The organism is Flavobacterium cupriresistens, assembly GCF_020911925.1.
Taxonomy (GTDB): Bacteria; Bacteroidota; Bacteroidia; order Flavobacteriales; family Flavobacteriaceae; genus Flavobacterium; species Flavobacterium cupriresistens.
In genome coordinates this window covers 3,689,819-3,747,489 of sequence record NZ_CP087134.1, presented here as the reverse complement: position 1 = coordinate 3,747,489, position 57,671 = coordinate 3,689,819, and the positions used below count along the sequence as shown (strand labels likewise).

Annotated in this window: 55 protein-coding genes (2 of these 55 running past the window's edge); 27 read left to right on the top strand and 28 right to left on the bottom strand. The window is 35.0% G+C overall.

Translation table 11 applies throughout. The features are described from left to right. A protein-coding gene (locus tag LNP23_RS15960; protein ID WP_230001936.1) for a T9SS type B sorting domain-containing protein crosses the window boundary here: on the top strand, nt 1-278 show its 3' end. It extends 3,187 nt beyond the left edge of the window; only the last 278 of its 3,465 coding nucleotides appear in the window; its start codon lies off the left edge, out of view; the stop codon is at nt 276-278. Nucleotides 279-407: 129 nt separating this feature from the next. Next, nucleotides 408-1,397 (top strand): PorP/SprF family type IX secretion system membrane protein, encoded by a 990-nt coding sequence (locus LNP23_RS15955; protein WP_230005164.1) that lies wholly within the window; start codon nt 408-410, stop codon nt 1,395-1,397. Between the two features lie 164 nt (nt 1,398-1,561). Here LNP23_RS15955 and LNP23_RS15950 read toward each other — a convergent pair whose 3' ends face one another. From LNP23_RS15950 to LNP23_RS15880, 15 genes are all read right to left on the bottom strand, one after another. Then, entirely contained in the window at nt 1,562-2,128 is a 567-nt protein-coding gene (locus LNP23_RS15950) for a DUF4256 domain-containing protein (protein ID WP_230001935.1), read from the bottom strand. A 26-nt stretch (nt 2,129-2,154) separates the two neighbouring features. Further along, a complete protein-coding gene (locus LNP23_RS15945; protein ID WP_230001934.1) occupies nt 2,155-2,736 on the bottom strand; it encodes a YdeI/OmpD-associated family protein in 582 nt (193 codons plus the stop codon). A 23-nt stretch (nt 2,737-2,759) separates the two neighbouring features. Further along, nucleotides 2,760-3,134: a DoxX family protein gene (locus LNP23_RS15940; protein WP_230001933.1), complete on the bottom strand. Its 375-nt coding sequence runs from the start codon at nt 3,132-3,134 to the stop codon at nt 2,760-2,762. Nucleotides 3,135-3,141: 7 nt separating this feature from the next. Then, nucleotides 3,142-3,609 carry an SRPBCC family protein gene (locus LNP23_RS15935; protein ID WP_047775174.1) on the bottom strand — a complete coding sequence of 156 codons (468 nt, stop codon included), beginning with the start codon at nt 3,607-3,609 and terminating at the stop codon, nt 3,142-3,144. Nucleotides 3,610-3,614: 5 nt separating this feature from the next. Beyond that, on the bottom strand, nt 3,615-3,932 hold the full coding sequence (locus tag LNP23_RS15930) for an ArsR/SmtB family transcription factor (RefSeq protein WP_047775173.1): 318 nt from the start codon (nt 3,930-3,932) through the stop codon (nt 3,615-3,617). A 135-nt stretch (nt 3,933-4,067) separates the two neighbouring features. Next, nucleotides 4,068-4,643: a YdeI/OmpD-associated family protein gene (locus LNP23_RS15925; protein ID WP_230001932.1), complete on the bottom strand. Its 576-nt coding sequence runs from the start codon at nt 4,641-4,643 to the stop codon at nt 4,068-4,070. Between the two features lie 352 nt (nt 4,644-4,995). Next, complete coding sequence (locus LNP23_RS15920) at nt 4,996-5,361, bottom strand: hypothetical protein (protein WP_047775167.1); 366 nt, start codon at nt 5,359-5,361, stop codon at nt 4,996-4,998. Nucleotides 5,362-5,547: 186 nt separating this feature from the next. Beyond that, nucleotides 5,548-6,480 (bottom strand): hypothetical protein, encoded by a 933-nt coding sequence (locus tag LNP23_RS15915; protein WP_047775165.1) that lies wholly within the window; start codon nt 6,478-6,480, stop codon nt 5,548-5,550. Nucleotides 6,481-6,499: 19 nt separating this feature from the next. Beyond that, nucleotides 6,500-7,351, bottom strand: a complete 852-nt coding sequence (locus LNP23_RS15910; RefSeq protein ID WP_230001931.1) for a substrate-binding domain-containing protein — start codon at nt 7,349-7,351, stop codon at nt 6,500-6,502. A 60-nt stretch (nt 7,352-7,411) separates the two neighbouring features. Next, on the bottom strand, nt 7,412-7,885 hold the full coding sequence (locus LNP23_RS15905) for a DUF4265 domain-containing protein (protein ID WP_230001930.1): 474 nt from the start codon (nt 7,883-7,885) through the stop codon (nt 7,412-7,414). Further along, a complete protein-coding gene (locus LNP23_RS15900; RefSeq protein WP_230001929.1) occupies nt 7,885-8,277 on the bottom strand; it encodes a VOC family protein in 393 nt (130 codons plus the stop codon). Before LNP23_RS15900 ends, LNP23_RS15905 begins: the two co-directional genes overlap by 1 nt. 36 nt (nt 8,278-8,313) lie before the next feature. After that, nucleotides 8,314-8,754: a DinB family protein gene (locus LNP23_RS15895; RefSeq protein WP_230001928.1), complete on the bottom strand. Its 441-nt coding sequence runs from the start codon at nt 8,752-8,754 to the stop codon at nt 8,314-8,316. After that, nucleotides 8,755-9,627 (bottom strand): nucleoside phosphorylase, encoded by an 873-nt coding sequence (locus LNP23_RS15890; protein WP_230001927.1) that lies wholly within the window; start codon nt 9,625-9,627, stop codon nt 8,755-8,757. 136 nt (nt 9,628-9,763) lie between these two features. Next, complete coding sequence (locus tag LNP23_RS15885) at nt 9,764-10,096, bottom strand: translation initiation factor (RefSeq protein ID WP_047775153.1); 333 nt, start codon at nt 10,094-10,096, stop codon at nt 9,764-9,766. A 115-nt stretch (nt 10,097-10,211) separates the two neighbouring features. Continuing rightward, nucleotides 10,212-11,162 (bottom strand): isopenicillin N synthase family dioxygenase, encoded by a 951-nt coding sequence (locus LNP23_RS15880; RefSeq protein WP_047775151.1) that lies wholly within the window; start codon nt 11,160-11,162, stop codon nt 10,212-10,214. Between the two features lie 255 nt (nt 11,163-11,417). Here LNP23_RS15880 and LNP23_RS15875 point away from each other — a divergent pair, with 255 nt between their 5' ends. From LNP23_RS15875 to LNP23_RS15865, 3 genes are all read left to right on the top strand, one after another. Beyond that, a complete protein-coding gene (locus tag LNP23_RS15875) occupies nt 11,418-12,167 on the top strand; it encodes a 4-hydroxy-tetrahydrodipicolinate reductase (RefSeq protein ID WP_047775149.1) in 750 nt (249 codons plus the stop codon). Between the two features lie 596 nt (nt 12,168-12,763). After that, nucleotides 12,764-14,740, top strand: a complete 1,977-nt coding sequence (locus tag LNP23_RS15870) for an alpha-ketoacid dehydrogenase subunit alpha/beta (RefSeq protein WP_230001926.1) — start codon at nt 12,764-12,766, stop codon at nt 14,738-14,740. 49 nt (nt 14,741-14,789) lie between these two features. Beyond that, a complete protein-coding gene (locus tag LNP23_RS15865; protein WP_230001925.1) occupies nt 14,790-16,532 on the top strand; it encodes a DUF885 domain-containing protein in 1,743 nt (580 codons plus the stop codon). A gap of 757 nt (nt 16,533-17,289) precedes the next feature. On the opposite strand, the gene LNP23_RS15860 is transcribed toward LNP23_RS15865, so the two are convergent. Beyond that, nucleotides 17,290-17,703, bottom strand: a complete 414-nt coding sequence (locus LNP23_RS15860; RefSeq protein WP_230001924.1) for a thiol-disulfide oxidoreductase DCC family protein — start codon at nt 17,701-17,703, stop codon at nt 17,290-17,292. A gap of 347 nt (nt 17,704-18,050) precedes the next feature. Continuing rightward, nucleotides 18,051-20,216: an endonuclease MutS2 gene (locus LNP23_RS15855; protein WP_230001923.1), complete on the bottom strand. Its 2,166-nt coding sequence runs from the start codon at nt 20,214-20,216 to the stop codon at nt 18,051-18,053. Nucleotides 20,217-20,327: 111 nt separating this feature from the next. On the opposite strand from LNP23_RS15855, the gene LNP23_RS15850 reads away from it, so the two are divergent. After that, nucleotides 20,328-20,999: a uracil-DNA glycosylase gene (locus LNP23_RS15850; RefSeq protein WP_230001922.1), complete on the top strand. Its 672-nt coding sequence runs from the start codon at nt 20,328-20,330 to the stop codon at nt 20,997-20,999. A gap of 3 nt (nt 21,000-21,002) precedes the next feature. Here the strand turns inward: LNP23_RS15850 and LNP23_RS15845 are convergent, their stop codons facing one another. The 10 genes from LNP23_RS15845 to LNP23_RS15800 form a co-directional block, all read right to left on the bottom strand. Continuing rightward, nucleotides 21,003-21,377 carry a DUF4258 domain-containing protein gene (locus LNP23_RS15845; RefSeq protein WP_230001921.1) on the bottom strand — a complete coding sequence of 125 codons (375 nt, stop codon included), beginning with the start codon at nt 21,375-21,377 and terminating at the stop codon, nt 21,003-21,005. Between the two features lie 36 nt (nt 21,378-21,413). Further along, nucleotides 21,414-22,613, bottom strand: a complete 1,200-nt coding sequence (locus LNP23_RS15840) for an alanine dehydrogenase (protein ID WP_047775136.1) — start codon at nt 22,611-22,613, stop codon at nt 21,414-21,416. A gap of 83 nt (nt 22,614-22,696) precedes the next feature. After that, nucleotides 22,697-23,170, bottom strand: a complete 474-nt coding sequence (locus LNP23_RS15835; protein ID WP_230001920.1) for a GNAT family N-acetyltransferase — start codon at nt 23,168-23,170, stop codon at nt 22,697-22,699. Continuing rightward, nucleotides 23,160-23,924, bottom strand: a complete 765-nt coding sequence (locus LNP23_RS15830; RefSeq protein WP_047775132.1) for a DUF4262 domain-containing protein — start codon at nt 23,922-23,924, stop codon at nt 23,160-23,162. The genes LNP23_RS15835 and LNP23_RS15830 overlap by 11 nt, the downstream gene beginning before the upstream one ends. A 9-nt stretch (nt 23,925-23,933) precedes the next feature. Continuing rightward, nucleotides 23,934-24,341: a tRNA (adenosine(37)-N6)-threonylcarbamoyltransferase complex ATPase subunit type 1 TsaE gene (tsaE, locus tag LNP23_RS15825; protein WP_230001919.1), complete on the bottom strand. Its 408-nt coding sequence runs from the start codon at nt 24,339-24,341 to the stop codon at nt 23,934-23,936. A 115-nt stretch (nt 24,342-24,456) separates the two neighbouring features. Further along, a complete protein-coding gene (porX, locus tag LNP23_RS15820) occupies nt 24,457-26,010 on the bottom strand; it encodes a T9SS response regulator signal transducer PorX (RefSeq protein WP_047775128.1) in 1,554 nt (517 codons plus the stop codon). Between the two features lie 165 nt (nt 26,011-26,175). After that, nucleotides 26,176-27,576 carry an efflux transporter outer membrane subunit gene (locus LNP23_RS15815; RefSeq protein WP_230001918.1) on the bottom strand — a complete coding sequence of 467 codons (1,401 nt, stop codon included), beginning with the start codon at nt 27,574-27,576 and terminating at the stop codon, nt 26,176-26,178. Then, nucleotides 27,566-30,742 (bottom strand): efflux RND transporter permease subunit, encoded by a 3,177-nt coding sequence (locus tag LNP23_RS15810; protein WP_230001917.1) that lies wholly within the window; start codon nt 30,740-30,742, stop codon nt 27,566-27,568. The genes LNP23_RS15815 and LNP23_RS15810 overlap by 11 nt, the downstream gene beginning before the upstream one ends. 8 nt (nt 30,743-30,750) lie before the next feature. Next, complete coding sequence (locus tag LNP23_RS15805; RefSeq protein WP_230001916.1) at nt 30,751-31,869, bottom strand: efflux RND transporter periplasmic adaptor subunit; 1,119 nt, start codon at nt 31,867-31,869, stop codon at nt 30,751-30,753. 20 nt (nt 31,870-31,889) lie between these two features. Then, the gene (locus tag LNP23_RS15800; RefSeq protein WP_230001915.1) at nt 31,890-32,387 is read right to left on the bottom strand and encodes a GbsR/MarR family transcriptional regulator; all 498 of its coding nucleotides are present in this window, start codon (nt 32,385-32,387) and stop codon (nt 31,890-31,892) included. Between the two features lie 238 nt (nt 32,388-32,625). On the opposite strand from LNP23_RS15800, the gene LNP23_RS15795 reads away from it, so the two are divergent. The 21 genes from LNP23_RS15795 (at nt 32,626) to LNP23_RS15695 (ending at nt 57,655) form a co-directional block, all read left to right on the top strand. After that, nucleotides 32,626-33,855, top strand: coding sequence for an HD domain-containing protein (locus LNP23_RS15795; protein WP_047775118.1), 1,230 nt, complete (start codon nt 32,626-32,628; stop codon nt 33,853-33,855). Between the two features lie 39 nt (nt 33,856-33,894). Next, entirely contained in the window at nt 33,895-34,938 is a 1,044-nt protein-coding gene (gene lpxD, locus LNP23_RS15790; protein ID WP_047775116.1) for a UDP-3-O-(3-hydroxymyristoyl)glucosamine N-acyltransferase, read from the top strand. Beyond that, nucleotides 34,931-36,319, top strand: coding sequence for a bifunctional UDP-3-O-[3-hydroxymyristoyl] N-acetylglucosamine deacetylase/3-hydroxyacyl-ACP dehydratase (locus LNP23_RS15785; protein WP_047775377.1), 1,389 nt, complete (start codon nt 34,931-34,933; stop codon nt 36,317-36,319). Before lpxD ends, LNP23_RS15785 begins: the two co-directional genes overlap by 8 nt. A gap of 74 nt (nt 36,320-36,393) precedes the next feature. Beyond that, a complete protein-coding gene (gene lpxA, locus LNP23_RS15780) occupies nt 36,394-37,179 on the top strand; it encodes an acyl-ACP--UDP-N-acetylglucosamine O-acyltransferase (RefSeq protein WP_047775114.1) in 786 nt (261 codons plus the stop codon). Between the two features lie 188 nt (nt 37,180-37,367). Continuing rightward, nucleotides 37,368-37,934 carry an elongation factor P gene (gene efp / locus LNP23_RS15775; RefSeq protein WP_047775112.1) on the top strand — a complete coding sequence of 189 codons (567 nt, stop codon included), beginning with the start codon at nt 37,368-37,370 and terminating at the stop codon, nt 37,932-37,934. A gap of 109 nt (nt 37,935-38,043) precedes the next feature. Then, the gene (locus tag LNP23_RS15770; protein ID WP_230001914.1) at nt 38,044-38,973 is read left to right on the top strand and encodes a UDP-3-O-(3-hydroxymyristoyl)glucosamine N-acyltransferase; all 930 of its coding nucleotides are present in this window, start codon (nt 38,044-38,046) and stop codon (nt 38,971-38,973) included. A 1-nt stretch (nt 38,974) separates the two neighbouring features. Then, a complete protein-coding gene (locus LNP23_RS15765; protein WP_047775109.1) occupies nt 38,975-39,337 on the top strand; it encodes a hypothetical protein in 363 nt (120 codons plus the stop codon). A gap of 85 nt (nt 39,338-39,422) precedes the next feature. Next, nucleotides 39,423-40,295, top strand: a complete 873-nt coding sequence (gene sucD, locus LNP23_RS15760; protein ID WP_047775108.1) for a succinate--CoA ligase subunit alpha — start codon at nt 39,423-39,425, stop codon at nt 40,293-40,295. 135 nt (nt 40,296-40,430) lie between these two features. Further along, on the top strand, nt 40,431-40,859 hold the full coding sequence (locus tag LNP23_RS15755; RefSeq protein ID WP_230001913.1) for a hypothetical protein: 429 nt from the start codon (nt 40,431-40,433) through the stop codon (nt 40,857-40,859). A gap of 862 nt (nt 40,860-41,721) precedes the next feature. After that, nucleotides 41,722-42,333 (top strand): RNA polymerase sigma factor, encoded by a 612-nt coding sequence (locus LNP23_RS15750; protein WP_230001912.1) that lies wholly within the window; start codon nt 41,722-41,724, stop codon nt 42,331-42,333. Between the two features lie 89 nt (nt 42,334-42,422). Next, a complete protein-coding gene (locus tag LNP23_RS15745) occupies nt 42,423-43,535 on the top strand; it encodes a FecR family protein (protein WP_047775100.1) in 1,113 nt (370 codons plus the stop codon). Between the two features lie 306 nt (nt 43,536-43,841). Continuing rightward, on the top strand, nt 43,842-47,567 hold the full coding sequence (locus LNP23_RS15740) for a SusC/RagA family TonB-linked outer membrane protein (RefSeq protein WP_230001911.1): 3,726 nt from the start codon (nt 43,842-43,844) through the stop codon (nt 47,565-47,567). Between the two features lie 11 nt (nt 47,568-47,578). Continuing rightward, on the top strand, nt 47,579-49,060 hold the full coding sequence (locus LNP23_RS15735; protein WP_047775098.1) for a RagB/SusD family nutrient uptake outer membrane protein: 1,482 nt from the start codon (nt 47,579-47,581) through the stop codon (nt 49,058-49,060). 23 nt (nt 49,061-49,083) lie between these two features. Then, entirely contained in the window at nt 49,084-49,944 is an 861-nt protein-coding gene (locus LNP23_RS15730) for a zinc-binding metallopeptidase (protein WP_230001910.1), read from the top strand. Nucleotides 49,945-49,978: 34 nt separating this feature from the next. Next, the gene (locus LNP23_RS15725) at nt 49,979-51,340 is read left to right on the top strand and encodes a DUF4302 domain-containing protein (RefSeq protein WP_047775093.1); all 1,362 of its coding nucleotides are present in this window, start codon (nt 49,979-49,981) and stop codon (nt 51,338-51,340) included. 670 nt (nt 51,341-52,010) lie between these two features. Further along, a complete protein-coding gene (locus LNP23_RS15720; protein ID WP_230001909.1) occupies nt 52,011-52,214 on the top strand; it encodes a hypothetical protein in 204 nt (67 codons plus the stop codon). Nucleotides 52,215-52,299: 85 nt separating this feature from the next. After that, nucleotides 52,300-52,524, top strand: coding sequence for a hypothetical protein (locus LNP23_RS15715; RefSeq protein WP_230001908.1), 225 nt, complete (start codon nt 52,300-52,302; stop codon nt 52,522-52,524). 263 nt (nt 52,525-52,787) lie between these two features. After that, nucleotides 52,788-53,534 (top strand): 3-oxoacyl-[acyl-carrier-protein] reductase, encoded by a 747-nt coding sequence (gene fabG, locus LNP23_RS15710; protein WP_047775088.1) that lies wholly within the window; start codon nt 52,788-52,790, stop codon nt 53,532-53,534. Between the two features lie 64 nt (nt 53,535-53,598). After that, the gene (locus LNP23_RS15705; protein WP_230001907.1) at nt 53,599-55,626 is read left to right on the top strand and encodes a hypothetical protein; all 2,028 of its coding nucleotides are present in this window, start codon (nt 53,599-53,601) and stop codon (nt 55,624-55,626) included. A gap of 92 nt (nt 55,627-55,718) precedes the next feature. Further along, nucleotides 55,719-56,615, top strand: a complete 897-nt coding sequence (locus LNP23_RS15700; RefSeq protein WP_230001906.1) for a LysR family transcriptional regulator — start codon at nt 55,719-55,721, stop codon at nt 56,613-56,615. A gap of 74 nt (nt 56,616-56,689) precedes the next feature. After that, nucleotides 56,690-57,655, top strand: coding sequence for a YeiH family protein (locus tag LNP23_RS15695; protein ID WP_230001905.1), 966 nt, complete (start codon nt 56,690-56,692; stop codon nt 57,653-57,655). A 4-nt stretch (nt 57,656-57,659) separates the two neighbouring features. Here the strand turns inward: LNP23_RS15695 and LNP23_RS15690 are convergent, their stop codons facing one another. After that, on the bottom strand, nt 57,660-57,671 hold the 3' end of the coding sequence (locus tag LNP23_RS15690) for a hypothetical protein (RefSeq protein WP_230001904.1). 939 nt of this gene lie beyond the right edge of the window; 12 of the gene's 951 nt are visible here — the last part of the coding sequence; the start codon falls outside the window, past its right edge — the gene reads right to left on this strand; it ends in the stop codon at nt 57,660-57,662.

Here is a 57,671-nt window from a genome sequence, read left to right as displayed (position 1 = left end):
CATTAGATTATCCAAAGTTTTTTACGCCAAATAATGATGGACAAAACGATACCTGGCACATCAAAAACTTTGATAATTTTAAAAATCCCGAAATAAGAATTTTTGACCGCTATGGTAAATTTATAATTCAATTGTCACAAGATTCTAATGGATGGGACGGTACCTCCAACAACACTCCTCTTACGGCCACAGATTATTGGTTTACAATGACGTACACTGACAAGGATGATCCATTGGCACGAAAAACGCTATACGGGCACTTTTCACTGAAACGTTAAAACACTTTCTTAAATAAATATTCTAAAGAGCAGCACCGTATTTGCAACAAAATAACTGCTTTATTTACAACCCTATTTTCTAAAACTACTGTGTTAGTAGTGAATAAAATTTAAAATAAAACTTGAATGATGTATTCACGATTTGTCTCTTATATTACCCTTCTACTGATCTCTGCACATTGCTTTTCGCAAGAAGGAATTCCGATCTACTCTGATTATTTATCCGACAATTACTATCTCATTCACCCTTCAATGGCAGGAGCAGCTAATTGTGATAAAATAAGATTAACCATTCGCAACCAATGGTTCGGTCACGAAGACGCTCCTGCATTTCAGACCTTGAGTTACAATACCCGATTTGACGAAAAATCGGCCGGAGGAATTATTCTTTTTAACGATAAAAACGGATACTATTCTCAAAAAGGAATCCAACTTACTTATGCACATCACATTATGTTTTCAAGGGACGCTATCGATTTGAATCAACTCTCTTTTGGAATAAGTGGCGGTATCACGCAAAGCCAGTTAGATGAAACTCACTTTCTGGATTCCGGTGTTACAGATCCGATTATTAAAGGAAACGTCGAAAGCGAAACACATGTCAATTTTGATATCGGAACTTCCTATAATTATCTGGACATGTATGTTCATCTGACTGCAAAAAATATTTTGGAAACCAAACAAAATAAGGATTCCAATCATGAAACAAGCAACCTAAGGAAATATCTTTTTAGTACCGGTTACATTTTTGGCAATTCAGATTGGTTATCATGGGAACCTTCTGTTATGTTTCAATTTACTGAAATGACAAAAGAAAAGACACTTGATGTAAATTTGAAAACGTACAAGAATTTTAGTGAAGGAATGCTGTGGGCCGGTTTGTCTTATCGTACCGGTTTAGATACCCAGCACCCGGTAAGTGGCACTTCAAAACAAAAATTACAATATTTGACACCTATTATCGGTATAAACTATAGAAACTTCCTGTTTGCCTACACGTATTCTTCCGTTTTTGGTAGTGTCAAATTTGACAATGGCGCTTATCACCAGCTTACATTAGGGGTGAATTTAGCTTGTAGAAAGGAGAAGTACGATTGTAATTGTCCCGCTGTAAACTAAGATTTTACAGCTTTGGCGAAGTGTAACACAAAGACAATCTACAAATAAAACGAAAGTCTTAGTAATAAATAAGAAAAACCTATCTCAGTAGTCTTTGACTTGATATAAAAACCTCCAAATTCATTTGATTTTGGAGGTTTTTTATATGTGAAATAACTTCATCATTAAACCAATAATCGCCCACGAAAACCTCTCGCTGCATAATAAGAATCAGCGCCATTATGGTAGACAAAAACAGTATTGTAGCGAAAATCAGAAAAAAGAGCACCGCCAAGCTTTCTGATATCGGGAGGCGTTATAATCCAGCTGGATGTTTTGGCGTCAAATTTTCCAAGTTTTTGCAGATCACGGTATTGTTCTTCGGTTAGGATTTCAATTCCCATTTCAGCAGCTTTATTAATAGCACTGTCTTTTGGTTTGTGCTCTTTACGTTTTTCCAAAGCTTCATGGTCGTAACAAAAGCTTCTGCGACCTTTTGGACTTTCTACTGAACAATCCACAAAAATGTATTGATCGGTCTCTTTATTATACCCCACAACATCCGGTTCCCCTTCAGTTCTTTCCATTTCATCCAATGACCAAATTTTGTCCGGATTAGCTTCTAATTTGGCTTGAATTTTATGCCATTCAAGACCTTCGTGGCGTTTGCTGTTATTCTCAAAGCGAGCTTCTAATACACTAAGCAACTGATCCTGTTGCTCAGCAGATAATTGGTTCTTTTTACTACTCATATTACTTTGTTTTGTTTTTTATGATCTTAAATGTCTTTTAATCCTTTTCCTTTTAGGATTTGGAGCATCGCTTTTTCTATTCGTACTTCTCTGGTTTTGGATTGTTTGGGCTGCGAAAAATAAAGCAGATACCCTCTTTGTCTTCCGGGAGTTAAGGCTTCAAAAGCTGTTTTTAAATCCGGAAGTTCTTCCAGTTTTTTCTGAAATTCTTCGGCAACGGCAAATTCTGTCGTTTTTTTAAAGGTAACTTGCAAACCGGCTCTTTCTATTTCAATTGCTTCATAAATATAAGCTTTAAGAGTCGCCTTTATTGCAGTAATGTCAGCTGTATTTGTGAATCGAATCTGGCGTGTGGCTTGCGTATTTTCCGATTGTTGAATGAGAATACTTGCTGTGTCTTTTAATAGAGCGCCTTTAAAAAACAGAAAAGCACAATATTCTTTAAAAGCATGTATCAATACGATATTGTTGCCTTTGTACGTATAACACGGAGAATCCCATTTTAGTTCTTCGGTCAACTGGCAATCAAGAGCAATATTTCTTAATTGCTCCTGTTCTTCCTGCCATTTTTTAGCTTCATCAAAATAAAAATCAACGTTTGGATTCATACCAATTGAATTTTAAAAACTAATTACACAATTGCTTTACGGTCTGCCGGTCTGAAATACCAGGATACGACTGTCAGTACAATCAATAAAACCGGACCAAAAAGTTCTTTGGCACTATCACCACAGTATAAATGAGAAAAAACCGCTCCCGACATAGCAAAGAAAAAGCCCGCATAAGCCCATTCTTTCAATAATGGAAATTTAGGGATCAGTATTGCAATTACACCCAAAATTTTCCAAACTCCCAAAAGAATTAAGAAATAAAGCGGATACCCCAGACGTTGTATCATTTCTGCTTCTTCTTTCATTTGTATCAATTGTACGATTCCTGTTGCAGTCATTCCCAAAGCAAGCCAAAGTGTGGCAACCCAATAGATAATTTTGTTTTTCTTAGTCATAATTATTTTAGTTTAGTTGGTTAACAATATCCTGTAATCTGTTGTGCGCCATATTGATCCCTTGGGCAAAAGGCAATTTCAGCATTTGATCTCTCAGCGCCACCGATTTGTAAATAATTTGCATCGTAAGTCTGCTGGTAGAATCCGTAATTTTTTCAAATTCTAAAAACTCTAACTGAGGAGGAAAGGGGCTGTTTTCCATTTCAAACGTACGTGTAATCCTCTCGTCAGGAAGAAACTCCTGAATTACGCCATTGGCCTGAAATACAACATTTCCCTTTGGGTCACTCGTTTCAAATTGCCAGCTGCCGTGTTTTCTATTTTCGAGCTTTATCACTTTTGTTCCCATCCATTGCGCTACAATTTCAGGTTCGATATACGCTTTAAAAAGCAATTCAAGCGGCAAATCGAATTCTCTCGTAATAAGTAGTTCCTGCTTGCCGTCTTCCGCATTAATTTTTGTTTTTCTTTCCATGAGGTTTATTTTTTATAATTTTTCATGATCTCTTCTAATTTATTAAAACGTTCGTCCCACATTTTTCTGAAGGGTTCAATGAAGTTGTCAATTTCCTTAATTTTCTCAGCGTTTAAGTGATAATGAATTTCTCTTCCACTTTGTGTCTGATGCAGCAACTCACATTCGTTAAGAATTTGAATGTGTTTTGAAATCGTTTGTCTTGAGGAATCAAAATTGGCTGCTATCGCTCCTGGAGTCATTGCCTGTGCAGCAACCAAACTTAGTATGGCTCTACGGGTCGGGTCGGCTATTGCCTGAAATACATCTCTTCTAATTTCCATTGCGCAGTTATTTGACTGCAAATATAGTGCAGTTATTTGACTGCGCAAATATTTTTGGACTTTTTTTTATTCTTTTTTCAAAATAACATCCTTAAGCACAACAAACTAAAGGAATTCTCATTTACAAAAAAAAGATTATCTAAACTGTTTAGGTTTCAGGTTTTGTGCAGCCAATACGGCAATTTCGTTGATTCGATTTTGTCTTGTTTCCGGTCGTTTAGCAGAAACTACCCAATACAGCAGCATCTTTTTTACAGACTTACTTAAACTCGTAAAATATTCTTTTGCGCCGGCATTCACTTCAAAAGCCGCTAACAAATCTTCGGGAACATGCAATTCTTCTACCTGATCCAGAATAGTCCAGGAACCATTCTGTTTTGCTCTTTCCACACTTTCAAGACCAGCCTCAGTCATAAGCCCTTCTGCAACGAGGCGTTCTATTTTTGCCTTGTTGATCTTAGACCAATTACTGGAAGGTTTGCGTCTGGTAAAAAACTGGATGAATTTATCCGAATCTACCGATTTTCGGGTACTGTCAATCCATCCAAAACACAGCGCTTCATCAACAGCATCGCTCCAGGTAATGGTGGGCACATTAGCCTGTTTTTTATAACAAACAAGCCAGATGGACTGCTTTACATTATGATTCTCTATCAGCCATGCTCTCCAGTCCTGGCTACTGGTTGGGTAAAAAGTTTCAATATCCTGCATTTGGTTTAGTAGTTAAATGGTATTTATTTAGATTATCGATTAATTACAAGATGGGGTATTTTTTTTTGCCACGAATTACTCGAATCTTCGCGAATTGTTTTTTTGCCACAGATTAAAAAGATTCGCACTGATTTTTTTTCACACACATTTGCTTCGCCTGTTCGCTATCGCTCGGGTAGCAGATAATAACAGAAACACTGCTGCGAAAATCCGCTTGATCCGCTAAATCTGCGTGCTATTTTATTTTGTCAGTACCAATCTAAACATCATTCTGGTAAACGGCAAAAAAAACTCCTTGAAGTAAGGAGTTTTTTCTTTTGTTGTTGTATTGGGTGTTCAGATTAAGCTGAACTTATATTTTTTTAAGCGTCAATTTCATTTCCTTACTGTCTAATATCAATTGATCTTCTGTTATAGTACTTTCGCACGGATATGGAGTTCCAGTTTCGTCTTTTATGACTAAACTTTTCCCACCTTTTGTCAAAGCATATGTCCCATCTGTTATTTCACTTTGCAAATATCCGGTTACATGTCCGTCTTTAGTAAACGTTAGATTCCCTTGTGTTAAAATTACATTTTTAGCTGAATCAGAAAGAGGCATTTTAGCTTCAACGGCAGTAATTTTCCAAGAATTAACCAGTTTGTTTCGACCTTTGCACGAAATCATTAATACGGCTAATAGTGTAATTCCTAAGATAAGTAATTTAGATTTTCTCATGGTTTTTGATTAATAAGTTAAACAGGAAACAAGTTACAAAAAAAATAAGTTCAAAATACTTAGAATCAATTATTTAAAAAAAGTTAGCTATATCTGGAGTTTTGTTATTAAAAGTTTAGGTTTAATTATCGTTCTATATTAAAAAGTAATAAATCACTAATCCGGCTAATTATTCCTACAAATGGGTTAGTTCAAAGTTAAAGCCCCAAGAATCTCTTCATACATAAAAGGGCCACCGGGATATTTGGCTGTATAATCTAAATTCAACCATACCTGACCACGTTCGTCGATGTGATAATGCAACTTTTGCTTGTAACTTTCCTTAACAAAAAGCACGTTTTTGATCAAATAATTGACTTTTTCCAAATCGATCAATGAACCAATTAAGATTTCGGGATAAATATGTCCCTTGGTATGAATCAATCGCGGAGTTCCTCCAATCGAACGTATTGCAGCAGCCATCAATATCGAATGATCATCACAATCACCCGAAAAATATTCTAAAGATTCACTCGCCGTTGCAATGTAATCTCCTTCTTTAGGATCGTTTACATAGTTCCATCGGCTGTTAATCTCTTTAAAAACAGCAAAACACTGAATCGTTGTTCTGTAGTCGGCATAGCCTTTTATGCCTTTAAAATGCTTCGTTGTGGCCATAACAGCAAAATTCCGAACTTTCGGATTCTGATATTCTATGGCATTTATAATTTTAGATTTGTTAGGAAACGGAAGCAATTTTGCCACGATAATATCCTGCGGAAAAGGATTATCCGACATCGTGTAAATCATCGAATTATAATCTTCCGAGATCTCTGTAAAACCATAATTACCAATGACAGTTCCGTAAAATAAAACCAGTAAATAAAGCGCAATGCAAATGATTATTATGGTTCGCAAAAGCATCAGTAGAAAGAAAATTGCAGTAAAAACAACTATAAACAGCAATACACGATCTAAATTAAAAGGCCATTTTAAATCGATGAAATTTTGATGCATAATGATAAAAATCGGAACGGTAATCAGCACACTCAACAGCATGATAATAATCCTGTCCCAAGGTGATTTCACCTGTAGCTTGGATTTTAACTGCGGAAAGTCGATTTTCGGGAATTTTATCATAAGAATCAAAAGCAGTTTTTTATAGTGCTTTTACCATTTCTACAAAAGTACTTTTTTTCTCAATAATTCCGAGATCAAATAATTGATTTTGAATTTTATTGAAGGCTTTTTCATCCAATTGTTTTTGGGACCATTGCGTAAGTTGCAACCAATCCTGAATGTCCTCGATTTTTTGATTAAAAAGTTCCGATAATGTCTGGTCTATATTGGGGATTTGTTTAAAATCGTAAGTTGTTTTATTGATGATTTCCAGTACTTTTTCAACTGTTTTAGAATTCTTTCTCAAAAACTCATCGCGAACCGTAATTACAAAAGAAGGCCATGGAGTAGGGCAGTCACCAACTCTTCTGAAAATTCCCTGGTCTACCAGAGGCTTTGTCATAAAATGTTCCCACATAAAATAGTCCGCTGATCCGTTTGTTAAAGCTTCTACAGCACCATCGATCGTATTTACAATTTCAAATTTCAAATCATCGGTTTTCCAGCCTTGCTCATTTGCGTTTACATAAGCCATAAGCTGCGATCCTGAACCCAATCTGGAAATAGCGGCTTTTTTATTTTTAAGGTCTTTTAACTCCTGAAAATCTGATTTGGCTGCTACGTGAATTCCCCAAATCAAAGGAGATTGCACATAAATCTGAACTATTTTAGCAGGATTGCCGGCCGCAATATCTTTTACAATTCCTTCGGTCAGGATAACGGCAATATCTGCCTCCTCATCCCGAAGCATTTGACACATTTTGCCAGTCCCTTCCGGGATATTTTTCCATTGCAAATCAATATTTTCTGCTTCAAACTCCCCATTTTCAATACACAATTGCCAAGGCAGATTGAAGTGTTCCGGAACACCTACTATTTTTACAGTTTTCATTATATTCAAAGTTAAATTGGGTATGCGTATGCTAATTTTAGTACTTCAGGCTTGATTGTACTAGTTTTTTAATAAATCGGCTCTGTGTTTTTCTGAAAGACAAGGCTCTGCAAATTCTATGACAGAAAGTGTTTCGTATTCACTCAACAAACTTTTGACGATAGCATAATCAATATCCTTCACTATTTCCACAGCAAAAAAGGTGTCATTTAAGCCTTCAGACAAACAATGAATTGCTTTTAATTTCTCTCTGATAATTTCTTTATCAAAATCTTTGTCTAAAATTACAACCTGCACAATTGAATTCCCAGAACTTTGCAATGTTTTTTTGTAAACCAAACGTTCTTCAGTTGTATCGTACTCTGCATAGAAAAGATCATCCGTTGCAATTAAAGGTCCAAAAAAAGGAATATTATCCAGTTTAAAATGTCCTTTCTCCAAGTCGATGATTTCAGCCCACATAGTCTCTACAATAGTATCCTCCAGATAATCACTGTAATATCTGAACAAGATTTTTTTATGCGTATTTTCCATTATTCAATTTCGTTTATTTCTGCTTTTAATGGTGAGATGACGATACGATACCCATCCGGATCCTGAAACATTTTCCCATTCTCATTCCAAAAAGGATTGCTTGCCGTTATGCTTACTATATTATGATTTAAAAGTCTGTCTATTAATTCAATATATGCTATAATAGTTTCCGGATAAAGCACAATAACATCATCTTCATCAAAGACATGTTTGGCTTTTGTCTCGGATTGTGTAAACTCAAAGTGCCAGTCCAAACCTGCTTTTCCGATAAAAACACCATCATAATTATTGTGATTTTGAAAACCGCCCAAGCGTTCAAACCCCAGAATATTGACATAAAAATGTTCTATTCTTTCCAGATTGTCGGTATGTCGCGCTACTCGTAAAGTCATAATTATACTTTAATAATTTTATCTTAAAACAAAGACTTAGTCTTTAATCTGTTTGATATGATGCTCTAAATGTTCCACATAATCAGTCATTAAAAATCTTAAATCAATAACAGATTGATCTGCTAATATGATTTTATATTCCAAAGCTTTTTCATTAACACTCTTAAATAGTCTGATGATTTGCTTATTTAAAGAAAGCCAAAGCTGTATCAGTTCCGGAAAATCCATCTCCTGATACTGGTTTATAACAACGAGATTATGCTGTTGATACGGTCGATGATAATACGGTTGTTCCAGATAATTTATTTCTGTGAAACGTACCAAATTATGAATCGCAGAATCTATTAAATGGCCTAAAATCTCTTTTTTAGACCATTTTCCAGTTCTTTTTGCCTCTAAAATCGAAATGTCAATTGTTGGAAAAGAAACAGCACTTTCGCCAAGCAATTGTTCAAATTTAAGAATTGTATACTGCATTTAGATCGTGCTTGAAAGTTTGTTTAGTGTGTAAGTAATCAATTCATCTACTGCTTTATACGGATCTTCACTAAAAGTTCCGGAGGCACGGTTGGCAATAATAGCATTTAAAGACAAAGCATTATGTCCTAAAAGAGCCGAAAGTCCATAAATAGCAGCCGTTTCCATTTCTAAATTGGTAATTCGGTGGTCATTAAAGTTAAAATTATCCATTTTAGCGTTTAATTCCTCATCTTGGATATTCAAACGTAAAACACGTCCCTGTGGGCCATAAAAACCACCTGCAGTAGCCGTAATTCCTTTGAATATTCGATCTGATTCGATCACTTTTTCTAATGCTTCCGAACAAGGAATCACATAAGGTCTTCCTTTTCTGTTATCCCAATTCGTATGCACTATAAAAGCATCCTCAAGCGCAACATTTGTAACTTCATCAATTAAATAGGAGCGAAGCATATTGTCCAATCCTAACCCGAATTTTGACATTACAAAACTGTCTACAGGAATATCAGCTTGTAAAGAACCCGAAGTTCCAATTCTGATGATGTTTAATGAAGTCAGCTTCTCTTTTGGCTGACGCGTTTCAAGATCGATATTTACTAAAGCATCCAATTCATTCAGAACAATGTCAATATTGTCCGGACCAATTCCGGTTGACATTACAGAAATTCTTTTTCCTTTGTAGATTCCGGTTTGCGTTTTAAATTCTCTTTTTTGAGTTGAAAATTCAATTGAATCAAAAAATTGAGTGATTTTTTCAACTCTGTTTTGGTCGCCAACAAAAATTATATCGTTGGCTATGTGTTCTGGGCGAAGATTTAAGTGGTAAACGCTTCCGTCCGGATTTAATATTAATTCTGATGCTTGTATCATTCTTCTTTAAGTTTCTGAGGCTCTTAGTCTCTGAGTTATTTTTGTTTCACGTTTTAGGTTTCAGGTTGTGTGACCTGAAATAAAGCTCCATAAGTTGGAATTTGGAAATTATCCCAATTACAATTAGTATTGGAATTTATCCCCCGACTCTTTTGGTTTTAAAGCCTTTTTCTTTTAGAATTGCCATTATTTTGTCACGATAATCACCCTGGATAATGATGGAGGCATCTTTGAAAGTACCGCCAACACTCAGTTTGGTCTTGATTTCTTTCGCCAGAATTTTAAAGTCTTCATCGCTTCCTTCGTAACCTTCGATTATGGTTGTTGCCTTTCCTTTTCGTTTTTCAAATTTGCAAATCATGGGCTCTTTTTGAATATAAAGCACATGATCCTCTTCCTGAACTTCTTCAGGCTCATTTGATTCGATATGATCCGGAAATAAATTCTTTAATTGATCTTGTAAATCCATAATATTTTTATTCTAAAAGGTAAATTCCAAAATTGTTTGTTTAAAAATTAAATTCCAAATCCCAAGTTTTGATAGTTTTGGAATTTGGAATTTAAAAAATGGAGATTTAAATGTTTTATTTTTTTATTAAACCTAAATCTACCAGACGTTCATACAGATAATCACCTGCTGTAATGTCTTCAAATTTCTTAGGATTCTCTGCATCAATACAGTTTTCTAAACAATCCAGACGCATATCGCTTACAGGATGCATAAAAAACGGAATTGAAAAACGAGAAGTTCCCCATAATTCTCTCGGTGGATTTACCACTTGATGAATCGTTGATTTTAATTTGTTATTGGTGTGTCTTGACAACATATCTCCAACATTGATTACCAATTGATCGTCTTCAGCGATAGCATCAATCCATTCGCCATCGTGATTTTGAACTTGTAATCCTTTTCCCTGAGCCCCCATCAAAAGGGTAATCAGGTTGATATCACCATGAGCTGCAGCACGAATAGCATTTTCAGGCTCAGTAGTAATTGGTGGATAATGAATAGGTCTTAAGATTGAATTTCCGTCTTTTGCATACTGATCAAAATAAAATTCATCTAAACCTAAATGCAAAGCCAGCGCTCTCAATACATAAACACCTGTTTTCTCAAGCATTTGGTACGCTTCTTTACCCACAACATTAAAACGTGGTAATTCTTTTACTTCTACATTGTCCGGATATTCCGAAGCGTATTTGGAATCTTGGTCAACATACTGACCAAAGTGCCAAAATTCTTTTAAATCTCCCTCTTTACGTCCTTTAGCATGCTCTTTTCCAAAAGAAACATAACCTCTTTGTCCGCCAATTCCGGGAATTTCATAATTATGCTTAGTTTCTACTGGTAAGGCGAAAAATTTTCGAATTTCGCCATAAAGTTCGTCTACCAACTGATCATCAAGAAAATGACCTTTTAGGGCTACGAAGCCAATGTTTTCAAATGCACTGCCGATTTCATTTACAAATTTTTGTTTACGTTTCGGGTCGTCCGAAAGGAAATCACGTAAGTCTACACTAGGAATGTTTTGCATACTTTACATTTTTTATTAAAAGATAAAAGACTATAGAAAGGTCTTTCAGTAACAAAGGTATATAATATTTTATATTTGAATTTTAAATTTTACTATAAAATTGATTTTTAGAACAATAATTTAACTACAGAACAAGGAATCTTATTTTTGATTTTTCTATAATTTAACAGCAGTTATAGTCCTAAAACATGTTAATAATTCCAAAAATATTCCCATTTGCAATAAAAAAATCCTATTTTTATAAAAAACAACATTATGAAAGTAGGTCTAATTGGATTCGGAAAAACAGGAAAAGCGGTAGCATCGGTAATTTTGCAAAACAAAAAATTCTCTCTTTCATGGGTTATGAAAAGGAGCCAAACGCTCGAAAACAGAACTGCCGCAGAATACCTCGGAATTGACTCGGAGGAAACAGGGAAAATATACTCAACAGCATCAACTTCTATTACTGAACTACTCGATAATCAGCCCGTTGATGTTATAATTGATTTTTCATCCAACTCCGGGATCTATGCGTACGGAGAGGCTGCAAGTGAGCGAAAAATAAAAATTATTTCAGCAATATCTCATTACACCAATAAGGAGAAAGACTATCTAAAATCGCTTTCCAACCTTACAACCGTCTTTTGGAGTCCAAATATTACCTTGGGGGTAAATTATTTGCTTTTTGCCTCCAAATTTTTAAAGAAAATCGCTCCTTGGGTTGACATTGAAATCATCGAAGAACATTTTAAAGGTAAAGACGGCATCTCAGGAACCGCCATAAAAATTGCCGAAGCACTTGATCTCGAAAAAGAAGACATTAACTCGGTTCGTGCAGGTGGAATAGTAGGCAAACATGAAGTTGTGTTTGGATTTCCGTTTCAGACCGTAAGACTTGTACATGAAAGTATTTCACGCGAAGCTTTTGGAAGCGGTGTCATATTTGTAGCCGAAAATCTGGTAGATAAAAAGGAAGGTCTGTTTAATTTTGAGGATATACTTTCACCTTATTTTGCGGTATAAATTAAATTTGAAGCGCATTTAGGCAAAATTGTTTTCTTCAAAATATTTAATTTTTGAATAGCCGTTGGCTTTAACCAACGGAATAAAAAAGGTATTAATACAGGCTTTAGCTAAAACTATACTCTTAAGATTTTTGGCTAAAGCCTTTTTGATCAATTATACTTGACCGTTTGATAAAACCAACGGCAATTAAAAAAGGCATTCATCCATCATTAAACTACAGGTTATCAAAAAAAGTCTCACGCAGATTTAGCAGAATGAAATAAAAAAAATCCCCAAAATCTGCAAAATCTGCGTGAAAAAATAGCCTAACTTACTGACTAACCGATCCAATTTTCGACAAAGATTGACGCTTTTCTTTGCGGAATCTCTTGTGCGATTTCTCCTTCGTCGAAAGGACAAACAGAGCAAGATTCTAGAAAATCAAATTCTAAAACTAACCCTGATTTATTCTTTAAATCAAATTAAATCGTATGTAGCTATTTTTTCCTATTTTTAATGTTACAAATTCATAATTTTCATGGTGTTAATTATCTAACAAATAATGTTAAAATTGTTATATTTTTATATATTTGAAAATTATAAAAAACAACCAAATGATCTTCAACAGACAAGAACTAACCGATTCACAGCTTTTAGATTTATATAAAAAAATATTAAAACCCCGTTTAATAGAAGAAAAGATGCTTATCTTAATTCGGCAGGGAAAAGTGTCCAAATGGTTCTCCGGAATAGGGCAGGAGGCAATAGCCGTGGGTGTTACAGCCATTCTTGATGAAACGGAATACATATTGCCTATGCACAGAAATCTGGGTGTTTTTACCACTAGAAACATTCCATTATACCGCTTATTTTCACAATGGCAAGGAAAAGCAAATGGCTTTACAAAAGGTAGAGATCGTAGCTTCCATTTTGGAACACAGGACTATAATATTATTGGAATGATCTCGCATCTGGGTCCACAACTGGGAATTGCAGATGGAATCGCTTTAGCGGACAAACTTAAAGATAACAAAAAAATAACAGCCGTTTTTACCGGTGAGGGCGCTACCAGTGAAGGAGATTTTCACGAAGCCTTAAATATTGCCTCAGTTTGGAAATTGCCGGTAATGTTTGTCATAGAAAACAATGGTTACGGACTTTCGACACCAACAAACGAGCAGTATTATTGCGAAAATCTAGCCGACAAAGGTATTGGTTACGGTATGGAAAGCCACATTATAGACGGAAATAATATACTGGAAGTATATAATAAACTGGCGCAACTAAAAGCAGAAATGCAAGAGAACCCGCATCCGGTTTTACTGGAATTCAAAACATTCCGAATGCGTGGCCATGAAGAGGCGAGTGGTACCAAATACGTTCCTCAGGAATTAATGGACGAATGGGCCGCTAAAGATCCTGTTGCGAATTACAGAAATTATTTAACAGAGACAGGAGTTTTAACAACCGAATTTGATGAAGCTTTACGCAGTGAAATAAAAAAAGAAATTGATGACAATTTAGTGCTTGCAAATGCGGAGCCTGAAATCATTCCTACCTATGCCGGTGAATTAGATGATGTTTACAAACCTTATCAACATGAGGAAGTTAATCCATCTGCATCATCAGAAAATATTCGTTTTATTGACGCCATACGCAATGGTTTGAATGAGTCTATGCAACGCCATAAAAATCTGGTGATCATGGGACAAGATATCGCAGAATATGGTGGTGCCTTTAAAATCACAGACGGATTTGTTGAACTTTACGGAAAAGACCGCGTTCGCAATACTCCAATTTGTGAAAGTGCTGTAGTTTCAGCCGGAATGGGACTGTCTATAAACGGTTATAAAGCGATTGTAGAGATGCAATTTGCCGATTTTGTTTCGACAGGTTTTAATCCTATTGTCAATCTATTGGCTAAATCTCATTATCGTTGGGGCGAAAATGCCGATGTTGTGGTTCGTATGCCTTGCGGTGGCGGAACTCAGGCTGGTCCATTTCACTCTCAAACAAATGAAGCCTGGTTCACCAAAACACCTGGTTTAAAAGTCGTTTATCCTGCGTTCCCATATGACGCTAAAGGATTGTTAAACACCTCAATAAACGACCCTAATCCGGTTTTATTTTTCGAACACAAACAATTGTATCGTAGTGTTTACCAAGATGTTCCAACCGATTATTACACCATTCCGTTTGGAAAAGCAGCCTTGTTAAAAGAAGGAAATGCAGTAACCATTATCTCATTTGGAGCAGCGGTACACTGGGCATTAGAAACTTTAACCAAAAACCCTGAAATACAAGCCGATTTAATCGATTTAAGAACATTACAACCTTTAGATACCGAAACCATTTTTGCATCGGTTAGAAAAACAGGAAAAGTAATTATTTATCAGGAAGATACTATGTTTGGTGGAATTGCCAGTGATATTTCAGCTTTAATTATGGAAGAATGTTTTGAATCTTTGGACGCTCCGGTTAAAAGAGTAGCCAGTTTAGATTCTCCTATTCCGTTTACAAAAGCACTCGAAGATCAGTTTTTACCAAAAAGTCGTTTTGAAGAAGTTTTATTGGAATTATTAAAATATTAAACTTATTTTACCTTCCTTTAAACCTTGTACTACCAAAAAAGAATAAATTATGAAAAAACTGTTTGTTTCTGTTTGTGCGGCTACAGTACTTTTGTCTTGCAATAAAAGTGCTAAAACCGCTGAAAACACCCCTTTAGATAAGAAATTCGAGCATTATAAAGAGGGCTTTGTAACCTCTTTATGGGAAATAAATCCGGATTGGGCTTCCAATGTCGGCTACCATAAATTTGATAATGTTTTGGTAATTCCGGACAGCAAAGAAGAAAAAAAGCAACTTGATTTTGCTACAGCACAATTAGATTCTTTAAAACAATATACTATTGAAGAGTTATCCGATAAGAATAAAACTGATTTTTACATGATAAAAAATCATTTAGAGGATATTATTTTCAGCGCTAAAGAATTAAAATCCGGAGAATGGAACCCTTCTGAATATAATGTTTGTGGTTCTTTTGCAGAAATTCTTAACGGAAATTACGATACTTTAGAAGTTCGTTTAAGAGCTTTTAATACTAAAATGAACGGAATTCCGGCTTTTTATGAAGCTGCAAAAAAGAATATCAAAAACCCAACTGTAGAACACACCCAACTTGCAATAGACCAGAACTTAGGCGGTTCAAGTGTCTTTGAAGGAGAGTTAAGTGAGGCTTTGAAAAAAAGTAAATTAACTGCCGAAGAGAAAAAAGAGATTCTTGAGAAAGCAAAAGTATCGGTAAAAGCGATCGCAGATTATGCAGACTGGTTGAAAAAATTACCAAACAAAACACCACGTTCTTTTAGATTAGGAGCGGAATTGTATGCTAAAAAATTCAATTTTGACATTCAATCAGGTTATAATGTCGATCAAATTTATAAAATAGCCGTTGATCACAAAAAAGATCTTCACGATAAGATGTTTGTTATAGCAGATAAACTTTGGACAAAATACAAAGGAACTGCTCCAAAACCAACTGATAAATTAGATCTAATCAAACAGGTTATTGATAAAATCTCCTTGCAACACACTACACCTGAAAAGTTTCAATCAGAAATTGAAAAACAAATTCCTGAATTGACTGCTTATGTAAAAGCAAAAGATTTATTGTATATTGATCCGTCAAAACCACTGGTAGTACGTAAAGAACCTGCTTATATGGCGGGAGTTGCAGGAGCTTCTATTTCTGCACCAGGTCCTTATGACAAAAATGCAAACACCTATTATAATGTTGGTAGTATGTCTGGTTGGACAGCAGAAAATGCAGAAAGTTATTTGCGCGAATACAACGATTATATTCTTCAAATTCTAAACATTCACGAAGCTGTTCCGGGACATTACACCCAATTGGTTTACAGTAATCAATCTCCAAGTATCATAAAATCAATTTTAGGAAATGGTGCAATGGTCGAAGGATGGGCGGTTTATGCTGAAAAAATGATGTTGGAAAGTGGTTATAAAAACTCAGACGAAATGTGGTTGATGTACTATAAATGGAATCTAAGAGCCACTTGTAACACCATTTTAGATATCAGCGTTCATACTAAAAACATGTCTAAAGAAGCGGCTCTTGACTTACTGATCAAAGAAGCTTTTCAACAACAAGCCGAAGCTGACGGAAAATGGAAACGTGTCACCTTATCTCAGGTTCAATTGTGTTCTTATTTTACGGGATACACTGAAATTTACAATTTAAGAGAGGAACTTAAAAAACAACAAGGAAAAGATTTTAACCTGAAACAATTTCATGAAAAATTCTTGAGTTTTGGTAGTGCTCCTGTAAAGTACATTAAGGAATTGATGTTATCTAAAGAGTAAAAAAAAGGCTTTTTCAACATATGAAAAAGCCTTTTTTTTTAGAATAATTTCTAAGAAATGTACTCAATTATCATCAAAATTTAAGAGTCAAGTTCGTAAACTCTGCCTTCTCATGCGTTTAAAATCAGCCCAAAGCCTTGAGTTACAAAGTAATTTAATCTAAAAAGAACAGCCACAGCTTTAACTTGATACTTGATTTTTTTCACGCAGATTTAGCAGATTGCGCAGATTTTTTTTTAAACGCATAAATAAGATCCGCCTAATCTGCTAAATCTGCGTGCTAAAAAATAGCAATAAAATTATAAAGGAGCCGTAATGTTATAACCTGATACTTGATTTTTCTTTCACGCAGATTGTGCAGATTGTGCAGATTTTTTTTTAAAAATAAATATGATCCGCCTAATCTGCTAAATCTGCGTGCTAAAAAATAGCTCTAAAATTATAAAGGAGCCGTAATGTTATAACCTAATACTTGATTTTTCTTTCATGCAGATTTAGCAGATTGCGCAGATTTTTTTTAAAAGGGATAAATAAGATCCGCCTAATCTGCTAGATCTGCGTGCTAAAAAATAGCTCTAAAATTATTAAGGAGCCGTAATGCTATAACCTGATACTTGATTTTTCTTTCACGCAGATTTAGCAGATTGCGCAGATTTTTTTTTAAAGGGATAAATAAGATCCGCCTAATCTGCTAAATCTGCGTGCTAAAAAATTAGGTGTAAAATTACAAAAGAGCCGTAGCCCTATAACTAAATTCTTAAAGAAACTTCGCCTTAATCTCAGCACTAGGAATCATACAACTTTCTTTTTTGCCGTACCAATTGTATCGATTTTTAGCAATATAATCATAAATGTAATCACTCATAAAAATGGGAATGATTCTGAAAATAGAAATCAATTTCCAAAATCCTCCAAAATTTTTGGCAATTTCTATAGCTGCTGAAGATTTATAAAAATAGGAGACACCCGGATTGTATAAAATAATACTATCCATTTTAGAGAAACTTACACCTAGATGTTTGCATATTGAAATCCCTAATTCCGATTGCAATGCCACAAATCTAAAAATGTCCTTCGTATCGTGTTTGATAATATATTGTACAGCTGAATTGCATAAGTTACAGACTCCGTCAAAAAGAATTATTTTTTTATTTTTTGGAAAATTGAGCATTATTTGATTTATTTTGAGGTTCTGTTACCTTTTTTTTGTCTTGTTTCAGGTTTCAGGTTTTTCTTACCTCTATTTTTGTTTTGTTTCAGGTTTCAGATTCGTTGTAGTTGTTTATTAGTTTTATCTATTGAAATAAAAAATTCTATTGAAAATTTAAATCAAAAACAGCTTTCATAAATAAATTCTGAGCGATTTTCTAAAACATTCCGTCTTCGTTGTTATCTTTTTAAAAAACGTTACTTAAAACGCTTTATTTCAATTTCGGCCCCTTTTTTTTAGTTTTTATTTTCAAAACCGAATACTGAGACTGAGACCGAGACTGAGACCGAGACTGAAAACTTAAAAACTTACTTCTTCACAGCTTCAACCAATTCTAATTCATCTAAACTTACTTTCGAAGTAAAAATTCCATAGTTCACCGTTGCTTTATTTTTTTCGATTGAGTCAATACTTCCAACCGATCTTCCGTCTTGCATTCTTACGCGATCTCCGACTTTTAAGATTGGTTTTGGTTTTTCGATAACCGGTTTAAGTTTCTTTTCTTTTTTCTCTTTTCTGATTTCTTCTACCTGTACCGTAATTTCAGCAATAACTTCTTTTTTCTTCTCAATTATCGCTTTGGTTTCTTTTGGAGTTGCTTTTTTGCGTTTTGAATTTTCAATTTCTACAATTTTCAAAAATTCACCAATCAGTTCTTTTTTGTTTTTGTTGTTGAAATATTTCTCCGAAATGTCTTCAATTTTTTGTCCAATGTAAATGGTTTTCTGGTTGCTGTCGTACAATTCCTGATAGCTTTCCAGTTTTTGTTTGATTTTTACATTGATATTTTCCATTTTTTTACCTTCTTCACGGGCTCTTGTTTCTTCTTCTTTAAGGTTGATAGAAGTTTTTTCAAGCTTAGAACGCTCTTTTTGAAGTGTGGCTATGGTTTTATCAAAACGAACTTTTCCGACTTCGATTTTCTTTTTCGCACGATTAATCAGTCCAAATGGGATTCCGTTTTTTAACGCTACTTCAAAAGTAAAAGAACTTCCCGCCTGACCAAGCGCCAGTTTGTACATTGGTTCTAATGATTTTTCATCAAACATCATATTGGCATTCGTCGCAAAAGGCAATTCGTTTGCTAAAATTTTCAAATTAGAATAATGTGTCGTAATGATTCCGAATGCTTCACGGTGATAGAACTCTTCCAGGAAAATTTCTGCTAAAGCTCCACCAAGTTCAGGGTCAGATCCGGTACCAAACTCATCAATTAAAAACATGGTTTTCTTGTTGCATTTTTTCAAGAAATAATTCATATTTTTCAATCGGTAACTATAAGTACTCAGGTGATTTTCTATCGATTGATTGTCTCCAATATCCGTTAGAATTCGATCAAATAAGAAGGTTTCACTTCTTTCGTGAACCGGAATCAACATACCGGATTGCAGCATCAATTGTAATAAACCAACTGTTTTTAGCGAGATTGTTTTACCTCCCGCATTGGGTCCCGAAATAACAATAATTCGATTGTCCTGTTTTAATTCAATGGTTTGCGGATGCGTAATTTCGTTTTTTTGTTTGTTATTCAAATACAAAATAGGATGATACGCTTCTCTGAAAAATAACCTTCTATCTTCTGTAATGGTTGGTAAAATTCCGTTAATTCTATTGGCATATTTTGCCTTTCCTGCTACAACATCAATATCACTTAAAAATTCCTGATATTCAATTAAAAGCGGCAAATACGGACGAATCTCATTCGATAATTGCTTCAGAATTCGAGTAATTTCTTCTTTTTCTTCGTATTCCAGATTGCTTAGTTCACGTGAATATTGCAAAGTTGCTTCTGGTTCAATATAGGCAATACTTCCGGTTTTTGAACTTCCCAGAATAGAACCTTTTACCTTACGGCGATACATGGCAAGAACGGCCAAAACCCTACGGTTCTGAACGAAACTTTCTTTGATATCATCCAAGTAACCAAGGCTGTTGTTATGTGTAAGCGCCGCGCCAAAACTCTGATTTACTTTGCCTCGAACAATATTCATGCTCTGACGAATACTCAAAAGTGCCGGTGAAGCATTGTCTTTTATTTCTCCATATTTATCTACAATCGCATCAACCAAAGTAACAATATCTTTGGTGTATTCGACTCTTGAAGCTCTGGTATTTAAATTTGGATAATAATCATCAAATTTCTTAAGGAAATTCAATAGAAAATTAGATGTCGACGAAAGTGTTGCAATTTTTCTAAAACTGCCCACTTCAAGAAAACTGTCCTCGATAGCCAAGAATTTGATTTCATGCGTAATGGCATCAAAACCATGATTTGGAATCGCATTATTATTCTCAAATGACGAAACGTATTCTGATGTTTGCATTAAAGCCTGCATCAAAGTTTCTTTATCTCTAAAAGGAGTTATTTCTAAAGCTTTTTGTTTTCCAATATCTGTATTACAGCCTGCTGAAATGGTTTCAAGCACTGTTGGAAATTGTAAATCTTGTAATGTTTTTTCAGTAATGGATATCATTATATATCGTAAGTTGTAAAGTTCAAAGTTACAAAGTTTTAAAACTAAATAGTAGTATTAATTGGTACTTTGCAAAAATCTTTACGTAATTTGTAGTTAAATTTTATTTAAATGAAAATTACTCTTTCTTCAGATTGGCAAACCGTTTTGGCAGACGAAATTCAAAAGACTTATTTTACGGAATTAACCGCTGCTTTAGAGGCCGAATATCAAACGCAGGTCTGCTATCCACCAACAGAATTGATTTTCTCCGCCTTTAATACTTGTGATTTCAAAAACTTAAAGGTAGTTCTTATTGGCCAGGATCCTTACCATGGAGAAGGAGAAGCAAACGGTTTGAGCTTTTCGGTGAATGATACTGTTAAAATACCACCTTCTTTGCGCAATATTTACAGAGAATTAAGCACTGATTTAGATTCGATTTTTATGCCAACTTCGGGTAATTTAGAAAAATGGGCAAAGCAGGGCGTTTTGCTTTTAAATGCGTCATTAACCGTTCGAAAAGACAGTCCGAACAGTCATAAACATTTAAAATGGAATCTTTTTACAGATGCTGTAATTCAGACCATTTCCGATCAAAAAGAAAACATTGTCTTTTTATTGTGGGGTGCTTTTGCGCAGAAAAAAGGATCAAAAATTGATCGATCCAAACATTTCGTTTTAGAATCAGGACATCCGTCACCAATGAGTGCTAATCAAGGGAAATGGTTCGGGAACAAACACTTTAGTAAAACCAATGCGTTTTTGAGCTCTAAAGGAATTCCTGAGATAGAATGGTTGTAAAAACTATTTTTTTGTAATTTCTTCTAAGATTGCTTTGTTCTCGTAGTTGATTACTTTTAAGACAATTTCCTGATTTTTTGCAGTTTTACCTTCAATAACGTATAGTTTTCCTTTTTTGAAAGGCACATTACTCTGATCGAAATCAACGTCTCCAAATGTCAATGTGTTTTTTACATCAGCAGTATCAACCCATTTTTCATTTAAAGTCTGAATTGCTTTTTCGGAATATTGAAATGGTTTTGTACGTAAACTGTTCAAAACTCTGGCGTTTGGAAAATAGTTGCATCTGGTATCTTTTCCACTAAAAACAAGGGCTACAAAAAAGCATCCCATAATCAGACCAATCAAATAATAAGCAAAACGATGTACAAACTTCATGAAATATTTTTTTTGCAAAGGTACACTAAAGTTCCCTTAAAATACAAGTAAATTAATATCGTTATCCGGTAAATCAAACCACTCGCCAATTGCTTTGTTAGTTAGGATTCCGTGATACAAATAAACTCCGTTTTTTAGTCCTTTATTGCATCGTATAGAGCTTTCCAAACCACCCTCTTCGGCTATCTGAAGCAGGTAAGGAGTTAGCATATTACTTATTGAAAGTGAGGCTGTTTTGGAATATCTTGAAGGAATATTAGGCACGCAATAATGCAAAACATTACTCTTAATAAAAGTTGGTTTTTCGTGTGTTGTGACTTCAGAACTTTCAAAACAACCGCCTGTATCAATGCTAACATCAACAATTACGGCTCCTTTTTTCATATGTTCCATCATGGTTTCGGTCACTACAATCGGACAACGTTCTTTACCACGCATCGCACCAATCGCTACATCACAACGTCTTAACGCTTTTAATAAGGCTTTTTGTTGAATGGTAGACGTAAAGATTCGCTGGTTTAGATTGTTCTGCAAACGACGTAATTTGGTAATTGAATTGTCAAAAACTTTTACATTTGCTCCCAGACCAATAGCTGTTTTGGCAGCAAATTCGCCAACAGTTCCGGCTCCTAAAATAACAACTTCAGTAGGAGGGACGCCGGTAATGTTTCCGAATAAAAGCCCTTTTCCGAATTCGTCGGTAATCATTAATTCTGCGGCAATAAGTATAGAAGCAGTTCCCGCAATTTCGCTTAATGATTTTACGGCCGGATAAGAACCGTCTTCGTCTTTAATATATTCAAACGCAAGTGCGGTTATCTTTTTTAAGGATAAAGCTTCAAAATAAGCTTTCTTTTTTGTTTTAAGCTGAATGGCAGAAATGATAATCGTTTCGGGATTGATCATTTCGATTTCGGCTAAAGTTGGTGGTTCTACTTTAAGAAGCATCGGACAGCCGAAAACCCTTTTCGTATCTTTTGTTACTTCAGCACCCGCATCTGCATATTCTTTATCGGAGTAACTGGAGCTTTCTCCCGCACCCGATTCAATCATCACGCGGTGCCCTTCATACGTCAATGAATTTACCGCATCCGGCGTTAAACAAATACGACGTTCCTGATAACTTGTTTCTTTTGGAATCCCAATAAAAAGCTCTCTTTTAAATCGGCCAATTTCAAGTTTTTCTTCTTGTGGCAACAATTGTTGTTTCGTAAATGGAGTTAAGGTAATTGACATGGGTTGTGCGAAAAATTAAGAGTACAAATTACGTAAAAAGTTTTAAAATCAATGCAAATATTCTGCTAATACTGCATTAATAATCAGGTCAGTATTTTTTCCATTTTTATATCGGCTCTTTCGTACACTCCTTCTTCTAATGGAATTTCGGTAAAACCAAATTTTTCATAGAGATGAATTGCCGGAAGTAAAATTCTATTGGAATATAAAAACAGCTTTTTAATGCGATTCTCTTTGGCTACAGCCATACAATGCACCAGCATTTTGTTTCCAATTCCCAAGCCTTGTGCTCGTTCTGAAATGGCCATTTTCCCTAACTCAAATGTGGTTGCATCTGTTTTAATCAGCGAATAGGTTCCAACAACCTCATCGTTGTATTTCGCATAAAAAATCATTCCGCCTTTATCAATAATATAGCGCTGTGGGTCCGAAAGCACTATTTCGTCTTTTTCTTCGACTTTGAAATACTTTTCAAGCCATTCCAAATTTAAGGTTTTGATTGCCTCTTTTAAGTCAGAGGAATAGGGAGTTATTTGTACTGTATTACTACTCATCATCTGGTTCAAATTTATTTCTAATCCATTTATCACCAATAAATCGTCTTTCAGCTTCTTCCCCGTATTCAAGATCAAAAACTTGATTCAAAGTATTGTCTTTTGTGATTAATTGTTCTAACGCAACAATTACACTATCTTCTATTGAAACTTCATCATCAGTAAAAAAAAGCCAATCTCCATCATGATCATGGACAACTCTAACAACTGACTTTCCTTCGAGCCATTGTTTCGTTGTGAAAGTAGCTAAATTTTTAGGCTCTATAAATTTAAAATTATTATTTCTATCAAGCAAAGGTTGTTTATGACGAAATTCCTCTTCAAAATTTTCCTCCCAAGGAAATTTATCATTTCGATCTGTCCAAACCAACTGAAAAGCTGGAAAATCTTCTTTTTCATAGAAATTGATGGCACTACCAAAATAATCAGATATATTATCAGGGTGAACTTTTAAAAATTCAGCTCTGGCATTTTCAAAAATATCCGGGTAGTTTTTTCCTTCAATTATAGATTCATTTTCTTTAATTATTTCAGCAACATTATTGATTAAAGTTTGAAGAAGAGAATTGGATAATCCAAAACAAATTATTTCAGGATGTCTGTATTTCTGCCAAAATCCTATACTATAGGCAAATGATGGCAAATAATCAGTTGCTTCTATAATTATAACTTGAAGACCATATTTTTCAATATTATTCTTTGCATTCTCAATCAATTGATCAGAATCTATACAATTATGTTTTTTTTCTGAAGTCATTCACAATTACTATTTTAATTTCAATTCTCTCTTTCCGTCCGCCAACAATGTAATGGTCACAACAGAATGTTCTTCAGGAATCAAACTGGCAATCTTTTCAGACCATTCGATAAAACACCAATTACCAGAGTACAGATAATCGTCAACCCCCATATCCAGTGCTTCTGTTTCTTTGTTTAAACGATAAAAGTCAAAATGGTATACAATTTTATTATCAATTGTATCATATTCGTTAACTAAAGAAAAAGTAGGGCTACTGGTAGCGTCTTCAACTCCCAAAGTCTTGCACAGTTGTTTTATTAAAGTTGTTTTTCCAACACCCATTTCTCCATTAAAAAGGATAATTTTCTTTGGATTTTGAGCTAAAATCTGCTCTGCTACTTCCTTAAGTTGTTCTACTGAAAAAACGATATTCATTCTTTGTTTTACTTTTAATTATAGTCTATTTTTTTAGTCTCAGTCCCGGTTTTTAGTCCCAGCTTTCAGTCGCAGTTAAGATTCGTGACTGAAAACCGAGTCTGCAAACTCTTTTTTATTTCGGGTTAAATATCAAGAACGGAATAATCATTTCTTCTAATGAAATTCCCCCGTGTTGATAGGTATTTTTGTAATAACTCACATAATGATTGTAATTGTTTACATACGCCAAAAAGTAATCGTTTTTAGCGAAAATAAAAGAACTACTCATGTTTATGGCAGGCAAACCAATTGCTTTTGGTTCTTTTACCACATAAACGTCTTTTTGCTCGTAGGTCAAACTACGACCTGTTTTATAACGCAAATTTAGACTTGTATTTTTATCTCCAACAACTTTTGAAGGGTTTTTTACATTAATTGTTCCGTGATCTGTTGTTAAAACCAATTTAAAGCCTAAAAGTTGGGCTTGCTGAATGATTTCTAATAACGGAGAATTTCTAAACCAGCTCAGCGTTAAGGAACGATAAGCTTTATCATCAGAAGCCAATTCTTTTACGACTTCCATTTCTGTTTTAGCATGTGAAAGCATGTCAACAAAGTTATAGACAACCGTTACCAGATCATTTCCTTTTAAAGCCTTAAAGTTTTCGGCCAGTTTTTTACCCCCTGCATAATTGGTGATTTTAAAATAGTCTTGTTTGATGTCCAGTCCTAAACGCTTTAATTGTGCAGTTAGAAATTCGGCTTCGTAAAGGTTTTTTCCGCCGTCTTCAACATCATTTTTCCAATATTGCGGAAATTGTTTCTCCATTTCTATAGGCAATAATCCTGAGAAAATGGCATTTCTAGCGTATTGAGTAGCGGTAGGAAGGATAGAGAAATACGGAACTTCTTTTTCCAATTTATAATAATTTGAAACTACTGTTTCAAAAGATTTCCATTGATCGTAACGTAAATTATCAATCACAACAAACAGTATCGGTTTGTCTTTCTTTTTAATTTCGGGTACTACTAATTCTTTGAATAAGTTATGCGACTGAATTGGCTTATCGGCTTTTGGCGCAAACCAATCTTCGTAGTTGCGCTCGATATATTTACCAAATTGTGAATTGGCTTCGACTTTTTGTGATTCCAATATCTCGATCATCGCCTGATCGTTGATGTTTTCCAGTTCCAACTCCCAAAAAATCAGTTTTTTATACAGCTCCACCCAATCTTCAAAGGAGTTGACCATTGCCAGTTCCATTGAGATTTTTCTAAATTCCTTTTGGTAGTCTAAAGTTGTTTTTTCGGAGATTAATCTCGAATGATCCAGATTTTTCTTTAAACTCAATAAAATCTGATTTGGATTTACGGGTTTTATCAAATAATCGGCGATTTTAGAACCAATGGCTTCTTCCATTATATATTCTTCTTCGCTTTTGGTAATCATAATCATCGGAATGGCTGATTTTTTCTCTTTCATTTCCGAAAGGGTCTCCAAACCGCTCATCCCGGGCATATTTTCATCCAAAAAAACAATATCAAAATTATCTTCTTCAAAGAGGGTAATAGCGTCTAAACCATTGTTACAAGTTGTTACTGCATAATTTTTTTTCTCCAGAAATAATATGTGTGGCTTTAAAAGGTCGATTTCATCATCAACCCAAAGTATTTTTATTTTATCCATAATTGTTTTGTCTGTTCAAAAGTATTAAAATCTATTGGCAATTTACTTCTTTTTGAAACGGCTATTTATTAATATTATGATAATTTTTACTATAAAAAAACAAAAAACCATCGAATAAAAAATACTCGATGGTTTTTACTTTATAACTAATACTTCCGGACGGGTTTACTGCCAACCACCTCCAAGTGCTTTGTACAATTGGATTACCGCATTATACTTAGCGTATTTATTTTCGATTAATGTCAATTGCGCATTCAAAGCATCATCTTTAGCCGTTAACACTTCCAAGTAATTGACCAAACCATATTTCAATAATTCATCAGAATAATCAGTCGCTACTTTTAAAGCTTCCACTTGCTTTTCACGAACAGATATTTTGTAAATTTCATTGTTGTATTGTGCCAAAGCATCTGAAACTTCTCTACCGGCAGTTAACAAAGATTGTTCAAATTGCAAGTAAGCTTTTTCCTGATTGGCTTTTGCAATTTCGTATTTGGTTCTGATCTCACGTTTATTAAAAATAGGTTGTGTTAAACCGGTCACGATGTTGGCAAAAATAGAATTGGCACTAAACCATTCTTTTAAATCAATACTTTGAAGTCCGCCTGTTGCTGTAATTTTAAACGTTGGATAAAAATTACTTTTCGCGACATTCGTTTGTTCAAAATACGACATGAAATTGTATTCTGCTGCAATTACATCAGGTCTGTTACGCAATAATGTCGCCGGAACTCCTAAAGTAATTTCAGGAACTTCTTTTTGAGCTCCAAAACTGCTTCTTTCAATTTTACCTGAAGGCTGTCCTAAAAGAATACTCATTTTGTTTTCGAAAAGAATACCTGCTACTTTTAAATCTGCAATAATAATTTGGGTAGCGTATTTTTGAGATTCGGTTTGCTTGACACCAACTTCTGTAACATTTCCGGCATCTTTTAAGGCTTGAATTGCCACGATGCTTTCGTCTCTGTTTATCAAGGTCTCTTCTGCAACTCTAATCTGTTCGTCGATCGAAATCAATTGAAAATAAGTAGAGCAAATGTCAGCGATTAACTGTGTTCTTACCGCTTGAGTCGCTGCTGTTGTTTGCAAATAAATCGCATTTGTTGCACGTGCATTACTTCTTATTTTCCCCCAGATATCAGCTTCCCAGCTTAAAGTTCCGGTCAATTGATATTGATCGGTGCTTCTGTCACGAAGCAAAGCTCCAAACTGACTGTTTTTTGATAATTGTTGATGCGTCCAATCTGTTCCGGCAGACAGGGTAGGGAAGTAGCCCGACTTACCTTGTTTCATAGAAGCTTCTGCTGCTGCGATATTTTGCATGGCAATTCGAATATCCAGATTGCTATCCAGACCTTTTTTAATATAACCTTGCAAAATTGGATCTGTAAAAATGTTGTTCCAGGATATATTGGCCAACGAGACGCTGTCCTTTGCCGCAACTTCGGTTCGGTACAGATTCTCGGTTTTTACATCCGGTCTTTTGTATTCCTTTGCAACGAAGCAGGATTGCATAACAGTTGCCGAGACGACAACTGTTACTATTTTATATACATTATTTTTCATATTCTTCGTCTAAAAGTGTCGTTTCAGATTCATTATTTACTACTGGTTTTCCTGAGATTCGCTCTTGCAAACTTTGGAAAACAATGAACAATATCGGAATTACAAATACACCGAATATCGTTCCGATTAACATTCCTCCAACTGCTCCCATACCAATAGAACGGTTCCCTACAGCACCAACACCGGAGGCCAGCGCTAATGGTAATAAACCAAATATAAAGGCAAGAGAAGTCATTAGAATCGGACGCAAACGTGCTTTTGCACCTTCAATAGCAGCTTGTGCCAGATCCATTCCCTGTCGTCGCCTTTGTATAGCAAACTCCACGATCAGAATGGCATTTTTCGCTAAGAGTCCTATAAGCATGATCAAGGCTACCTGGAAATAGATGTTGTTTTCTAATCCCGCCAGTTTTACAAAACCAATGGCTCCGGCAATTCCGACAGGCAATGAAAGAATTACAGACAAAGGCACTAAATAACTCTCATATTGCGCACTTAACAAAAAGTATACAAATATTAAACTCAATAAGAACACACCAGCCGCCTGACTTCCTGCAAGGATTTCCTCACGGGTCATTCCTGAAAATTCATAACTGTAGGTCTTTGGCAAATGCTGCGCGGCAACTTCCTGAATGGCTTTAATCGCGTCTCCTGAACTGTAACCCGGTTTAGCTTTACCATTTACGTTTACTGCTTTTAACATGTTGAAACGTGCAACCGCCTCAGGCCCGTAAATTCTTTTGAAATCAACAAACTGACTTATAGCAACCTGCTGTCCGGAATTATTCTTCACGTATACGGAATTGATCGATTCCAGATTGGCTCTGTCTGAAGGTTTTGCCTGAATCATAACACGGTATTGTTTTCCGAATTTATTGAAATCAGTCGTATAAAGACCTCCATAATACCCTTGCATCGTATTAAAAATATCACTCACAGAAACTCCTGCGTTTTTAGCTCTTTCTACATTAATATCCATTTGATATTGAGGGAAAGTAGGGTTGAAGTTCGTGATTGCGTATTGAATTTCAGGTCTTTTCATTAATTCACCCAAAAACTCATTACTCACTTTACTTACCGTTGCCCAATCATCATCTCCTATGTCCTGAATTTTAAGCTCAAAACCATCCGCAGATCCAAATCCCTGTACACTTGGTGGTGTAAAAAATAAGGCTCTGGCGTCTTTAAAGTGAGCTGTTTTTGCAAACAATTGCCCCACAATGGCATCCACAGACTGATTGGCCTCTGTTCGGTATTTCCAGTCTTTTAATTTAATAACCATAAAGGCATAAGAACCTCCGTTTACGCTATTCAATAAACTGAAACCCACCACACTCATTCTCGATTCAACGATATCCATTGAAGAAACAATAGAATCCAATTCATTAACGGCTAGTTGCGTTTTCTCCAACGTTGTTCCCGGAGGCAACGTTAAATCTGCCATAATAATCCCCCTGTCTTCATTCGGAATAAACCCTGAAGGTGTACTTTGGAATAAAAAGATCGTGATCGCAGAGAAAACCGCCAGTCCAGTAATGGCAATCCATTTTCTTTTGGCTAAAAAACCAAGAGATTTCACGTATCGGTCATTCATCCTGTCGAAACTGGTGTTGAATGCAATGAAGAAACGGTCTTTAAAATTTTTGTGTTCATGTCCGTGCTCAGAATCTGCATGCGGCTTTAAGAACAAGGCACATAATGCCGGACTTAGCGTTAATGCATTTACTGCAGAAATTAAGATCGCTATCGCTAAAGTAATCGCAAATTGCTGATAAAATACTCCTGAAGGCCCGCTCAAGAACGACACCGGAATAAATACGGCAGCCATTACCAAAGTAATAGAAACAATAGCTCCTGTGATTTCACTCATCGCAGAAATAGTAGCTTCTTTTCCGGATTTTGCTCCTTCGTCCAGCTTAGCATGGACGGCCTCGACGACGACAATTGCATCATCGACGACAATACCAATAGCCAGAATCATGGCAAATAAAGTCAGCATGTTGATCGAAAAACCAAATACCTGCAGGAAGAAAAACGTACCAATAATCGCTACCGGAACGGCTATCGCCGGAATTAAAGTAGATCTAAAATCCTGAAGAAATAAAAACACTACTATAAATACCAATATAAAAGCTTCTACCAAAGTGTGAATTACTTTTTCAATAGAGGCATCAAGGAATGTTTTTGTATTAAATGGAATTACATAATCTACTCCTTTTGGAAAATCGGGTTTGGTCTCGTCAAGAATTTTGGTAACCTCTGTAATAATGTCTTGCGCATTAGAACCGGAAGTTTGAAATACACCAACAGCAACACCTTGTTTACCCATGGCAATATTTTTTGTTCCATAATTGAAACCACCCAATTCAACCGTTGCGACATCTTTTAAATGAAGGAAATTCCCGTTTCCGGTTGATTTGATCACGATGTTTTCATAATCCTTAATTTCAGAAAGACGGCCTTTGTATTTGATTACATATTCGTAAACACCTTCCGCATTTTCTCCAAATTTACCCGGTGCCGCTTCTACGTTTTGTTCTTGTAATGCTGCCTGAATATCTTTAGGAGAAACACTGTAAGAAGCCATCTTCTCCGGATCAATCCAGATTCTCATGGAGTAATCTTTGGCACCAAAAACATTTACTTGTCCAACTCCTTTTACACGTTGTAATTTAGGTACAAGGTTGATTTTAGCATAATTCTGAATATAGGTTTCGTCAAAATCATTATTATTAGAATACAAAGCAAAAAACATCAAGGCACTAGTCTGACTCTTAAGTGTTGTTACTCCCGTCTGTACAACGGCCTGTGGCAATTTGCTGGTGGCACGGGAAACTCTGTTTTGAACGTTTACCGCGGCAATATCCGGGTTAATTCCAAGTTCAAAATAAACAGATATTTTGGCAGAACCGTCATTTGCAGCAGACGAAGTCATATAAGTCATTCCTTCCACACCGTTGATTTCTTCCTCTAAAGGAATCACGACACTGTTAAGTACGGTTTCTGCATTGGCTCCGGTATAGGTAGCACTAACCTGTACGGTTGGAGGGGCTATTTCGGGATATTGCTCGATCGGCAAAGTCATCAATCCTAAAATACCTAAAATGGTAATTAAGATCGAAATTACCGTCGAGAGAACTGGTCTTTCTATAAAAGTTTTTAACATCTTTACTATTATTTTTTAGCGGAAGAATTTGTATTTGCTGTAGTTACAGCCTCATCTTTGGCTTGTTGTGGTGTAATTTCTGCATCGTCTTTTAATTTTGACGCTCCTTCGATTACAACAATTTCACCCTCTTTAAGCCCTGAAGAAACAATATAGTTTAGCGCTGTCGTCCCATTGGTTTCAATGATTCTCGACTTTACTTTATTGCCTTTCTCCACCACGTAAATGGTCTGTTTTCCCTGAACCTCGAAAACGGCATTTTGAGGAACCAGAATTACATCTTTTTCTTCAATCGGTAAACGAATAATACCGGTGCTTCCACTTCTTAAAATCCCTTCAGGATTAGCAAATTCAGCTCTGAATTGTGTCGTTCCGGTTTGTGCATTCACCAGACCGTTCATCGTTGCAATTCTTCCTTTTTGATCGTATTCTGAGTTATCAACTAAAATCAAGGAAACCAAAGGAGCTGCTTTTAATTTTTCGGCAGTTGTCGCTCCTTTAAATGTTTTATTAAAGAACAACAATTGCTTTTCATTCATAGAGAAATAGGCACGAACAATTTTGGTATCAGATACCGTTGTCAGTGGCATTTCGTTAGTAGCACTAACCAAACTTCCTTCTCTGAAAGGCAATCCACCAATAACACCGTTTACCGGAGAGTAAATTGTTGCATAGCCAATATTGGCCACAATGCTTCCGTATGTACTTTTTGCCTGAGCTAATTTCGCTTTTGCCGTTTCCAATTGTACCACACTAATGATTTTTCGATCCACCAAAGGTTTCAATCGGTCTACTTCAACCTGGGCAGCCTGAACAGCGGCTTTTGCTGCAGAAGCATCTTCATTTAACGTTTGCGTTTCTAGTTTAAAAAGCAATTGTCCTTTTTTTACAACCTGACCTTCATCAACATATATTTTTTGAATAAATCCGTTTACTTTTGGACGTATTTCCACATTCTGTTGCCCTTCAAGATTGGCAGTATAGTCTTGATATACCGTCGCATTCTGAATTGTAACAGTTTTAACCGGAAAAGGAGCAGGGCCTTGAGGCGGTGCTTGTTCTTCCTTTTTTTTGCAGGATGCAAAAACTAGCATAATGGCTAACAGAGAAAATGAAATATGCTTCATACTTATTTAATTTGAATTAATTATTTGTGGGGATTTGTCGGATTTTCTATTTCTGTAAATTCAGATATAGTTTCTTTTATCAGTTCTTCAACTTTTATTACGTGCGCTTTATAAGCTCTGGTATTGTCCAGATTTATTAGCTCTTCCGGACTTGACATCGTTTTTTCGCGATAGGAGAGCATCTTATCAATGATTTTTCTTTCGTAAGCAATAATCTTGAGATAACTGTTTAATCGCTCGCTAAACGGAGAAGACTTGTAGTACTTTTTCCGGTCTCCCGGTATCGTAAAGTAGTTTATCTTTTCCATTTTTAGAAGCAAGTTCAGATTCGTGGAAACAGAGCTTTTACTGGCGCCGGTTTTCTCTACCAATTGTTCAAATGTCAAGCCCTCTTTTATACCGTCAACGATTAGCAATCCAAGGATTCTGGAACCTAATGGAGACATATGATAAAATGATTCGAAGTAAACTCCGAAAGATTCTATGAGATCTTCTCTCTCTTTTTGAATCGATTTCATCTTTTTTTTGAGCAAAGATAGATTTTGGTTCGTTATTTACAGAACCAACCGAACTTAAATTTGTGTTAAATTTAGGTTACCTAAAAAACGCGTTAAAGGGGGCCTTAAAAGACTTCGCAGTCCTCCGGATAAAAACACTTTTGTTGCAGTACTAAAATTGTTTTATTTTTTGAATGCAAACAAAAACCGAATAAGTAGTAATTTAGTTATATTTGTTGTCTTATAAAAAAACCAAATTGTGACTTCAATTAACAAGTTAAAAATATTCAATGATCCCATTTATGGCTTCATTTCAATTCCGAATGAGCTCATATACGACTTAATTCAGCATCCCTATTTTCAGCGTTTGCGACGTATTTCGCAAATGGGACTCTCGTATTTGGTTTATCCCGGTGCCAATCACACCCGTTTCCATCATGCTTTGGGCTGTATGCATTTGATGCAAAAGGCGGTAGAAACACTTCGTTTTAAAGGAGTAGTAGTCTCGTCTGAAGAAGAGAATGCCTTGTATATCGCAATTTTATTACACGATATCGGTCATGGTCCGTTTTCGCATGCTATGGAAAAAAGCATAGTCGAAGATGTCAATCACGAAGCCATTTCATTACTGTTTATGAATCAGTTAAATGAGGAATTTGACGGAAGATTGAGTTTGGCAATTCAGGTTTTTAAAGGAGAATATCACAGAAAGTTCATGTTGCAATTGATCTCAAGTCAATTAGACATGGATCGTATGGACTATTTAAAACGCGATAGTTTTTACACCGGAGTTGCAGAAGGAAATGTCAATTCGGAGCGATTGATTCAAATGATGAATGTGGTCGATGGTGTTTTGGTAATTGAAGAAAAGGGAATTTACTCTGTTGAAAAATTCCTGCTTTCAAGACGATTGATGTATTGGCAGGCTTATTTGCATAAAACTAGTCTGGTAGCGGAATTAATTCTAATGAAAGTTTTAAAGAGAGCCAAAGAATTGGTACTAAAAGGACAATCATTGCCTTGCAGTGAACCCCTTTTGTATTTTATGAAAAACAAAATTACACTCGAAAATTTCGATGCTGAAAAGTTAGATTTATTTTCTCAACTGGACGATTTTGATATTATAAGTGCTTTAAAAGCCTGGCAGAAACACGACGATTTTATATTGTCTACTTTAAGCAAAATGATAATTAACAGAGATTTATTAAAGATAAAACTCAGTGCAGATAAAATTCCGATGGAAGAATCTCAGTCTTTAAAAGAAGAATTTGCGCAAGAACATAATGTTTCCTTATTAGAAGCAGGTTATTTTATTTTCAGAGGAAAAATAAAAAATCAGGCTTACAGCAAAGAAGCAGAGCCTATACGAATTTTGAAAAAAGATAAAACAATTGAAGATGTTGTCGAAGCTTCTGATCAGTTGAATTTGAAGTCGTTATCTAAATTGGTAACAAAATATTACATCTGTTTTCCAAAACAACTTATCTAAAATTAACATTTAAAATCTATTTTTTATATTTTTGTCGCGATGAAATTTACAGCAGAACAAATAGCAGGAATTTTAGATGGAGAAGTTGTTGGGAATCCCCTTGCAGAAGTTTCTCACTTATCTAAAATCGAAGAAGGTGAGGAAGGGTCGCTGACTTTTTTAGCTAATCCAAAGTATATCAATTACATATACACAACAAAAGCAACGGTAACCATTGTTAACGATAGTTTTACACCCGAAGCAGAAATTACGACAACTTTAATAAAAGTAGAAGATGCCTATGCCTCTTTTTCCAAACTATTGCAGTTTTACAATCAGGTAAAATTGAATAAAAACGGAATTGAAGCAAACTCTTTTATCTCTGAAGGCACTAAATATGGCGAAAATCTATACTTAGGCAGCTTTAGTTATATAGGACAGAATGTGGTCTTAGGAGACAACGTAAAAATTTACCCAAACAGTTTTATTGGCGATAATGTTGTTATTGGCGATAATGTCTATATTTTTGCCGGCGCTAAAATATACTCTGAAACTATAATTGGGAATAATTGTACGATACACTCCGGTACTATTATCGGGGCTGATGGTTTCGGTTTCGTTCCAGATGAAGAAGGAGTATTCAGTAAGGTACCGCAAATCGGGAATGTGATTCTGGAGGACAATGTAGATATTGGCGCCAACACTACAATTGACAGAGCTACACTTGGTTCTACAATTATTAGAAAAGGAGTTAAATTAGACAATCAGATTCAAATCGCACACAATGTAGAAATTGGTAAAAATACCGTAATTGCAGCGCAAACAGGTGTTGCCGGTTCTACAAAAATTGGCGAAAATTGTATGATTGGTGGGCAGGTTGGTATAGCAGGCCACTTAACTATTGGGAATAATGTGAGAGTTCAGGCGCAATCAGGCGTTGCCAGAAATATTAAGGACGACGAAGTTTTACAAGGAAGTCCAACCTTTAGTTTAAGTGATTTTAGTAAATCGTATGTTCATTTTAAGAACTTACCTAAAATCGTAGCCGAACTGGAAGAATTAAAAAAACAAATAATAAACCCAAAAAATGGAAATAATGGTTAAACAGAAGACCATCAAAAATGAAATTTCACTAACAGGAGTTGGATTACACACTGGTAAAGAAGTTACAATGACTTTTAAACCAGCTCCAATTAATAATGGTTTCACTTTTGTAAGAGTAGATTTGCAAGGTCAACCAGTCATTGAGGCTGATGCTAATTATGTTGTTAATACACAAAGAGGCACAAATCTTGAAAAATTAGGAGTTAAAATTCAAACTCCGGAACATGTTTTAGCTGCTTTAGTTGGATGTGATTTGGATAATGTTATTATAGAATTAGATGCTTCAGAACTGCCTATTATGGATGGTTCTTCAAAATATTTTGTTGAAGCAATAGAAAATGCAGGAATCGAAGAACAAGACGCTAAACGTAATGTTTATGTAGTAAAAGAAGTTATTTCGTTTACTGATGAAGCTACAGGAAGCGAAATCTTGGTTATGCCAAGTGACGATTATCAAGTTACTGCAATGGTAGATTTTGGGACTAAAGTATTAGGTACTCAAAATGCAACTATGAAAAGTATCGCTGATTTTAAAGACGAAATTTCAAATTCAAGAACCTTTAGCTTCTTGCACGAATTAGAATCTTTATTAGAAAACGGATTAATTAAAGGTGGTGATTTAAACAACGCTATTGTATATGTAGACAAAGAAATTTCTGATGCTACAATGGAAAATTTAAAGAAAGCCTTTGGTAAAGATAAAATTTCAGTAAAACCGAATGGTGTTTTAGACAATCTCACTTTACACTATCCTAATGAAGCTGCACGTCACAAATTATTAGATGTAGTAGGTGATTTAGCTTTAATCGGTGTTAGAATTCAAGGGAAAATTATCGCTAACAAACCTGGTCACTATGTGAACACTCAGTTTGCTAAGAAAATTGGAAAAATCATTAAAATTGAACAAAGAAATCACGTTCCGGTTTATGATTTGAACAAAGAGCCATTGATGGACATTCACAAAATCATGGCCATGTTACCTCACAGACCTCCATTTTTGTTGATCGACAGAATCATCGAAATGTCTGATCGTCATGTGGTAGGTTTGAAAAATGTGACGATGAACGAAAACTTTTTCGTTGGACATTTTCCTGAAGCACCGGTTATGCCGGGAGTTCTAATTGTTGAAGCAATGGCACAAACAGGAGGGATTTTGGTTCTAAGTACCGTTCCGGATCCGGAAAACTACTTGACTTATTTCATGAAAATTGATAACGTTAAGTTCAAACACAAAGTACTGCCGGGAGATACCTTAATTTTCAAGTGCGAATTGATTTCTCCTATCAGAAGAGGAATTTGTCATATGCAGGCAAACGCATACGCAAACGGAAAATTAGTTACTGAGGCAGAATTAATGGCACAAATTGTAAAAAAACAATAATAGTTTAATCAAAATTATTGTTTAGGTTTGTTGCCCAAATCAGACTATTTTAATTTAAAATATAAAACAGACAGATGAATCAACCATTAGCTTATGTTCATCCTGGCGCTAAAATCGCTAAAAACGTTGTAATTGAACCCTTTACAACAATCCACAATAATGTTATTATTGGTGACGGTACATGGATCGGTTCAAATGTGACCATTATGGAAGGCGCTCGTATCGGAAAAAATTGTAATATTTTTCCCGGAGCTGTAATTTCTGCTGTACCACAAGATTTAAAATTTGGCGGAGAAGATTCTTTGGCTATTATTGGTGACAATTGTACGATCAGAGAATGTGTAACCATCAATAGAGGAACTGTTGCTTCAGGGCAAACGACTTTAGGAGACAATTGTTTGGTTATGGCTTACGCGCATATTGCTCACGATTGCGAAATTGGTAATAACGCTATTATTGTAAACGGAGTTGCCTTGGCAGGTCACGTTGTTGTGGGTAACCATGCTGTAATTGGAGGTTTAGCAGCTATTCATCAATTTATCCATATTGGAGATCACGCTATGATTTCCGGTGGTTCTTTGGTAAGAAAAGATGTACCACCTTATACAAAAGCAGCAAAAGAACCGTTATCATACGTGGGAATCAATTCGGTTGGTTTAAGAAGAAGAGGTTTTAGCACCGATAAAATCAGAGAAATTCAAGAAATTTACAGAATTTTATACCAAAAAAATTACAATACAACACAGGCTTTAAGCATTATTGAAGCCGAAATGGAAGCCACTCCTGAGAGAGATGAAATTCTTGATTTTATCAGAAATTCATCAAGAGGAATTATGAAAGGTTATTCAGGTAATTACTAATTTAAGATTTTAGATTTTAGAGTGTAGATTTTAGATTATGAAATTCTACACTCTAAAATCCAAAAAGACAGATTGATTCTTTTCAGAGAATCTAAAATCTGAACTCTTAAATCTAAAATATAAAAAAGGGAGATTGGTTCTTTTATAAGAATCTAAAATCTACATTCTTAAATCTAAAATATAAAAAAATGGCATCTACATCAGATATTAGAAACGGATTGTGTATCAAATTCAATCACGATATTTATAAAATTGTTGAATTTCTTCACGTAAAACCTGGAAAAGGTCCTGCTTTCGTAAGAACAAAATTGAGAAGTTTAACTACAGGAAGAGTATTAGACAATACCTTTTCTGCAGGACATAAAATTGATGATGTGCGTGTAGAGACGCATAATTACCAATTTTTATATGCTGAAGGAGATGAATTTCATTTTATGAATACAGAATCTTTCGAGCAAATTTCTTTGAATAAAAACATCCTGGATGCTCCGGGATTATTAAAAGAAGGAACAAGTGTAATGGTTCAGGTAAATACTGAAACTGACTTACCTCTATCAGTAGACATGCCATCTTCTGTAATTCTTGAAGTTACTTATGCTGAGCCGGGAGTTAAAGGAAATACAGCTACTAATGCAACTAAATCTGCTACTGTAGAAACTGGTGCAAATGTAAACGTTCCTTTGTTCATCAACGAAGGAGATAAAATTAAAATTGATACCGCTTCAGGTTCTTATATGGAGCGTGTAAAAGAGTAGTATATTAATTAGATAATGGGATAATGTGCCAATGAGATAATTAAGTTTATTATCTTCTAACCAGCACATTATCCCATTATCCAATTGGCAAATTATCTAATTAAAAAATATGAAATTTCCAAAAGTTCACTCTTTACAAGAAATTGCAAATTTGCTTGAGTGCGAATTTATAGGCGACCAAAACTTCCCCGTTTTAGGCATGAATGAAATACATGTTGTTGAACCTGGAGATATTGTTTTCGTTGACCACCCAAAATATTACGATAAAGCTTTACAATCGGCGGCTACAATTGTTTTAATCAACAAAAAAGTAGATTGCCCGGAAGGAAAAGCACTTTTGATCTCTGATGATCCTTTTAGAGATTTTAATACCCTGACCAAACACTTTAAACCTTTTCAATTTGCAAACGTAGCGGTTTCCGCTTCTGCTACCATTGGAGAAGGAACGCACATTCAACCTAATAGTTTTGTTGGAAATCATGTAAAAATTGGAAAGAATTGTTTGATTCATTCTAATGTTTCTATTTATGATCATACCGTTATTGGTGATAATGTAATTATCCATGCCGGAACGATTCTAGGTGCTGACGCTTTTTATTACAAAAAACGTCCGGATGGTTTCGATCAGTTAATTTCAGGCGGTAGAGTTGTGATTGAAGACAATGTTGGTATCGGTGCCCTTTGTACAATTGACAAAGGTGTTACAGGAGATACTACAATCGGGGATGGGACTAAAATTGACAATCAGGTGCATGTTGGACACGATTCTGTAATTGGCAAAAAATGTCTGATCGCTTCACAAACCGGTATTGCCGGCTGTGTTGTTATTGAAGACGAAGTAACAATCTGGGGACAAGTGGGCACCACTAGTGGTATCACGATTGGAACTAAGGCTGTTATTATGGGACAAACAGGTGTTACAAAATCGGTTGAAGGAGGGAAATCTTATTTCGGAACTCCAATCGAAGAATCAAGAGAAAAGTTGAAGCAATTGGCTAATATCAAAAAGATTCCCGAAATTCTAAATAAATTGAAGTAATATGTCTATAAAAGAATTTGTTCAAAAATTTTATAAGTCCGATGCCTTGATTGATAGCGAAATCATGAAAATCTATCTGCATCCGGAAGTCTTGTTAGATTGGAATAGCAGTAAAGGGCTAATTTTGATGAATTATGATTCTTTACTAGGAATGGCCAATGAATTAAGTCGTGCTTATGTGCGGTCTAAAGTCCGAATAAGCCATATTATTGCCGAAGATGATTTAGTATCAATACGTTATTCTCATTACGTTAAAACGATCGAAAACCCAAGAGAGGAGATGTTGTTGGCTCATTTTTCTACCATTTGGCAGATTAAAGACGACAAATTATATCGAGGATTCCAAATGAGTCAATTTTCTTAATATTTTTTGATGACAAAAAGAGTAAAATACATTACAAAACCTTATTTTTGCATCACAATTTTAAAAACTACATAAAATATATATCATGAGTGTTTTAGTTAATAAAGATTCCAAAATAATTGTTCAAGGATTTACAGGTAGCGAAGGAACTTTCCACGCTTCTCAAATGATTGAGTACGGTACTAATGTTGTTGGTGGTGTTACTCCTGGAAAAGGTGGAACTAGCCATTTAGATCGTCCGGTTTTTAATACCGTAAAAGACGCTGTAGAGCAAGCTGGAGCTGATACATCTATCATTTTTGTTCCGCCGGCTTTTGCTGCTGATGCAATTATGGAAGCTGCTGATGCTGGAATTAAAGTAATTATTGCTATTACTGAAGGAATTCCTGTTGCAGATATGATTAAAGCAAATAATTATGTTAAAGAAAGAAATTCCAGATTAATCGGACCAAACTGTCCAGGTGTTATTACTCCGGGAGAAGCTAAAGTTGGTATTATGCCAGGTTTCGTTTTCAAAAAAGGAACTGTTGGTATCGTATCTAAATCAGGAACTTTAACTTACGAAGCTGCTGATCAGGTTGTAAAACAAGGTTTAGGAATTACTACTGCTATCGGAATTGGTGGAGATCCAATTATCGGAACTACAACTAAAGAAGCTGTTGAATTATTAATGAACGATCCTGAAACTGAAATTATCATCATGATTGGTGAAATTGGAGGTCAATTAGAAGCTGATGCTGCTAAATGGGTAAGAGCTGATGGTAACCGTAAACCAGTTGTTGGTTTTATCGCCGGAGAAACTGCTCCTGCTGGTAGAACAATGGGTCACGCAGGTGCTATTGTTGGTGGTTCTGATGATACAGCTGCTGCTAAAAAACAAATTATGAGAGACAACGGAATTCACGTTGTTGATTCACCAGCTGAAATTGGTAAAAAAGTAAAAGAAATACTTGGATAATCTCCAAATATTCAAAATAACAAATTCCAAAAAAGTCTCAATTCGTGTTGAGACTTTTTTACATTTTTAAAAAGAGGATAAATTAAAGCTTAGCAGCTTAGTTTCTCAGAAACTTAGACGCTTAAAAAGAGAGATATGAACAAAGAATTAGAAAAGTTTAAAGTAAGCAATAGCTTTACTTTTACTGTAGAAGATAGCCTAGAACAAGCTTGTAACGCACCGGAATCAGGAGCAGGAGTTTTTGTTGTTTACGCTGTTGAAGGAGATGCAAAAGAGTTAATTATGGTTGGTTCTACCGGAACTGTTCAGAATGACGGAACTCTAAAAAGCAAAAATGGCGGCTTATACGACAAAATCGTAAACGGTCACCAATTTGCAAAAACAGGTAGAAAATATTCTTGGCCAGCACAAATGAAACTAGAAAACATCACTGCTCTGGAAGTGGTTTGGTATGAGACTTTTACTGTAGAAGTAAAAGGAATTCCAACAACTGTAGAAGGACAGGTTTTACAAAATTTCTTAGATGCAAATGGAAAATTACCTAAATGGAATGTAGCTTTTTAAGGCATTCTATTCTTAATACAATTTGACTTAAAGTCTTACTATTTGTTTAGTAGGACTTTTTTTTTGCTCTATAATTAATTTGCAATACATTGTGATTAAGCCGTTTGTGTTTTCAGTTTTTTTTAAATCTTTTGCCACGAATTGCACCAATTTACTCGAATTATTTCTTTGCAACAGATTTCAAGAAAATACGTCTGTGACTTTGACAAAGAGTTGCTAATTTGGCACCTCTATGAGCGAGAAAAATGCCACAGATTAAAAGATTAAAATGATTTATAAAATCTGTGTAAATCCTTTTAATCAGTGGCAGAATGATGAAGATGGTCACGAAAACGAGGAATCTAAACAACTTATTTTTTAATAACTTAAAAAGAGTTAGATAGAATTTTTAGGATTAAAATGGATTTCTTCTTTTTTCACTTTTTTCAACACTACCTATCTTTAATTTTTACCACTCTGCAACTTTCAGTCTTGATCCAAAATTACAGCCAATTCAGTAAAGATTTAAGGCAAAATATCCAAAAAGAACGATTGAATTATTTCTTCGAAAAGCATAAAACAAAATTCAGCAGAAACATTTAGCGATTTTAGTTGATTAAAGAATAAGTTGTAGTAAAATCTCACAATTAAAAAAAAGTAAAAAAAATGGTTGCGTCCCAAAATAGTTAAAACTTCGTTAAAATAAAGGCGTAGAGACGGTTTTCCTGTATTAGGAAACCGTCTCTTTTTTGTAAAAAAATTGGTTTTAAATTTTTGCTTTTATACATTTAGAGCATTAAGTTAAAAGATAATGTTAAAAAAGTATCTTCTTGATATTAACTAACAGTACTCTTTATCAATAATTCTATGCCAAAACCAAGTTATGAAAACCAAAATTTTACAAACCCCATTTGATGACATTACGCTTTGGACTAACCTGAAAGAAGGAGATGAGAAATCATTTTCATTACTATTCGAAAGGTATTACAGAGATTTGGTTAATTACGGTAATTCACTTTCGCCCTTTGCAGAGAAAGTTCAGGATTGCATACAAGATGTGTTTACTGATGTATGGGTCTACAGGAACAGCTTGCAAGGTTCTGTAGTTGTAAAAGCTTATTTATTATCAAGTGTTCGTAAAAGAATTGCACGTTTACACGAAAGAGACCACATCTTTCGCAAAGCAGCAAGCACTGATTCTGTAGCTTTTTTATTGAAATTTTCGGTAGAGCATGAACTTATCGACGATGACGATGATACTACAAGAGCAAAAGTGACGCATTTGAATGAATTATTAAATAATCTTCCGGTAAGACAAAAAGAAGCCTTGTATCTCAGATACCATCAGGGACTTACAGTTGAACAAATCGCAGAAATGCTGGATGTCAATTATCAGTCTGCAAGTAATCTCTTGTACCGCGGTTTACTTACGCTTCGCAAGGAATGGAAAGGTACTTTTTCTATAATTGCACTACTATCCTCAAGTACTTTTTAATTTTATTTTTAAAAATATAAAAAAAATCACAATTTGGTGAGTATATAATAAGAGTACTGTCCTCTATGTCTTTGTAACCTCAAATACAGATGCAAGAACGTAGTACATATACCGAAATAGAAGATTTTTTATCTGATAAATCATTCCAGTCCTGGATCCTCTCTCAAATTGACGAGGACGGTTGGGAAGAATGGACTTTAGAAAATCAGCAACGTGCGAAATTGGTTGAAGATGCAAGATTGTTTTTGCTTGCAATGAAAGCACCAAATTCAGAATTATCCAATTCCGATATTCACAAAGCGTTGCAGGATACCTGGAGCAAAATTGAAAAAAAAGAGAATCAAATTGATTCCACTCAAAATAACACATTTAGTTTTCTAAAAAAATATTTTTTAGCTGGAGTTGCTGCCGCATTATTTTTTTGCTTAATGTCGGTTTGGTTTTACAAAAGCACTTCAAGCACAAGTCATGAAGTTGTTACCTACAATGAACTAATTGATGACAATAAAGAAGGATTGGTGGAACAAACAAATAATTCCAGCAAACCTCAAATCATTACATTATCAGACGGAAGTTCTGTTTTATTACAACCCAATAGTAAATTAAGTTATCCTAAAATCTTTACCGGAAACGAAAGAAAGGTGTATTTGTCCGGCGAAGGTTTCTTTGAAATTAGTAAAAATCCTAAAAAGCCTTTTTTCGTTTACGCAAACGAAATTGTTACAAAAGTTGTTGGAACCAGCTTTAGGGTTAAAGCTTATTCCGATCAGCCAAATGTAGAAGTTCTCGTTCGCACCGGTAAAGTTAAGGTTAAATCGAATGAATTAGTATCGATGTCGGATAGGGAGGTCGTTTTACTCCCTAATCAGGCATTGCGTTTTCAACGAAGTGATCTAACTTTTAACAAAATCACCAATATTACTCAGGACAAAACATTGGTAAGCAGTGTTGGTAATATCGAACAATTAAGTTTTGAATTTACCGATATACCGGTCGCTCAAATTTTTGAAACAATTGAGCAAGCTTATCTGATTGATATTGATTATCCTAAAGACAAATTAAAGGAGTGTCATCTTACCACTTCGCTTAGCGATCAGCCTCTGACGGAGAAGTTAAGAATTGTATGCAAAAGTATCGGTAATAATACCAGCTTTGAAATGAATGGAAACCAGATTATCATACTATCTGAAGGATGTAATTAATCTATTTTTTGTACTAAAGTCTTCATGGCTTTGAGAAATTATTTTTCGCTGAATAATCCCATAGAAAAATAAAAATAGATAAAGGATTTCTTTAAATAGAACAAGTTTAAAAACAACCAAAACCAAAATAAAATAACCAAAAAAAACAAAAGAATGCCTATGTAAATAGTAGAATGCAAAAAAAAAGTGTCGAAATGCTGTAACATTATCGACACTTCATTAAAGTTGAATTGTTCTCTGTAAAGAATAATTCAGTCGTTTCTTAGAATACGCACGAAACAGTATTAATCAAAACAAACCAAAATTATGAAAAAACCAGTTGTTAAACAACGATTACTCCATCGAATCATGAAAATAACACTATTTCAGTTTGTCTTAGCACTTATCTTTTCAAGTGTTGCTATGGCAAACGATATAAATGGACAAAAGAAACTAGACACCAAAGTTACAATTACAGTTGAAAATTTAACTTTGGATAACGCATTGTCTAAACTTGCAAAATCGGCTCAGGTTAAGTTTTCTTATAATTCAAGAATAACACAACTCAACCAAAGAGTTAGTATAGAAGCAAATGATGAGACCTTATCGGCAATTTTGTCGAGAATTCTGGAACCCTTAAATATTTCATACGCTGAAATTAGCAATCAGATTATATTGCAAAAAAGCAGCAAGAATATTTTTTCAGGCGCAGAAACTCCGGCTTCATTATTTGATGTTCTGGTTCCGGGACCAATCATTAGAGGTAAAGTTACGGACCCAAGTGGAGTTCCGTTACCTGGTGCAACCGTATTGGCTAAGGGATCAAAAGTAGCTGTATTAACGGACTTTGACGGTAATTTCTCTATCGAAATGCCGGCAAATAGTACCGCTTTAGTAATTTCTTATGTTGGTATGGAGACTAAAGAAATTGGAATATCGAATACTACCCCAACTATTGTTTTGAACGAAGCAGGACAGAACTTAAAAGAGGTTGTAGTAACTACCGGTTACGAAAAAACATCAAAAAGAACTTTTACAGGAGCGATTAGTAAAATTTCGGGTACTGAATTAAAAGTAGACGGTGTTGTAGATATCAGTAGAATGATTGAAGGAAAAGCAGCGGGTGTAACGGTTCAGAACGTTACCGGAACATTTGGTACTGCTCCTAAAATTACAGTTCGTGGATCTTCTTCCATTTTTGGTGATACAAAACCATTATGGGTTATCGATGGTGTGGTACAAGAAGATATCATCAACATTTCATTTGCAGATTTAGCTTCAGGAAACTCTGAAACTTTGTTGAGTTCTGCAGTTGCGGGATTAAACTCAAATGACATCCAAAGTATTGAAATTTTGAAAGATGCATCAGCTACTTCAATCTATGGTTCAAGATCATTAAATGGAGTTGTAGTTGTTACAACAAAACAAGGACGTAGAGATTCTCCTTTAAAAGTAAGTTATTCTGTTGAAAATACAGTTAGAACAGTTCCAAGTTACACACAGTACGATATTCTAAATTCTCAGGAATCTATGAGTATTTTAAAAGAAATGGAACAAAAAGGTTTTCTTGACATGCCATCAACTCTTCAGGGTAGATATGGTGGGGTTTACAATATTCTTTCAAAAGAAATTAACACCTACAACACATCAAATGGACAGTTCGGGGTTAGAAACGAGCAACCTTATATGAATCAGTTTCTGAAAAAATACGAATTAGGAAACACAGATTGGTTCAAAGTTTTATTCAGACCTTCAATTACACAAAATCACTCTTTAAGCTTTTCAGGTGGTGGAAAAAACAATACTTTTTATGCATCATTGGGTTATTACACAGATCCGGGATGGACAATTGCTGACAGTGTAAAACAATTATCATCGAATATTAAAGGAACTTTTTATGTAAACGACAGATTAAACATCACGTTGTCTACCTTAGCTTCTGTTCGTGATCAAACCGCTCCGGGAAGTTACGAAAGCCAACAAGATGTTGTATTCGGTAACGTAACCAGAGATTTTGATATCAACCCGTTCAATTATGTTTTAAGTACGAGCAGAACACTTCGTCCTTATAATGACGCAGGTGGATTAGAGTACTACAGAAATAACTGGGCTCCAATGAATATTATTAACGAATTGCAAAACAATGTTTTAGAAATTAAAGTAAAAGACATCCGTTTTCAATTGGATTTAGATTATAAAATCAACAAACATTTAAGTTATAATCTTACAGGTTCTGCGCGTTATGCCAATACTTCAAGAGAGCACAAAATTTACGAAAATTCAAATGTTGTAGGAGCTTACAAAGCGGGTACAGAATATGGTGCAGATGGCGCAAACACAATCGTTAGAGACGCTAACATCTTTTTATATAAAGATCCGAACGATTTAACAGCACAACCAATTTCTGTATTACCTAATGGTGGATTCTTAAGAAAATTCACTAACGACCTGACTTCTTACAATATCAGAAACAGTGTGACGTACAGAAATACTTTGAATGAAAAGCATGAATTAGAAGGCTTTTTCGGTACAGAGCTAAGATCTTTAGACAGAAACAGTGATAATTTTACTGCTGCAGGACTTCAATACGACAGAGGATTAACAGCTTTTACCGATCCAAAACTTATTGAAAAAATTATTAATGAAGGAAACTCTTACTATGGATTAAGTGCTGAAAGAGAAAGAACAGTTGGTTTCTTTGGTAAAGTAGGATATACGTATGATCGTCGTTATACAGGATCGATTACAGGTCGTTATGACGGATCAAACAGACAAGGAAACAGTGGTTCTTCAAGATGGCTTCCGACTTATACTTTTAGTGGAAAATGGAATGTTGCTGAAGAAAAATTCATGAAAAATGTAGAATCTATCAATAATTTAGCTTTAAGAGCATCTTATGGGCTTACTGCAACAGCCGGTCCGGCGACCAACTCATTAGCGATCTACAAAAGTTTTATTACAGACCGTCTAGGTATTCCAGACAGAGAAACAGGAATTGATATTGAGCAGTTACAAAACTCTGATTTGACTTGGGAAAAACAGTACGAAACCAACATCGGTGTTGATTTAGGAATGTTTAATAACAGAGTTCAGTTTACAACAGACGTTTATAGCCGTAAAGCATTTGATTTAGTTGATTTTGTTGTTACTTCAGGAATTGGAGGACAAAAAATCAAGCAAGGAAATAATGCTAATATGGAAACTAAAGGTATTGAGATTGGTTTTACTACTCAAAACATTGTTACAGATAAATTTAAATGGTCAACAACACTTAATTTCTCTGTGTTCAACCAAAAGATTACAAAATTAGAAAATCAACCTACAGCATTTGATTTAGTTGATGGAAATGGAGGAAATGCTCTTGGTCGTCCTAGAAATTCAATCTATTCTTACCAATTTACAGGTTTAAATAACCAAGGATTACCAACTTTTGTGATGCAGGATGGTGAAGATGATAAAGTAACTGGAGCTAATTTTCAGGATACTGAAAATGTTACTAAGTACTTGAAATACGAAGGTTCAATCGAGCCAAACAAATCAATTGGTTTAGCTAACACGTTTACATACAAAAGCTGGTCATTATATGTGTTTTTCGTAGGATCAGGTGGAAACAAAGTTCGTTTAAACCCGGCATTCAGCAGTCAATACGATGATTTAGCTGTGTTTACAAAAGATTTCACAAATCGTTGGATCAATCCAGGTGACGAACAACGTACAGACGTTCCGGTTATTGCTGACAAACGTTTGATTACAAATTACGGTGGAGTTAATACGCTTGGACGTGCTTACAATACTTATAATTATTCTGATGTTAGAATTGCAGATGGTGATTTCATAAGACTAAAAAATGTTTCACTTAGCTGGGAATTCCCTAATGATTTCAAGAAAAAATTAGGCGTAAGTACCTTTACATTAAAAGGTTCAGCAGTTAACCCTTGGTTGATCTATTCTGATAAGAGATTAAACGGACAAGATCCTGAATTCCGTAATACAGGAGGTGTAGCTTTCCCAATTACAACACAATACAGTTTTACTTTAAACCTTTCATTTTAATATAGTTGATTATGAAAAACATAAAATATATAAAAATAACCGCTGCCTTATTACTGCTCGTTGGTGTTAGTAGCTGTGATGATTTTTTGTCAGAGGTTCCCGATAACAGAACTCAAATAGATACACCGGAAAAAATATCCGAGTTATTGGTTAATGCATACCCGCTGGCTTCTTATATGGATTTGGGAGAAACAATGTCTGATAACGTTGCCGATGCTGAATTAAATAACGCCAGTGTAAAAAGTACACAAAGTTACTATTGGGAAATGCAAGACGAGACCAATATAGATACTCAGGCTAATTATTGGGATGCTTGTTACAGAGCTATTGCGCATGCTAATCAGGCTTTACAGTCCATTAAAGAACTAGGAAATCCTACTAGCTTAAATCCTCAAAAAGGAGAAGCTTTATTAGCAAGAGCATACTCTCATTTTATGTTGGTTACCTTTTGGTCAAACCGATATAATCCGGCTACTGCTGCAACAGATTTAGGGGTTCCTTATGTTACAGAACCGGAAACAGAATTACTGAAAAGTTATAAAAGAAATACAGTAAAAGAAGTTTTTGATTTCATTCAACAAGATATTGAAGAAGGATTGAGATACGTATCGAATAACTATAAAGAGCCAAAGTTCCATTTCAACAAAGAAGCAGCCAAAGCATTTGCCAGCCGTTTCTATTTAATAAAAGGAGATTGGGATAAGGTACTTGAAGTTTCAAGCGGATTAGGATCTAAACCAGTTGGTAAACTAAAAGATTATGTAACTTTGTCAAGTTTAGCTCCGGATATTCAATTTATCGAATACAGTAAATCTTCTCTTACGTCAAATTTATTAATTGGATCACCAAATACATTAGTCGGAAGATCTGCAAATGGTAGTAATTTTTATTTGACAGATGAGAAACAAAGAGAACTTTTTAATGGAACAAATCCATTTGGAAAAGCCTGGCTTTTTGATTTTTACAGCTACAACAGCAGCAGTACTTTATTTACACCAAAATTTGAAGAGTATTTTAAATATACAAATCTAACGGCAAATATTGGAATTGCTTATTGTGGAATCGTACTTTTGTCTAATGATGAGTTTTATCTAAACCGTATTGAGGCACTTGTTATGAAAAACAGAATTGCAGATGCCAACACAGAATTGGAATACTTTTTAGGAACAAGAACAGCCGGATACAATGCCGCAACAGATAAACTTACTGAAGCAGATGTTGTAGCAGGATACCCTGTAATTGCAGATGAGTTAACACCGTTCTATACGATGACAGACGTACAAACTTCTTATGTTAAAGCGCTTACCGAAGCGAGAAGAAGAGATTTTGTTCATGAAGGATTAAGATGGTTTGATGTAAAACGTTTTAATATTGTTGTAAGCCGTGAAGATCAAGGAAAACCTGTAAACACATTGGTTAAAGACGATAAACGAAGAGCATTACAAATACCGCTAAGTGCATCAAACTACGGCGTAGAAAAAAATCCTAGATAAATTTTTATTAAATTTAAGATACTATGAAAATATTTAAACTATATAGAACGATGATACTTGTTGCAGGAGTTTTAACTTTTGCAGCTTGTGCTCATGAAGATCAACCTAAGGAAAGTCAATTGGATTTTTCACCTCTTCCAAAAACGGAGCTAGACAAATGGATCACAACAAATTACCTGGATCCCTATAATATTAACGCACAATACTTATGGAATCAGAATAAAGTCGATAACAACAGATTTCTTTTTCCTCCATTAGTAGATAAAGTTAAACCAGCTTTAAATATCGTTAAACAAATCTGGATCGATAGTTATTCAGAAGTTGGAGGGGCTGATTTTGTAAAAATCATCGCACCAAGAGAAATTGTTTTGGTTGGTGGAGTAAATTCAAATTCAAACGGAACCAGAACACTTGGTATCGCAGATTCAGGTCAGAGAATCACCCTTTTTGAAGTAGATTATCTGAATCAAAAAAACAGAGACAATGTTACTGAATTCATCCATACCATTCAACATGAGTATGTACACATTTTAAATCAAAACAAACCTTTTGACGAGCAAGCTTGGCAAAAAATTACTCCAGGGGATTATACAGGAACCTGGCATTTAGAAAATCTTGCAGTTTCAAGAAATCTAGGTTTTGTTACGAACTATGCAAGAAACAATGTTACTGAAGATTTTGCTGAAACAGCTTCTGTTATATTGATAAGTTCAGTAGCAGAATACGACGCAATTCTTGCCAGTATTACAAGCGCTGACGGAAGGGATAAATTGAAAAGAAAAGAAGCAATCGTAGTACAGTATTATAAAGATGCTTTCGGAATTGACTTTTATGCTTTAAGAGATGCAGCGCAGAGAAATACAACCAACGTCGTAAATAACTAAGTGTCCGTTAATGTATAATTAAAATAGTAATATTATGAAACTAAAAAATATATTTAAGTACTCGATGTTTGCTTTTTTAGCAATGTCTTTGGGTGCTTGTACCAATAATACAGACGCGGAAAAAATCTTTGATAAAACTCCGGTCGAGCGAATAAACGCACAGAAAAGTGAGTTGAGAACAGCCTTACTTTCTTCAGAATTTGGCTGGAAAGCAGTGTATTTTACAGATGACACCCAATTGGGAGGTTTTACCCATTTGTTTAAATTTACTGACGACGGAAAAGTACAAATGGCATCCGATTTTAATGCCGATACAAAAACGTACGAAAGCCAGTTTGATGTGGTATTAGGAAGCACTATGAGTGTGGTATTTACTACCTTTAACAGAATACACCTTTTGTCAGATTCAGGCAATGCTCCAACTGCAGCTTTAAGAGGAAAAGGATACTTAGGAGATTTCCAGTTTTTATACTACGGAAAACAAGCCAATGGTGATATTCTTTTTAAAACCAACAGATTAGTTAGAGATGTTCGTTTTGTAAAAGCAACTGCTCAAGACTGGGCTGATTTACCTAAGAATACAATATCACAACAAAATTTCATTGGAAATAGCAGTAGCCCACTTTTCAGATTGCTGGAAACTAACGACGGAACTACCACTAAAAAGTATAGCTTCTCTGTTTCGCAAGCAAGCAGATATTCCATTTCAACAGCTTTAGACGGATCTGGAGATGTTATCAGAACAGGAGTTGCTTATACGCCAACAGGAATCACTGTTAGTCCTGCTATAGTTGTTGCAGGTCAAAAATTAACCGACTTTACCTATAATGATACTGATAAAAGTTTTACTGCTACGGGAACAGGAGGGGTAACAGCTTCCATTAAATTCTCTAACACACCTTTAGCCTTAACAGACGATTACAAACTATTACTGCCTGGAAGTGGAAATAATGTATACGCTTATATATTTAATACAACAAAAGGTGAAGCAGCAAACTCTCAGTTATTCCTGACTTTATTAAATGATTCAGAGCAAGCAGCCGGATTTATGCTTACAAGAGTACAACTTTGGTTTAATAATGCTGATGGAAGTAATTTTATTGAATACAGATTCGGAAATGCCAGTGGCGCCACTGTAGCCAGAAGATACCACTACTTTACTTTAACTGCCGATGCCACAAAGAAAACGGTTACATTTACCCCTGGAGTTTGGAAATCAAGTACGGCACCTACAGCACCAGCAATAGCGGCTCCATCTTTCCTGCAAGCGTTAGATAATCAATTCATGAATCCTCAAGGTCTTTATTTTGCCAAGGCGCAGGTTTCAGGTTATAGTGGTTATACTTTTACGAGTACATCAACTCCTTTTAGAATGGTTGCATACTCATTCCAATAATTAACTTAAAACAGAGAAAGGTCGTCTCAAATTAGAGACGACCTTTTTTAATTCTAATCTTCAGGATAGTTTTTTATTTCAATTATTAAATCAAACAAGTTCAAAATATTTGCATTAAGATTCCTTGTAAAGGATATGCTGATACTTATTGGACGGCAAATTCTATTGGCAAATACACCAAAACAATAAAGTGATTTTTTAGCATAATGAAAAAGTATCTTACATCAGTAAATACCGTGTTCTTTTTATGGGGTATTATACTTATAGCAATATCAGAACTTTACCCAGGCTTTACCCGATATTATTTGTACTTGTCCATAATAGTGATCATTCCTGTAATGATTGTTAATCTCATAAAACAGAGAAAAGATGACAAAATCAATAACACTACACTGTTTCAGTCCTCTATTTACAGGATGCTAATTTTAGCGGTAGCAGTGACAATTTTGTTTTTTGCAACAAAGCAAAATCATATATTTTAGTTTTTTTTTATTTTATTTTGAATTAAGGCAGCTCGCTTTTGAGCTGCTTTTTTTAAGGAAAAAATTAAAATATATGACTTTGTACTTTATTTAAAAACAGCAGAAAAGACAATTAGAATACGTTTCATGTCTGAAACTCAACGGACACAAAATGATTGAGAAACCAACTATTAACAACCAATTTTATTATGTTAAAAACTTTTTTAAATTTTTCAGGAATCGAAGTATTAAGCAGCGAAGAGCTGAAAAGCCTAAACGGAAACGGTAGCGGAGGAATAAGATGTACCGTGCCTTGGTCGCCTTTTACATACAACGGACCTTGTATCATGCTTCCACGTGAGGAAGAAGTAATACCACTATGCACAGCAACAGTAGACGGTATAATTTGTTAACACGGTCTCAAAATGTAGAACCCTAAAAAAAATGATGCAGGGTTCGCATTAGATTGATAGCTAAAAATTAACCAAAAAACCAACTATGTTAAAGACTATTTTAAATTTAGAAGGAATCCACCTTCTTAATGACGAAGAACAAAAAAACATTACAGGAAAAGGTCCTAATGACCCAAAACCTGTAGAAAAATGTAAAACCTATGCTCCTCCGGGTGCGAATCGTATAGACTATCCGCTCTATCCATGTGCAGACATTATACGTGAGAATCCATTTCCTATAGATGATCCTTGTGTTGGACTTGGGTGTTAATTAAGTTTATTTCAAAAACAAAAATACCGTTTCAAATTTTGGAACGGTATTTTTATTTTCAGCGAACAATTAAGTACTTAAGAAGAGGGAGACCATAAATTATACGATTGTTATTTTTTTAAAAAGGGAATTATCATATATTTGACAAGTCATTTATAGCGCTGCCAGAAATGAAAATCTTTTTTCTGTTTTTCTTCAAAAACAGAAACGAGAGAATCGATAACAGGAACAGCTACAAATAAATATTAAATTTAATTTTGAATATGAAATTACTAGAAGGAAAAGTTGCCATCATTACAGGCGCTAGTCGTGGAATTGGAAGAGGAATTGCAGAAGTTTTTGCTAAACATGGCGCAAATGTTGCCTTTACATACAGTTCATCTGTAGCTTCAGCAGAAGCTTTAGAAGCTGAATTAAACAGTTTAGGAGTTAAAGCCAAAGGATACCAATCTAATGCAGCTGATTTTAATGAGGCTCAAACTTTTGTCGAAGCAGTTTTGGCTGATTTCGGAACGGTAGATATTTTAATTAACAACGCCGGAATTACAAAAGACAATTTGTTAATGCGTATGTCTGAAGCTGATTTCGATCAGGTAATTGATGTTAATTTGAAGTCTGTTTTTAATATGACAAAAGCAATTCAAAAAACTTTCCTAAAACAACGCGCAGGTTCAATTATCAATATTAGTTCAGTAGTAGGAGTTTCCGGAAATGCCGGACAAACTAACTATGCAGCTTCAAAAGCTGGTGCAATTGGATTTACAAAATCGGTGGCACTTGAATTAGGTTCTCGTAATATTCGTTGCAACGCAATTGCTCCAGGATTTATCGAAACAGAGATGACAGCTAAATTAAATGAAGATGTAGTAAAAGGATGGAGAGAAGGAATTCCTTTAAAACGTGGCGGAACTACTGAAGATGTTGCCAATGCTTGTTTATTCCTGGCTTCAGATATGAGCGCTTACATCACAGGACAGGTTTTAAATGTTTGTGGAGGAATGTTAACTTAAAAAAGTTCCGGTCCAGATTTCAGTTTTTACTGAAGACTGAAAACCGTCACCGAATACTATAAATATGACTACAAACACGATTCTATTATTGTTGCTTTCTTTAGTAATAGCTGGTGCTTTGTCGTATTTTCAATATTTTCATAAAGCCAAAAGCAATTCAAAAGTGAATTTGTTTTTGGCTTTTTTGCGCTTTTCGACCATTTTTGCGATACTCGTTTTGTTGATTAATCCGATTGTAACCAAAAATACCCTTGAAGTAACCAAAACACCTCTGGCAATCGTAGTAGACAATTCCAGTTCGATTCCGGTTTTAAAATCAGACAAAAAAACAATCGAATTGTACCAGGATTTAGTTTCAAATCCTGCACTTCAGGAAAAATTTGAAATTCAGTCCTATCAATTTGATGCAGATTTAAAACCTTCCAAACAATTTGATTTTAAAGGAAAACAGACGAATTTAGATGCCATTGCCAAAAACTTAAAAAGCATCAACAGAAATACTATTTTCCCAACGGTTATTATTACAGATGGAAATCAAACCACCGGAAATGATTATGTGTATCGTTTTGATCCAATAAACAAGGTTTATCCTGTAATTGTAGGTGATACGACCACTTTTTTTGATTTAAAAATCAATCAATTAAATGTAAACAAATACGCTTTTCATAAAAACAAATTCCCTGTAGAAGTTTTTCTTCAGTATTCCGGAACTAAAAATACGACAGCCGATTTTTCTATTGTTCAGGGAAGCAGTGTTATTGCTAAAGAAAAAGTTTCTTTTTCACCGTCTAAAAAAACAGCAACAATCAATTTACTTTTACCCGCTGATAAAGTTGGACTGCAAGTTTTTAAAGCGAGTATTTCTTCTAATGTAAAAGAGAAGAACAGCTACAACAACATCAAGAACTTCGCAGTTGAAGTAATGGATCAAAAGTCAACAATAGCGATTGTTTCGGCAATAAACCATCCTGATATTGCTGCTTTGAAACGTTCTATTGAGTCTAATGCGCAACGCAAAGTAATACTGGTAAGACCTAACGAAATCAATTCATTACAAGATGTTTCTGTTTTGGTTTTATATCAACCGACAACCGCTTTTAAAGCCATTTTCGACACTAATAAGTTGGCAGGCACAAATACCTTTATTATTACAGGAACTAACACTGATTTTAATTTCTTAAATCAGCAGCAATCTAATTTGGTCTTCAAAATGAGTGGCCAGAAAGAAGATTATCTGAACGAGTTTCAATCGCAGTTTAATTTATTTGCCATTGATAATATTGGTTTTGAAAATTTTCCGCCTTTGCAAAATTTATTTGGGACCGTAACCACTAATGGAAATGTTTCGGTTTTACTTTCTTCAAAAATCAGAAATGTAAGTACCAACGCACCATTGTTGGCTTTCGCCGAAAATCAAGGCAAACGAACGGCTTATCTTTTAGGAGAAAACAGCTGGAAATGGCGTCTACAAAGTCATGTAGACCATCAGTCTTTTGAAAAATATGATGTTTTTATCGATAAAATAGTTCAGTTTTTAGCTTCATCAACCTCTAGAAAATCATTGGTGGTCACACACGAAAGTTTCTATAATTCAGGCGAAGCAATTGCCATCAATGCGCAATATTTCAATAAAAATTATGAGTTCGATGAAAAGGCAAGACTTACGATCAGCGTAACAAACGCAGCAACGAAACAAACTAAAAACTACGATTTACTAAAAGGAAACAATTCTTTTTCTGTAAATTTGGATGGATTAACAGCTGGAAAGTATAATTTTTCAGTAAAAGAATTAAACACCAATACCAATTATTCCGGGCATTTTGAAATTTTAGATTTTGATATTGAAAAACAATTTGTAAATCCTGATGTTTTAAAATTAAAACAATTGGCTCTACAAACCAATGGAAAAGCCTTTTTTGAAGATCAGTCAGCAGAATTGATAAAAACACTTTTAGAAAATAAAGAATACAAATCGATCGAAAAAAATATTGCAACAAAAACACCTCTTATTGATTGGATTTGGTTACTAATTATACTTGTTGCTCTACTGACAACCGAATGGTTTGTTAGAAAGTACAATGGATTATTATAAGGTAAGCTCAGAGTGTCAAAGGTTTTAACAAAGCCCAACCTGAAACTTCAAACTTAAAACTTGAAACAAAATTAACCTAACACCCTTCCAGAATGGACTTCAGGCTAAAAGTATTCTACACCGTCGCTTTAAGGCTTAACTTTACAAAAGCCGCAACGGAATTGTATATTACACAGCCCGCAGTTTCTAAACACATTCAGGAACTCGAAGAAACCTATAAAACAAAACTTTTTGAACGAAACGGGTCCAAAATAGCCTTAACTCCAGCTGGCGATATGCTACTGCAGCACACTAAAAGCATCTTTGAAATCTATCGCAAAATTGATTTTGACATGAGTGTTTTTGCCAGTAACCGCCAGGGTTTATTGCGTTTAGGGTCGAGTACCACAATTTCACAATATATTATTTCTCCTGTTTTGGCGCAATTTCATCAAAAGCAGCAAGAAATAAAAGTCAATTTGCTTAATGGTAACACTGAGCAAATCGAAAATGCCTTAATCAACAAAGAAATTGAAATTGGAATTGTGGAAGGACAATCAAAAAATCAGTCCATCAAATACATTCCATTTTTAAAAGACGAATTGGTTTTGGTTTGCAACAGTCAAAATCCTATGGCTCAGCAGAATGAAATTTCATTAAATGATCTCAAATCAATGAAATTCATCACGCGGGAACGTGGCTCAGGAACACTTGAAGTTATAGAATATGCTTTAAGGCAAGTCAATTTAAAAATAACGGATTTGCAATTCGAAATGCAATTAGGAAGTACCGAAAGTATCAAATCCTATTTATTAAATTCCGATTGTTTTGCCTTTATGTCAACACATGCAGTAGGTAAGGAGTTAAAAAACAACGAGCTAACAGTATTAGATGTCGAGAATTTAACCATTGAAAGATACTTTTACATCATTACTTTAGTCGGAAAATCAGACCCTCTATCAGAGCTATTTGTTCAAAGTATGTCAGCTTACTATAACCTGAAGTTATAGTCTATTGTAATTTACGATTGGCGATTTTAATAGAATCGTCAGATCTTTGCTGAGTAATTAATAAGTATATTATTTTGAAATCGCAAGAACATTCAACACCGCAATTATTAGACGTTAGTATTTACTTTCAACAGGCCGTTTTTGCCCTGGTTATTATTCTGTGTATATTCTCCATTATTTCTCCACCTGTCGCATTGTTATTGGGCGTTCTTATTGTTAACGTTTTTGGAAACCCTTTTTTAGCTTTCAATCATAAAGCCATTACGTTTCTATTGCAATTTTCTGTTGTAGGTCTTGGTTTTGGAATGAATGCAGCCAGTGCCATTTCAGCAGGAAAAGAAGGTTTTCTACTGACCATACTCTCTATCTTCAGCACTTTGATTTTCGGTATTCTCTTAGGAAAGTGGCTTAAAATCGAAAAGAAAACGTCACATTTAATTTCTTGCGGAACTGCTATTTGTGGTGGTAGTGCCATTGCAGCAGTAGCTCCGGTCATCAAATCAAACGAAAATCAGACTTCAATTGCTTTGGGAGTCATTTTTATACTGAATTCTGTCGCTTTATTTCTTTTCCCTTATATTGGTCATCAACTTGATTTATCGCAAAAAGAATTTGGTTTATGGTGCGCTATTGCGATTCATGATACCAGCTCTGTAGTTGGGGCAGCGAATAGATACGGGGCTGAAGCTTTGCAAATTGCTACAACAGTAAAATTAGCAAGAGCTTTATGGATCATTCCAATTTCAATTTTCACTGCTATTGCATTTAAAAACAAAAACAGTAAGATCAAAATACCTTATTTTATCGGACTGTTTATTGTAGCCATGCTTTTAAACACTTATGTCCCTTCAACAGCCATTGTGGCGCCGCATATCGTAAGCATCGCAAAAATTGGTCTAACGATAACTTTGTTCCTTATTGGTGCAACTCTAAATATAAAAACGCTCAAAGCGGTAGGAGTAAGGCCTTTGCTGCAAGGTGTTTTTCTTTGGGTCTTTATTGCCTTTTTAGGATTGACCACCATTGTATACCTGAATTAAGAACCTATTTAACGTT

Bases quoted from the DNA above. Each gene is read 5' to 3' on its own strand.
- LNP23_RS15955 (WP_230005164.1), top strand. From the start codon at position 408: ATGTATTCACGATTTGTCTCTTATATTACCCTTCTACTGATCTCTGCA.
- LNP23_RS15950 (WP_230001935.1), bottom strand. From the start codon at position 2,128: ATGAGTAGTAAAAAGAACCAATTATCTGCTGAGCAACAGGATCAGTTG.
- LNP23_RS15945 (WP_230001934.1), bottom strand. From the start codon at position 2,736: ATGAATCCAAACGTTGATTTTTATTTTGATGAAGCTAAAAAATGGCAG.
- LNP23_RS15940 (WP_230001933.1), bottom strand. From the start codon at position 3,134: ATGACTAAGAAAAACAAAATTATCTATTGGGTTGCCACACTTTGGCTT.
- LNP23_RS15935 (WP_047775174.1), bottom strand. From the start codon at position 3,609: ATGGAAAGAAAAACAAAAATTAATGCGGAAGACGGCAAGCAGGAACTA.
- LNP23_RS15930 (WP_047775173.1), bottom strand. From the start codon at position 3,932: ATGGAAATTAGAAGAGATGTATTTCAGGCAATAGCCGACCCGACCCGT.
- LNP23_RS15925 (WP_230001932.1), bottom strand. From the start codon at position 4,643: ATGCAGGATATTGAAACTTTTTACCCAACCAGTAGCCAGGACTGGAGA.
- LNP23_RS15920 (WP_047775167.1), bottom strand. From the start codon at position 5,361: ATGAGAAAATCTAAATTACTTATCTTAGGAATTACACTATTAGCCGTA.
- LNP23_RS15915 (WP_047775165.1), bottom strand. From the start codon at position 6,480: ATGATAAAATTCCCGAAAATCGACTTTCCGCAGTTAAAATCCAAGCTA.
- LNP23_RS15910 (WP_230001931.1), bottom strand. From the start codon at position 7,351: ATGAAAACTGTAAAAATAGTAGGTGTTCCGGAACACTTCAATCTGCCT.
- LNP23_RS15905 (WP_230001930.1), bottom strand. From the start codon at position 7,885: ATGGAAAATACGCATAAAAAAATCTTGTTCAGATATTACAGTGATTAT.
- LNP23_RS15900 (WP_230001929.1), bottom strand. From the start codon at position 8,277: ATGACTTTACGAGTAGCGCGACATACCGACAATCTGGAAAGAATAGAA.
- LNP23_RS15895 (WP_230001928.1), bottom strand. From the start codon at position 8,754: ATGCAGTATACAATTCTTAAATTTGAACAATTGCTTGGCGAAAGTGCT.
- LNP23_RS15890 (WP_230001927.1), bottom strand. From the start codon at position 9,627: ATGATACAAGCATCAGAATTAATATTAAATCCGGACGGAAGCGTTTAC.
- LNP23_RS15885 (WP_047775153.1), bottom strand. From the start codon at position 10,096: ATGGATTTACAAGATCAATTAAAGAATTTATTTCCGGATCATATCGAA.
- LNP23_RS15880 (WP_047775151.1), bottom strand. From the start codon at position 11,162: ATGCAAAACATTCCTAGTGTAGACTTACGTGATTTCCTTTCGGACGAC.
- LNP23_RS15875 (WP_047775149.1), top strand. From the start codon at position 11,418: ATGAAAGTAGGTCTAATTGGATTCGGAAAAACAGGAAAAGCGGTAGCA.
- LNP23_RS15870 (WP_230001926.1), top strand. From the start codon at position 12,764: ATGATCTTCAACAGACAAGAACTAACCGATTCACAGCTTTTAGATTTA.
- LNP23_RS15865 (WP_230001925.1), top strand. From the start codon at position 14,790: ATGAAAAAACTGTTTGTTTCTGTTTGTGCGGCTACAGTACTTTTGTCT.
- LNP23_RS15860 (WP_230001924.1), bottom strand. From the start codon at position 17,703: ATGCTCAATTTTCCAAAAAATAAAAAAATAATTCTTTTTGACGGAGTC.
- LNP23_RS15855 (WP_230001923.1), bottom strand. From the start codon at position 20,216: ATGATATCCATTACTGAAAAAACATTACAAGATTTACAATTTCCAACA.
- LNP23_RS15850 (WP_230001922.1), top strand. From the start codon at position 20,328: ATGAAAATTACTCTTTCTTCAGATTGGCAAACCGTTTTGGCAGACGAA.
- LNP23_RS15845 (WP_230001921.1), bottom strand. From the start codon at position 21,377: ATGAAGTTTGTACATCGTTTTGCTTATTATTTGATTGGTCTGATTATG.
- LNP23_RS15840 (WP_047775136.1), bottom strand. From the start codon at position 22,613: ATGTCAATTACCTTAACTCCATTTACGAAACAACAATTGTTGCCACAA.
- LNP23_RS15835 (WP_230001920.1), bottom strand. From the start codon at position 23,170: ATGATGAGTAGTAATACAGTACAAATAACTCCCTATTCCTCTGACTTA.
- LNP23_RS15830 (WP_047775132.1), bottom strand. From the start codon at position 23,924: ATGACTTCAGAAAAAAAACATAATTGTATAGATTCTGATCAATTGATT.
- tsaE (WP_230001919.1), bottom strand. From the start codon at position 24,341: ATGAATATCGTTTTTTCAGTAGAACAACTTAAGGAAGTAGCAGAGCAG.
- porX (WP_047775128.1), bottom strand. From the start codon at position 26,010: ATGGATAAAATAAAAATACTTTGGGTTGATGATGAAATCGACCTTTTA.
- LNP23_RS15815 (WP_230001918.1), bottom strand. From the start codon at position 27,576: ATGAAAAATAATGTATATAAAATAGTAACAGTTGTCGTCTCGGCAACT.
- LNP23_RS15810 (WP_230001917.1), bottom strand. From the start codon at position 30,742: ATGTTAAAAACTTTTATAGAAAGACCAGTTCTCTCGACGGTAATTTCG.
- LNP23_RS15805 (WP_230001916.1), bottom strand. From the start codon at position 31,869: ATGAAGCATATTTCATTTTCTCTGTTAGCCATTATGCTAGTTTTTGCA.
- LNP23_RS15800 (WP_230001915.1), bottom strand. From the start codon at position 32,387: ATGAAATCGATTCAAAAAGAGAGAGAAGATCTCATAGAATCTTTCGGA.
- lpxD (WP_047775116.1), top strand. From the start codon at position 33,895: ATGAAATTTACAGCAGAACAAATAGCAGGAATTTTAGATGGAGAAGTT.
- LNP23_RS15785 (WP_047775377.1), top strand. From the start codon at position 34,931: ATGGTTAAACAGAAGACCATCAAAAATGAAATTTCACTAACAGGAGTT.
- lpxA (WP_047775114.1), top strand. From the start codon at position 36,394: ATGAATCAACCATTAGCTTATGTTCATCCTGGCGCTAAAATCGCTAAA.
- efp (WP_047775112.1), top strand. From the start codon at position 37,368: ATGGCATCTACATCAGATATTAGAAACGGATTGTGTATCAAATTCAAT.
- LNP23_RS15770 (WP_230001914.1), top strand. From the start codon at position 38,044: ATGAAATTTCCAAAAGTTCACTCTTTACAAGAAATTGCAAATTTGCTT.
- LNP23_RS15765 (WP_047775109.1), top strand. From the start codon at position 38,975: ATGTCTATAAAAGAATTTGTTCAAAAATTTTATAAGTCCGATGCCTTG.
- sucD (WP_047775108.1), top strand. From the start codon at position 39,423: ATGAGTGTTTTAGTTAATAAAGATTCCAAAATAATTGTTCAAGGATTT.
- LNP23_RS15755 (WP_230001913.1), top strand. From the start codon at position 40,431: ATGAACAAAGAATTAGAAAAGTTTAAAGTAAGCAATAGCTTTACTTTT.
- LNP23_RS15750 (WP_230001912.1), top strand. From the start codon at position 41,722: ATGAAAACCAAAATTTTACAAACCCCATTTGATGACATTACGCTTTGG.
- LNP23_RS15745 (WP_047775100.1), top strand. From the start codon at position 42,423: ATGCAAGAACGTAGTACATATACCGAAATAGAAGATTTTTTATCTGAT.
- LNP23_RS15740 (WP_230001911.1), top strand. From the start codon at position 43,842: ATGAAAAAACCAGTTGTTAAACAACGATTACTCCATCGAATCATGAAA.
- LNP23_RS15735 (WP_047775098.1), top strand. From the start codon at position 47,579: ATGAAAAACATAAAATATATAAAAATAACCGCTGCCTTATTACTGCTC.
- LNP23_RS15730 (WP_230001910.1), top strand. From the start codon at position 49,084: ATGAAAATATTTAAACTATATAGAACGATGATACTTGTTGCAGGAGTT.
- LNP23_RS15725 (WP_047775093.1), top strand. From the start codon at position 49,979: ATGAAACTAAAAAATATATTTAAGTACTCGATGTTTGCTTTTTTAGCA.
- LNP23_RS15720 (WP_230001909.1), top strand. From the start codon at position 52,011: ATGTTAAAAACTTTTTTAAATTTTTCAGGAATCGAAGTATTAAGCAGC.
- LNP23_RS15715 (WP_230001908.1), top strand. From the start codon at position 52,300: ATGTTAAAGACTATTTTAAATTTAGAAGGAATCCACCTTCTTAATGAC.
- fabG (WP_047775088.1), top strand. From the start codon at position 52,788: ATGAAATTACTAGAAGGAAAAGTTGCCATCATTACAGGCGCTAGTCGT.
- LNP23_RS15705 (WP_230001907.1), top strand. From the start codon at position 53,599: ATGACTACAAACACGATTCTATTATTGTTGCTTTCTTTAGTAATAGCT.
- LNP23_RS15700 (WP_230001906.1), top strand. From the start codon at position 55,719: ATGGACTTCAGGCTAAAAGTATTCTACACCGTCGCTTTAAGGCTTAAC.